The sequence below is a fragment of the Lysinibacillus sphaericus OT4b.31 genome (assembly GCF_000392615.1).
Taxonomy (GTDB): domain Bacteria; phylum Bacillota; class Bacilli; order Bacillales_A; family Planococcaceae; genus Lysinibacillus; species Lysinibacillus sphaericus_B.
Map to the genome: position 1 here is coordinate 1 of NZ_KB933406.1, position 57,671 is coordinate 57,671.

A 57,671-nucleotide genomic window follows, 5' to 3' on the forward strand; every position below is an offset into this window, starting at 1 on the left:
ATCACAAATCAAAATGTTCATGTTGCTTTGAAATAAAGTTTGAGCAAAAATACCTTACAAACCCTCATTTTACGATAAATAAGAAGAATCCCTTTTGAAAAAAGATTGATCAAAAGGGATTCCTCTTTAGCAGTTTTAAGTTAGGTCATTATAAAAAAGTTTGATTATTTTCTACCTGTGTTGCTCCACAATCGCGCCCGATTGTTGAATAAACCTATACTCTTCTTTTATTCTTATACATCAGGATTTTCACTAGAGGCTTTCCACTCCAATTCATTTAACAGATTCAATGCTTTTTGAGTTGAGTCAATCAATGAGAAATCTTCTTTTGTTTTTCTTAGTTTCAATGCCTCTAAAAAACATTCTTCGGCTTCATTTTGCCTCGCTAATTTCATAAGGCATTTATCTTTGTGTTGCTAGCCATACATGTGTATTTCTCCTTCTATTTATCAGAAACCTTTTTCGATTTCCAATCTAACCTTTTCAAATAGAAAAAGCACAATTCTTGCTGCAGAATTGCGCACGATTGTTAGGTTACTTCATAATAAAATTTACAATAATTCAAGTACGATTCCCACATAACAATCAAATCAATATTTAAAACAATAACAATATAATAAAAAACAAAATAAATTTATTGATAATCGATAAATGTTATATTAAAATCATATAATCATTAAATCAGTGAGGTGCTTTAAATGAATGGTAAACTAGGTTCAACTTTTTTCTTAAAGGCTGTTGCTTTTCTTATTGGAATTGCAGTACTTGCCGTGTGTATATTTTTGTTGCCTGAAGCAGCCAGAAGAGATGCTATAGTGCGTCCAGGAGATTACTCGATATATCCGTTGTTAATATGTGCGTATGGAGTATGCATTACGTTTTCTGTAGCTTTGTATCAAGCATATAAACTATTGAGTTATATCGATAGTAACAACGCTTTTTCCGAGTTATCCCTTAAATCCTTGAAGGTTATAAAAAAATGCGCTTTTACAATTATTTTCTTAATTTTATTAGTAATAGTTTACTTAAGGGTGTATGCCATGTTCACGGGTGATGACCCAGCAGGTCCAATAGCACTTGGACTAATAGGGATATTAGCAACAGCTATCATCGCTGCCATTATGGACGTACTTCAAAAGCCATTAAAAAATACCCTAGAAAAAAAGAAATAAAAATGTAGATGTTTATTTTGCAGGTATAATATCTTCTTTCCCTATTAAATTAAATGGCTCTTAAATGAAAAATTGGCGCCTATTCTTTTTCAAGAATTGCGCCCGATTGCGGAATAGTGGAAAATGCGAAAGAGCTGCAAAATGTCATTTCTAAATTTTTTCTAATGCACCCCATCCTTGATTATAGTAACATCTTTTTTAGTCTCGCTAAAATTCCTTTAAGAAATAAAGCATTTTTTTCAAATCCACGGCGTTTACACCACCCGATACTATTAAAAGCACCTGTAAATCGATAAAAAGGCAATACAATTACCTGTTAAAGGATTTCTAAAATAGCTTTTACCCGTTATTTATTTTGGTGCAATTATTTCTTTACCACCCATGTATGGTCTTAAAACTTCAGGAATTACTACGCTTCCATCAGCTTGTTGATAGTTTTCTAGGATAGCGGCAACTGTACGACCAATGGCAAGACCTGAACCGTTTAATGTATGAACATATTCTGGTTTTGCATTTGGCTCACGACGGAAGCGGATATTCGCTCGTCGTGCTTGGAAATCCTCAAAGTTAGAGCAAGAAGAAATTTCACGGTACATGTTTTGTGCGGGAATCCAAACTTCTAAATCATATTTCTTCGCTGAAGTAAAACCTAAATCAGCTGTACACATTTTTAGCTTACGATATGGTAAGCCTAGTAATTGCAATACTTTTTCCGCATGGTTTGTTAATAGCTCTAATTGTTCGTATGATTCCTCTGGTTTTACAAAGCGAACTAGTTCTACTTTGTTGAACTGATGTTGACGGATTAAACCACGTGTATCACGACCTGCAGATCCCGCTTCTGAACGGAAGCACGTACTATAGGCAGCAAAGCCTTGTGGTAAAGCCTCAGCCAGTAAAATTTCATCACGATAGAAGTTTGTTACAGGTACCTCTGCCGTTGGAATCATGAAATAATCTGTTTCCTCTAATTTAAATACATCTTCTTCAAATTTAGGAAGATTTCCAGTACCCGTCAAGCTATCACGATTAACAATGACAGGTGGTAGCATTTCCTCATAACCATGCTCCTCTGCATGTAAATCCATCATAAATGTCATTAATGCACGTTCTAAACGAGCTCCAAGCCCGCGGTAGAATAAGAAACGGCTACCAGTTACTTTTGTACCTCGTTCAAAGTCAACAATCTTCAAATCTGTAGAAAGATCCCAGTGTGCTTTAAAGTCAAAATCAAATGTTGGAATTTCACCCCAAGTATATTCTTCTACATTGTCGTCTTCTGTTGTCCCTACTGGTACAGATTCGTGTGGAATGTTTGGCAAGCGCATCATCATATCTTTAAAGCGCTCTTCAACATCATTTAGTTGAACATCTAGCTCTTTAATTTCATCGCCTACTTGACGCATACGAGCAATAACTTCATCTGCATTTTCCTTGTTGCGTTTCATAATTGAAATTTGTTCAGATACTTTATTTCGTTCTGCTTTTAATTCTTCTGTTTTAGCAATTAACTCACGACGCTTTGCATCTAAATCCTCAAAGTCATCTAAGTTGCCTAAATCTTCATTACGTGTTAATAGCATTTCTTTAATTTCCGCGAAATTATCGCGTACGCGTTTAATATCTAACATAGTCATACCTCCAGTAGTTTAATGACATTGCATCCATTAAGTCTTGGTGTAATTGCGTTGCAAGCTAAATTCGAATAGCTCCGCTTTGAATCAAAATAAACACAAAAAAGCCCCCATCCCTAAAAAGGGACGAGAGCTACCCGCGTTGCCACCCTAATTGATTAGGCATATACCTAATCCACTTATTTCATAACGGCATTTCAGCCGGCTACAGCCTACTTACATTACTTCGACTGTGCAACTCCAGGACGGATTCACAAGTGCTTCTATCAGCTTCCACCAACCGCCGACTCTCTAAAAAAAACGTGCTTGCTACTACTTCCCATCATCGTGTTCAGTTATTTAAATTTTAACCATACTGTACTATATGAAAACAGATTTTGCAAGTCATACCATAGGATACAAAATATTCTAGAATTCTTGAATCACCGGTTAATTCCGGATGAAATGCACAACCCAACAGGGTTGTTGAGATTTAACAAAGTAATGATCATTTATTATCTTGTTAGCAACAATCACTAATGCATGTAACATGTAATATGAGTCATGCGATAAAGTTTATAGGCTGTTGATTACGCCAATAGCCCTTTCTACCATTTCCCCATTCATTGTTAACAAAAAGAACCTTCTAGTAGTTATAGTAGAGATAGTTTTAATTTAGATTGAATCAAACGATTTTCATATATATTTTAAACAACCTTACATTATATTTGCACCAACTGCAACGCCTTCTTAACCTCCTGAACATCTTTTGCTAATACGCTCTTCACATTCGCTCCGAACCATTCCAATGACGCATCTACCTCCGTGATTGAATGTACTCCTGCTAGAAATTCATCATAATCAATTGCACCTTCAAACAATGGAACCATCCCTTCTCTAGACCCTGATGCAGCATAAACATTGTTGGGAGAAAAAACACCAAGTGATGAACGTGAGGCAATATTTTTAAAATGAAAATGTGAGATATAAGGACGAAGTTGCTTCATGGCGACAATAGGGTTTAACCCTGATTCCCATATATGCAAAACGTCAAAGTTCACTCGTAGGCTTGAGTGATTCGTTTCTTCGAGTAACTGCATCGTTGAAGGTAAATTATCTGTCAATGTGTTGGGATGAGTTTCAACAAGCAAATATTGTCCTTTTGACTCAAGATAATCACAGAGCATTCTAAGCCTAGAAATAAGTTCTGCCCTTTCTTTCTTACTCGTGTCTGAACTGCCCTGTTTTCCTACAAATGTACGAATCTTATTCGTTCCCCAGCGCTTTGCAAGTGAAGATAACTTCTCTGTTTCAGCCATCATCTCAGAAACTGGTGCTTCTAATGGCAAATAATCACTAAGCATGCTCGTTTCCAAACCGTAGGAGCTTAGCCAATCTGCTCCATATTGAAGTTCCTCTGCCAAGTTCTTTGCATGCACACCCCAGAGCTCGATTCCTTGAAAACCTTGAATTTTTGCAAAGTGAGCTATTTGATCAATCGAGTGGAGATGGTGCCGAAACGAGATCGTACAGATAGATAGTTTCATAACATAACCTCTTTCTTGTGCTGTAATGTTAACCATGCTTGAAAACATTCTTGTAATCCTTGCTTTATCTTGAACTCAAGGAGATTTTGTTCTTCTAACTTCACAAAAATATCTTCAGCTAATAACAAATCTTGCGTCATCGCAAGTTTCATCGCTCGATACTGAATCGTTGTATAACCATTCACTAGACGCTCAATTTCATCACACCATGTTTCAAAGCCTTTCTCATCGCGGCCAAGAGCTTCCCAAAAAAACGCAAACGCATGTTCATATGCATACTTTCTAATCGCTAAAACCGGCAATTGTTTTAAGGCAGTCGGAAGTTTTGACATACTTTCTTTTTCTTTTCCTACGGTATACTCTTTAATAATTTCGGTAATTGCTTCTGTCATCGGATTACTATGAAGCTTTATACATGTATTAAAATAGGCTTCAACCGTCTCTGTAGTTGGAGCAATAATCGTCTCAGAATCAAAGTAATAGCCACCTCCGACAGTTGGCTCTTGGATAGCATCTAAAATCCTCTCCTTCGGCAAAATCCCTTCCCAGCGAAAATCAGGGTCATACATAAACCACTCTGCTTCATTTTCTGTCGATTCTAGCATCACATAATGTGGAAATGGACGTTGATGAAATTTATTCTCTCGCTCTGGAAGCATCGATAAATCCAGCATCACCATCACATGTTGATGTGGAGATTCATTTTCTAATAACCTTTGCAGCTTGTTTATATTTTCTTGTTTTGATTGTTCTTCGTCATACCATTTGTAAAGCTTGATTCCATAGAGCATTTCATACCATGTTTGAAAGAAATGATGATCAATACGATCTGAGTGGTATGCTAGCACTCCATTATCGAGCACATCAAAATCTGCATCCCATACCCCAAAATAGTAGGGCCTATGATCAACGCCTTTCGTTTTCTTAATAACTTCACAAACACAGCTAACAAAACAATGAACTTTTATCATTTTTCTCCTCCGATTATTCTACTTTTTGCTGTTTTTCTAAAAAGCTTGCTAATGTTCCTACTGTTTTGAAATCTTTAGGAACGAGAATCTCATCGGGAATGGAAATGCCAAGATCCAACTCTAAATGAAGAATCAGTTGAAGGACCATAATTGAATCCATATACAAATCCTCATTTAACCGGGCATCTTCATTAAAAGAAGACAGTGTCTGCAACTCTAATGAATTTTCCATAATATCATAGATGCTCTTGATCAATTGTTGTCTCGTCATACTGGAATGCCTCCAAGTTTTTTTCTACTTACTTTTCCATTTGGCAGCTTTTCAATTTCATGAACAAACACAAACTCCATCGGCATTTGATGTGGAGCGAGAAATTTCCGGCACCATTCTCTAAGCTCCATATTATCGATTGGTTCAGTAGACACGTATAGTGCACATACTCGCTCTCCTGATAGGTTGTTTTGTTTCTTATATACGACTGCTTCGACTATTCTTGGGTCATCCATTAACACGGTTTCAACATCTTGCGGATACACATTCAAGCCTGCTACATTAATCGTGTCATCCATTCTTGCAAGAAAAGAAAGAACATTATCTTCTATATAGCCAAGATCTTTTGTATAAATCGTTTGTGTAGACAATTCAATGATAATTTCGCTCGGTGCTTGTTTGTCACCAGCTGTCACCTTCACATGAGGGAGGGGGTAGCCCATTTCTTTAGGATCTTCCACATTAGGGTGAATCGCAACACACCCGGATTCAGAGCATCCATACTGCTGTAATACTTGGCGAGATTTCTCTCTTAATGATGTCAACCAGCTATGCGGCATCACAGTTCCTGACGTCATCACACGATCAAATTGTTGATCAATAGGCAATAAACGACTTAATGTATGAAGTAACGCTGGAGCCCCATAGAGTATGTGCTTAGGAAATTCTTTAAGCTTTTTCAAAATATATTTAGGATTACTATTCGTAATAATAACCGGCTTTGCTCCCCTTTTTATGCAAGCCAAGACACCACAAATGAATCCATAAGAATGAGTAACCGGACAAGCGACAATAGAATTTGTCAAGGAATCGACAGGTAACGTCTTCACATAGCTTTCAATCTCTTCTTCCACTGAATTCCACGTTCGTTCAATACATTTCGGAGCTCCTGTTGTACCTGAGCTCATTTGAACTAATACTCCTTCTTGGTGATTAGAATGATTTGATAGTTCGATGAAAGAATCGATATATTGGAACAACAAAAGATGACTACCTGCTGAAGAAGCAAGCCGCACAGCTCCCTCTTTTGGTGTCGCTGGATGGATTGGGACGACTGATCCACCTTTTTGGCGAATATATAAACATAGAGCTATATATTGGAAAATATCGTCCGTACAAATAGCTAGTCTGCGATTGTTACACTCTCTTAGATGAGATAAGCTTTCATATACTTCATATTGCTTCTCGATATCTTCTACTGTATAAAATTGATCATTGACATAAAACATCATCATTCCCCCTTTTTATCCGCTTGCGCCAACGTATTGCTGACGATATGTCGAAAATTACCTTCTTCTTGATTTTGAAGTTTCTTGGTTAGCAAAGATTCAACATAAATATGTGAGCTAGTATGCTGAAGCTGTTCATTTTTTGAGCATAATGAGGGAAATCGTTCAAAGTGCTTCTGTATTCCGTCCCTAACTTGACTCCAAAAACGTGTTTCTGCAAATCCATACTGCTCTTCTAGTAAATAAGATAGTTCACTTAAATGAAACACGAATAATGTATCCATAACTAACTCTCGTAAAGCCTCTACAGAAGACATCCAATAATAATGATCGACAGGTGCATCTTTAAAACGCTCGTGTATCGTTTCGAAGTCTGGAACGAGGCTTCTGTCCGCAATAAATTCTTCTATATATTCGATACTGTCATGGAAATCCCTCAGTACAACCCGAGTCGGCCAGCCATTTTGGTGTAATAAAATCATATTTTGTGCATGGGCCTCAACAGCAATACCTTGAGCGACAAGCAAGTGCCATACAGGAATAACACTCACTTCGATCAAGCGCTTTACCCACTCCTCCGTTCCATATCGGAAGAGCCAATCATCTATAAACGGACGCCCATCTTTCTCCATCATCATTAGCACCGTAAACGGTACCGCTTCCTCATCATCCTTCATATACGAGCGCACACTTTCTCGCCATACTGAACCAAGTTGACCTTCTAGTTTTCTGCTATGTTTTTTTGCATTCGGTTCAAAAATAATCCCTGCATATTCTTCCAGTACAATAAGAGATGCTTCCTTTTGTAAATAGGAGTCTAATTGAATCACTTGTTTAAGCCATGCTGAAATATGAGGAGCGGCACAAACAGCATGAGAATGTAATTTTCGTAATGAAGAGGTATTCACCATATTCATCGAGCATTTTAATTGCGCTTTTTCAGGATTTGAAAAATTCCATAATGTTCGCACCGATTGTGTTGCCCGATAGTAATCTCCTTTCACATCTAAGGGAATTAGATCTTTTAGCTCAATTAATCCAGCTAGTTCATGTTTCATGTTATGCCACTGCCAAGGATGAACCGGTAAAAACGTATATTCCTCATGTGTTCCATCGAATACCGCAAGCTTTGCAAGAAGGTCTCCCCACATCAAATGCCCTAGCTCTCTTTTCCAAAAGCTCTCTTCCTCTTCAAGAACAGTGATTCGTACGTAGCTTCTTCTCACTGCAACCCATTGAAGGGTAAATGATTGCTTTGCCTCAGGGCCATAGTCTTTATGGTCGTCGATCGTAAAACCGGTTCTTGATTTAAAACAAGGGTGATAAGGATGTCCTTCAATGATTTCTGATTCTAATTCTTCATAGTTCGAATTTCTTCTTGACATTGGCATATGGAGATGACGATCATTCCATTCACAAAGCTTACTCGTTAAATGAAGTTCTTTCAGTAATCGAGCTTTGTCTCTAACAGTCGAAAGTAATTCATCTACTAGATCCTCAAGCGTTGCCTCTAGTAACGTTTCATCTTTTCCTACTAGAAAAATACTATCTCCCTTTATTCGGATACGATCAAATGCCATTCTTGTCCCTTCACAACGATAGGTGCACTTCTGTCCAACAAGAGTAAGGATTGAAGTCCTTTTATCTAGACGAGTTTCTTCATATTTGATTAGTCCTTCAAAAATCATTGCTTCCACAAGCTGCCGCCTTACACGTAACTCTCCTTGTTTAGAAGCTAAAGGCTGTAGCTGCTGCATATTCTGCCTCCTCATACTGAAGAACAAACGGATTTGGAATTTTCGTGTATACCGCTTGTTCAAGTTCGGCTTCTAGTTCATCTACATCATGAAACCTTGTTAATAAATTTGCTTTGAACGCAAGCTTTTCTTGTTTTAAAATGTTACGAACAAATGCCTTCCCGAGACCTGTAAATTCTTTTTCTAATAAGTGCAGTTGATCGATAGACCACTTCAAAAGAATTTTTTCATCGATGAGTTGATCTGCTCCAAATCGGGAAATAACGGGAAACAATTGATTCATAAACAAATAATATGTAAATCTATCATGAATAAGGTCATCTTCGTAAAATAGCTCTTCTGTTTCATGTAAAGAAGGCTCTATTGAAAGAAGTTCTTCTTTATATGTTTTTGATAAGTAATAGCCTTGGTTATCACGATAATAATAAGTAGTTGGATAACCTGAAGAAATGTTTAACACACTATTTTGCTGATGCGCTTCGAGAGCTATCCCATACTCATCGTGTAACCTTAATAATGATTCAATAGCACATTTCCAATAGACTTTAAACCAATCTAAACTTACGCTTTCTAATGAGCGACATTCTGATTGAGAGATTTTCATGATGAGCTGACACAGTCTCGATTTTTCTTTAGGCAGAGGCTCTTGAACAAGAGCAGCGATCATGCAGATTCCTTCATCATGTCCTTTAGGAAATATGTTTGAGCGAAAAATAACCTCAAATCCTGATTCCGTCTGATTTGGAAACTCTACAGTCATATAGGCTGGGTCATCAATCATCCGAAAAGATGAATGGTTCTGTAAGAAATCAATCTTATTCATTAACCGAGCCATAACAATTCCAGCTTTTAGTTCATGAGTTCGATTTACCCTCAATGAATTCGTTATTTGGACAGGAATTGAAAACTTATACATCATTTCTTCATTTAAGCTATATACGGTTCTTATCGAAGAAGTTGCTGTATAAAATGCCCCAAGTGCACCTTCATATTTTATCAATCCTTCAGCAAGCGCTTGTCTTACATACTGTTGCTGTAAAAGCCACTGTGCTTGAAGCGGGTGCATCGGAATGAGGCAATCCTTTTCTGACATAACAAAATCAGGTTGCGATTTTGTTAAAGACTGAAAAATAAGTTCACTCGCACTTTTTTCTAATACAGAGGACTCTTTCACAATTTTACGGTCGACACGAAAATAGTGAAGTTGGAAAGAACCTTGTAGCTCTGGAGCAAAACTCGTTTGTTGCCAATTTGCCATTCCTTGTCTGCTTTTAGGTGTCGGATGAAGCCAATGTCCAAATAAGAGAGACTGCTCAGCTTCAATAAACGTATCGTTAGCTCCATTTTGTTTCTTATCTTCCAAACTCTTTTCAATATAATTTGCCATCGTTTGATAGCTCTCAATTATGCGAAGAATGAGTTCATCAAAATGGGAAGAAAGGCCAGGACATCCGTCCGCCTTTGCCATTAAATGTAGTTCTTGAATAAGCGTGATGAGTATCGTTAATTTATCTTCAAAAAGCCATTGTTTTTGTTTTGTACAATACTTCAACGAGACGCCAAATAGATGTCTTCCAACAAGAGATTTGTATTCCACACCAAATGCAAAACGGGTGTTTTGTATCGGCAACTCAAGCTCTAACATATGTGCCTCTGTAATCAGGATAGATAGTTGCTGTTCTTTTATCCACTCCTCCTTTTTGACCCAATGTCCGCTACTCACTTCTCGTATATAACAATTCATAAACGCCTGAAACGTTGCATTTTCTGCAATCTGTTTAGCAATCTGTTGCATGTAATTAACCATCCTTTCACAGAGCATTCCTTCTAATAAATGATAATAATTATCATTTACTGTTAAAAAAATTAGTCTTTCTAATTAGAAAGACTCATAATAAGAAGTAAATGGAAACAAATGTGTTGCTGACAAATGATACAACTCCCTGTTAATTAAAAGAAAATTTTAAATTTATAAAATAATAGTTGATTAATAGCTATGTTTCACGGTTGATAATGATTATCATTTTCATCCATAATTACATATTACAGGAATGATGGAAATGGCTCAACTGTCTAAGGACCTATTGATTCATGAACATTCCACCTATCTTTAACATTTTTTTATCAATAATAAATAAAAATATACTACGTGATAGTTCATCTAACTTGTCACCAAATATATTATTTTGCGTTCAATTGCTTTTTTAACTTCCGAAAAATCTATATCGGTAGTTCGCTCAGATTTATCTATATTACTTATCGCAGCTACGTCTAACAAGATAAAACCTCAAAATAGAAAATATTATAGTAAGCTAGCAAAATTCAGTAAAATAATGATAATATATTCTTATAAAGGGGGATGAAACCATGGGGAAACTAAACAAACGTACTATTCTATGGATTATACCAATCGGCATTTTAGGGGTGTTTTGGTATTTTTACGGTCCACAAAAGGATATTACAGATAATGAATATATTACATATGTGAAAAACTATTCGATTGAAAATAGTAACCAAACATACGACATAGCCTTTTCCTCGACATGTAAAAATCCATATTGGGTATATTTCGAAACGCAAAAAGGACAAGATGTTGTTGAATTCGAAGGGGATTGTCCTGTCAATAACAAAGAATCTAAAGTGAATGTTCAATTTTTAGTTGATCGTGACATGACAAAGGTGCAGTATGGCGCCATGCTTGTGGATAGTAAAATGCAAGAGGAAGCCGATCGCGATAAGTTTCTTCTAACGCTGGCTAGCGACTAAATATACGGAATCATCATCAGCTGAGTAATAAGAATCATGCATTAAACAAATTCATGTTGTTTAGTGCATGATTTTTATATTATCTTAGAGTAACATTATTTGCATGAAGCATTTCTATGTGTTCATTCCCCCCTTTCGATAACCACGCTGTCCCTATCTTTGTGATTACCTGCATGTAGTTTAATTCACTTCCCTTTCCAATTCACATCCATCATACGAATTCCTCCACTTACCACAAATTTTTTTATAAGCATTACTATAATTGCATACATTTCACAAATTATGGTCAAAATTGCAATATCTAGACAGAAAGGCGTGTGGTACGTGTGAAATATAAAAAGTTAGTACGCACCACGTTAAATGAACACTTAAAACAACAAGCTTCGAATGCTACTAGCGAAGTAGCTGAACAAACCATAGAAGCTTTAAGAGAGTGTACCCAACAGATCGATGATGTTGTTTTTAAGAAAATCCCTACGTTCGAGGGCATTGTAACGGTAATTTTCTCCTTCTCTCTTGTGGAAAAGATGACATTACAAACTATGATCTATATTCCTTTAACGAATTATATTCATCAGATTCATCAAGTATCTGAAGTACTAAATCAAACAGATTTTAAAGATGTTGTAACGAAGTTGAATGCTGGACATACTCTCTTGTATTTTCACGAATCACATAAATTACTAAGTATTGACACATATAGTGCTCCTACAAGAGCTATTACAAATACCGAAACAGAATCTACAGTGATTGGTCCACAGGATGCATTTACTGAATCGTTAGATACCAATATATCCTTAGTAAGAAGACGCATTCGCAGTCCGAAACTGAAAAATGAAGATTTTGTTATTGGTACAGAAGCTAACAATAAAATAACCATTATGTATATGGAGGACATCGTAAACCAGGAAAATTTAGTGACTTTAAGACAGCGAATAGAAAATATAAACTACCCCATATTTACAGACATTTCAATATTGAAACAGTTGATTGAAGATAATCCCTTATCTCCTTTTCCACAGTATTACATGAGTGTTAGACCAGATAGTATTAGTCAATACCTCATCGATGGAAGAATCATTGTTTTTATGGACAATAGTCAATCCGCTCTCGTTTGTCCTACATCATTTCTTGAAATGTTCATTTCTGTTGAAGACTATTATAATCGTTGGACAACAGCATCTTTACTACGAATGTTACGTTTTTTCGGGTTTTTCTTGACAATTATGATAACACCTATGTATATCTCTGCTTTAACGTTTCATCCTGAAATTCTTCCATATGAACTTTTATTGAATCTACAAGAATCAAGAAGCAAAGTACCTTTTCCACCGCTTTTTGAAGTATTATTTATTGAACTTATTATAGAAGTATTAAGAGAAGCTGGGTCTCGAATGCCTGCGAAAGTCGGACAAACAATCGGTATCGTAGGAGGTATTGTCATCGGAACGGCTGCTGTAGAAGCCGGACTCATTAGTAATATCTTAATTGTATTAGTAGCTACCTCTGCATTACTTTCTTTCCTACCACCTATTTTTCTAATGAGTAATACAAGTAGAGTCGTTCGATATACTTTTATTTTATCAGCCGGTTTCTTTGGATTATTTGGCCAAATGTTAGCATTTGCTTGGCTAATTATTCATTTACAACATTTAAAATCATTGGGAACACCATATATCACGCCGTTCATCCCTCGTAAGATTAGTGATTTATTGGATAGTGTGATTAGATTTCCCACAATATTTTTAATTGCCAAAAAAGGCATTTCAAAATCACCAAAAAAATAAAGCATTTCTTGGGAGCTGAGGTAATTTGACTTGAATACTTACAATCAAAAAATATTAAATAAATATCATGTCGTTTTTCTGGCACAAAGTGTCATGATTGGTACCGGACTGCTGTCCCTCCCTCAAAAGCTTAGTCCTTTAGGATACAGTCAAACCTTTTTTCCTTTCATCATGGGCATAATCGCGAGTTTCACACTATGGCCAATGATTTGGCTGTGTTCGAAGTTTCCAAATGAAAATTTATTTCGCATAAATGAAATATTGTTAGGCAAATGGTTCGGCAAGTGTCTCAATATATTATTTGTTCTTCAATTCGTTGTTTTTACAGCTGGGATTATAACGGATTACATGAATCTTATCGAAAGTACAGCCCTGCCGGAACAAACCATTACGATACCGGTACTGTTAATTCTTTTGTTACTATTATATATCGTTAAAGGCGGGATTAAATCCGTCGCAAATTTTTGTATATTAACTTTTTTTATTACTTTAATTTTGGTTTTTTTCACAAGATGGGCTATTGAAAAAGGTGATATCAGTCACTTTCTTCCTATTTTTAATTTTACTGGCCACGAATTTTTTGACGCGTTAAAAAATGGCTATTTCTCACTTTTAGGCTATGAGTTAATCATGTTTTATTTCCCCTTTATTATTAATCAAAAAAAAGCTTATAAACATGCATTTATAGGCATTTGGATCAGTATTCTACTTTATTTTGTAGCCACTGCGGTGAGTGTTATGTACTTTTCTGAATGGCAACTGGAAAATGTCAAATTTTCGATATTAAATTTATTTAAAGCTGGAGAATTTTCTTTTATCGAAAGAATCGATATTTTCGGCATGACACTGTGGATTTTCCACATTCTTTGTGCAATATCTGGTTATGTATGGTGTGCAAAGCAAGGCATGGAATCGTTAATTTCTAAAAATGCTAAATATTATTTAGTCATTCTGTCAATCATCATTTTTTTCATAGTAAATATGCCATTTTCTCAAGAGTTCCAGAAAAAATTATTTTTAGGAAGTAACTATGCAGGTTACGCAATCATCGTTTCACCCATCTTTTTGAGTCTTGTTTATGTAATTCGAAAAAAGAAGGTGCAACAATGAGTAGAAAGCTCTTAAGTATTATGGGATTTATAACAATTACTTTTTTAGTCGGCTGCTCATCACCAGAATTAAAGGTGCCTTTAGAGGATTTTGGCATGGTCGGCGTTTTAGCATTTGACTATATTGATGAAGATACGACCAAGTTAACCGTTGCTATTCCTCAATTCATGCCAGATGTTGAACAAAATACACAGATTTTCACTGTCCATACGGATTTAGTATCAGATGGGATTCTAGAAGTTGAAAAACTTTCAGATAAAAAAATTGTATTGAATCAATTACGCGTTGTACTAATCAATGAAGAATATGCTCGCAAAGGTGACGTACAAAGAATCATCAAGCATTTATATAGAAGTGCCGAGGTTGGAAATAAAGTTTACCTCGCAATCGTAAAAGATAGCGGCGAAGATATATTAAAGGGAGATTATCCTGACAAACCGAACATCGACTTTTATTTAAATGATTTATTGCAACCTAGCATCAATACTGCCTTCAACCCAAATACTAATATTCATGACTTCATCTACACCCTCACTAACCCAGTACTCGACCCAATCATTCCAGTACTTGCAAAAAAAGATGACAAAGTAGAAATTAAGGGTGTCGCTTTGTTTAAAGATAAAAACATGTATGACATGATTACACCAGAAGAAGCGCTTGTCATACAAGCGCTACAAGGTAAAAAAGAACTCTCACCATTACCTTTAGAATTGAATCAAAACAATACAAAGGATAAAATACTGCTTGATTTAATACAAAGTAAGGTGAAAATGAAAAGCAATAAAGATTTACAATCTCCAAAATTGGCCATTTCTTTGAAAATAAAAGGCACGCTTAGTGAATACAAAGGAAAAAGAGAAAATAATTTAGATACTCCTGATAAATTATCACAACTTGAGCATGACATTGATAAACAACTTGAGCAAGAAATACAACAATTTATAGAAAAAACACAAAAGCTTGAAATTGATCCTATTGGTTTAAGTGAAAATTTTCGCATGTACTATAAAGGAAAATGGAACAATGAACTGACGGATAAGGTAGTGCGTAAACTAGAAGTGGATATCCATGTCGAAACATCTATTATAAGTACAGGTACGTTGAAATAACAGTAACCATGAATGTATATTCTATTGAGGACAGTACTTTACTACACATAATCATAAATGTTTATGACTAGCATCTTCCTGTCCAGACATAAGCACATATTACGAGACTGTAGACAAATTCGAAAAATTTCAAGTTTGTCTACAATCTTTTTACTTTTATCATAAATATAGATAAACTGACTGTTGATTCCCACTACAGGCGGGCACTTATCGAGGTCGGAGCCGAGCCGCTTCCTTCGCACGCACAGTCCAGGGTCTCGACTGTCCCGCTTTTTATCGAAAACTAGTAGCTGCACTCGATTATTTCTTTATGTACCCATTGGTCGAAAATTTATATTCTCCATATGGTCGTTCAACTGTTAATTCAGTGGTTTTATATAAAAATATTCTTTATTCATTTTTGGGATTCGTGCTGCAGGGCATATTGATGTTATTTATTAAAAAATGCATATTTTTGAGTAATTACCATTTTAGTCTTTTAAAAATAGTAATAAGTCTTATAATTAAATTATCTATGTACTCCTACTCCAAAGCATAAAAGGTGATTAAATCATGACATCCTACGAACGTATACTAATAATGGTCCCGCCGTTTCCCTAGCTAGGATCTAATTATTTAAAATAATTAGACCATGCTTGTAGGAGGGCAAAGAAATTGAATAAATATACTGCACCATCGTTACTCTTAATGATTGTTCTAGTCGCTTTTCCACAAATTAGTGAGACAATCTATACGCCATCATTACCAGATATAGCTGTTGCACTTGGCACTTCAAATAGTTCCGTACAGCTAACCTTAAGTATCTATTTTATTGGATTTGCGCTAGGGGTTTTTTGCTGGGGATGGCTCTCTGATTTTATTGGCAGAAGACCCGCAATGTTAGGCGGTTTAATATTTTATGGTATTGGAAGTTTAATGTGTTTTTACGCTGATTCTATTAGTTTTCTGCTAGTTAGCCGGTTCGTTCAAGCTTTCGGTGCAGCTACAGGATCAGTCATTACACAAACGATTTTACGAGAAAGTATATCAGGAAATAAAAGACACTCCATGTTTGCCCAAATATCGGCAGTGATTGCCTTTACCCCTGCTGTAGGGCCACTTATTGGTGGTTGGGTCGATCAAGTCTTCGGTTTTAAGGCAGTATTCTTGGTACTAGTGATTATGAGTATTTTGTTGTTTTTTTATGCTTATTTAAAGCTGCCTGAAACAACAAATGTTTCAACTAGAAAACGCGTTGCTATTTTACCAGTCGTAAAACGAATCATTTCATCTCCACAGGTTGTCGTTTTTGGACTACTCATTGGTGGAATAAATGGCATTTTATTTAGTTATTACGCTGAAGCACCGTTCATATTTATAGGACACTTTCATCTGTCTCCTGGGCTCTTTGGTTTCTTAGGAATCGTTGTGGCACTGGCATCTATTATTGGCGCTATGATTTCTAAAAAGCTAGTAACTATATGGCCACCAGAAAAAATCATTCACCTTGGCTGTTGCGTTATGTTTGTAGGCTCTTTAATACTAACACTAGTAAGTATATTTACTATACTTCCAAATATCGTGTTAATGATTAGTATATTAACGTCTATATTTATCGTGTTATTAGGAGCGGGCATTGCTTTACCAAACTGTTTAAGTCTAGCACTGGTAAATTTCCAAGATGTTGTGGGAACAGCTGGAGCTATTTTCAGTTTAGGTTATTACTTGTTAGTAAGTTTCGTAACATCAGGAATGAGTTTTCTTCATAATGGTTCATTGATTACAATGCCACTCTATTTCTTGATAATGACCATCACCATGTGGGTGCTTGCGAAAAAACATATTAACACAAACTAAATCCATCGTTCACTTCATGCCACCCTATTTTAAATGGGGTGGCTTTCCCTAGTGCTGTTTTACAAAAAAACAACCCATTGGCGCGTTCATAATATCGATAACCCCATCCTGTTATTTTCCCATTTAACAACCCTTTTTCTGCATAAAAAAACCTCCATATTCATGATAAGGGAGGTTTTTTGGATTATTTAAAATAGTAATTGACTACTTCTTCTGCAGAATAGAAAGTTACATTATTTTGGGTCTTATAAATGAGGTTTGCGACGCGACACGCATCTTGGAAATTCTTAGCGTTATTCAGCTTATCACTCATTTGATGTAAAAATTCAGCAAAACCATCTAGATAATTTGACTTTGTTTGTGCATTGTTAGTTTGTTTGATATCTAAAATAATGGAAAGCCTATCTTCCGCATAATTATTAAAATTTATAAAAAAACATTCTTCCAAGTCTTTTGAATGTTTGTCGACATTTACAACAGCCTCTTTATAATTTGCTATTAAACCGGTAGACGTTAATGTAACAGTAAAACCTCGTTCAACTAACCGCTTGTTTATAGAATCCACTAATTTATCGACTTCAGAATTCATTTTAGGCGTAACAGTCGTTTTTTTTAATTCTTCGCAGTTTTGATAAATCGCATCAATTTCCTCTTGTTTATCAATCAGTAATTTTAAATTTGACACTGTATACACGCTAAATCTCCCCTTTTTATTAAGTTCGACAAAAGGAAAGATTTTTAATCAAAAAGAATGAAACCTAACTCACACGACATTGATCTGTGGACCTCATTGAAAAATGGGGTAGAGTCTTCTAGGTTAACAATATCCTTTAATATTATTTTTCCGGTTTCATTTGAAACGGAAGACGACCTATCAAACAGATTATTTCAAAACAAGTCGCTTTATGTGTTATAAAATTTTAAAATTTCAAAACCACTATAATGGTTTTTATTTGGATATTCCCATCTGTGGTAAATTATATTGTGCACAGTATTTTATAACTTTTTCTACCTTTCTTTGTCGAATAAAACCATCATGATGTCTTGTAAATAAGCAATCTATTATTATCTGAGAGCGCGCAGATAATGAATTATAATCGCTCAATGTAGGTTCATTAAAATAGATTCGTTCAGGAATTTTCATACTATTTTTATTTACATACACTTCAAAACTATTTAAAAAATCTAGCTTGTCTGTTTGACGTATGATACTTATTGCTTCCAAAACATCTTTTTTTATATCCGGAGGAAAAGCTTTTACCAAAGCCATTTTTTTATTTGTCATATGTGTAAACCAGTCACCACCCTTACTTTATGCGTTTAGATCCGTGATTGCAGGTATGTGAATTTCTTTGACGCATGACACGTTGGACAAACTCACAACACATTTGACGATTGCAACAATATCTTGCACTGGAATGCGAGTACCATTATATTCAGTTATGGCTTTTTCAGGGCCATCCTCATAGGGAATCTCTGCTGCTAGTTCACCTGGATTAACACATGTAACGGCGATTCTATCTTTTCTAACATGTTCTCGTAAAGCGTTTGTAATCCCGCGAATGCCAAATTTCGATGCCACAAATGATACTTGATTGTTATTTGTATGATCCAATCCTGCCGTTGACCCTATCAAGATTATTTTACCATTTTCCGACTTTCTTAAATTTGGTAATAACGCCTGAATATAAGTGATCGTAGATGTAATATTGATATTAATGATATTAGCTATATCTGTAGGATCATCCTGTTCGAAGTCATAGTCATCTTCAAAGCCTTTTTCCTCCCACACACCAACGTTATAAATCAAGACATCCACGCATTCATTTTTTAGCTGTTCACTAAATTTTTTATTTTGTTGTGATAAGTCTGCTTCTAGCCATATTCTTTGAACACCATCATTTAAATCCAAGCTTTTTGGTCTACTTCTGGAGACAATCCTCACTTTGTCCCCTGGTTCAGGTAACCCTTTAACAAATGCATCACCCAACCCTTTGCTAGCACCAAATATCATGTAATTTTTCACCATATGTATGACACTCTCCTTTTCTAATTCTAGCCAAATGTTACCATTGTTCTCGAATTAATTACAATTTATCTGTTTCTATACACATAGCTAGTGGAGATTGCATCTAATAACAGTGATAAAAAATAGCAAAAAAACAACCAGGCCCACAATGAGACCTGGTCATCTCTATTTCTTTACAAAAATTACAAAACAAAGGAGAGCGTAATTATTTTTTCAACATTGTTATAAATCTTGTTGTTTGGTGATTGAATGCTAGTTTTTTTTCGAAGCCTAATTTTTCATATAGATGAATAGCCCTGTTATTAAATTTTGCAACTGTTAAGCGAAGAGGTGCATGCTCTTTTTGTTGCACATGGCTTAAAATAAATGAAAAAAACACTGTACCGAAACCTTTTCCGGTGAGGTCCGGTTTCATGCCAATTCCTATATCGACCCCATTGCCCATATACGCATCCACTTCATGGCCACTAGGTACTTGGGCAGATGTTCCGGTACAGAAATAACCGACTAACTCCTCGTTGTCATTGACAATTGCATAATACGGATTGTCAAGTATTTCTTTTAAGGTTTCAGTAGTACACTCGTTATTATAAAAATCATATGGCGCATGATACGTCCACTGTAGTAGCTCACTTGCCAATTTTTTATTCATCTCTTTAACAAATAATTGCAATGTGTAAACCCCCATTATTATGAATGTGATGTTAGTGGAAATAAAAAATGTTTCGTTTCAATATTTATTAATGGACGAACGAACAATGTATCATCACTAGTTGTGATAAATTCTGTATGAATGTTTGAACAAACATCATCTATTGTAAAATGGAAATTAATGATTTCCATATCCATAGTAAGAACACCATTCAACATATCAAGGTCCACTCTTTTCTTGCTAATAATATCAAAAATATGAAGTTGCTGATTTTCATGTTCAAATAGAATCAGCACGTCTTCCTCCTCCATATAATAAATGGCGTCTTTGAATACTAAGATGAAGTAAAACATTAGGAGATGCTCATTGTTTTTTACCCCTAAAATTGAAGATACAGGTATTCTGTTAACGGCAAAGTCCTTCATCAATGCAAAATCAGCTTGATTGTTTATATCGAGTTTACGAAGAGTAGCCTTTTTAGTCCGCTTTTTTAAATGGCAAGTCTTCAAGCTGAAACTACTTTCCTGTACCTTTTTAAAACCAAACTTAGGATAAAAATCTAACACCGTATCATTTGCAAATAGATAGATAAAGTCACAGTCCTTTTCATATTTTTTAATGATATGATTCATCAGCTTAGCTGCCAATCCTTGATGACGATAGTCTGGATGTGTCATCACGGTACCCAATTGAATAGCCTTGTATTCTTTACCATTAACGATTACAACCATCTTATTAACGGAAGCATTCGCTATGACCTGTTCTCCATCCAGATAGGAATAGCAAATATAATTATCTCCCCAAAACCCCCTGTCATACCATTCTTTGAAATCGAGTTCAAATACTTGTTTGGCCAGTTCATTAAAGCTTTCCTTATATTTTACATTTTGCTTGTAGTTACTGATTAATTGATAGTCATTCATGATTACTCCTCCAACCTCAGTGATTTTTACGTTTTTAAAAGAGCCTGCGTTGCTACAATCGACAATAAAAATCTCCCCCCTGTTCCTACGTCATGTAAACTAAAATAGACAAAAAAAGACCATAAGAAGAATCTCTTCTCATGGTCAAATTTCTGTCTACTATAAATACACCTATCTCGAAAAATAGATATACAAAGAAATAGCATGAAATTTGCTTTGATAAGATACAATGTCTTCTAATCGCTATTAGTAAAAGGGAATAGAAAATAGAGCTAAGAGTAAGCCCTTAATTTCACCTTTTACCATATAAAATTCATTCGAATTTTTATTGAGCGATTATAAGTTTCATCATATACAACCAAAACCCCTTTTCACAATTATTTCATATATAACCATATATTATTTATGATACATTGTAAAATCTTAACTACTACTTAAAATAACAGTAGGTTTACTATTTAAACGATAACCCTTTTTCATCTAAAGAAGCCCTAAGATTTGGCAATGAAGCTGGTCCGATACCGTGCAATTGCAAAATTTCTTTTTCACTAAAATTTGAAAGCTGTTCTACAGTAATTATTCCCTCGTGTTCTAATGCTCTTCTAGCCGGCGAAGAAAGCTTTGAAAGAAATCCATTTTCAGGTTTACGCTCTTGCTCACATTTTGGGCAACTTGGACAATCACTACTCTTATAATATTCGTGGCCTTTGTCACATATCCTTAAATTTCGCTTTGAAGTTGTCATTTATAGTGATTCCCCTCTTTCGATACAAATCGTTACCTTCATTTTACTACCTTTTGATCATCTAAGAAATCAATTTGTTTAAATGGGTATGGCTACCTATTGGAAATATTATATATTTTTTATATAAATCTAGAATAATTTATATATTATACATATTATTGCACGATCTTTATAATGTAAATATCACTTTCGAAGGAGGCAATAGGAATGGAGTATAGTAAACTTGGCAATAGCGGATTATCGATAAGTAAAATTGCATTTGGTAACTGGATAAATCATGGAGGAAAAGTAGACGAGAATACCGCAATAGCATGTGTAAAAACCGCATTGGATGTCGGTATAACAACATTTGATACTGCCGATGTTTATTCAGATACGAAAGCTGAGGAAATACTCGGCCAATCTCTGCAAGGTGTAAGGCGGGAGAGTATTGAGTTATGTACAAAGGTTTGTCATCCAACTGGGAAAGGCCAAAATGATAGGGGATTATCACGTAAGCATATTTTCGAAAATTGTCATGCATCGTTACGTCGGTTACAGACTGATTACATCGACGTCTATTATGCCCACCGATTTGACCCATCTACGCCCCTTGAAGAAACTATGTTAGCTTTCGCAGACCTTGTTCGACAAGGTAAAGTCTTATATTTAGGCGTAAGTGAATGGACAGCAGAACAAATCACCCGTGGGGCTGCGCTTGCCCGTGAATTAAAAATCCCACTCATCGCGAGTCAACCTCAGTACTCGATGTTATGGCGCGTTATCGAAACGGATGTCATTCCAACATGTCAACGTGAAGGACTCGGCCAAGTTGTTTGGTCACCTGTTGCGCAAGGTATTCTTACTGGTAAATATTTACCCGGAAAACCAGTACCAGCTCAATCGCGTGCTAATTCCACTGCTGGTAAACCATTTTTTAACAATCTAGTACGTCGTTGGATGAATGACGATGTACTCACTTCTATACAAAAGCTAGAACCCATTGCACGTAATATTGACCTTACTTTGGCTCAACTAGCAGTAGCATGGGTATTACAAAATGACAATGTTTCTTCAGCAATTATAGGTGCCTCAAATCCGCAACAGATAATAGAAAATGCATACGCGGCCAATGTCAAATTGCAACCTGAAATAATGAATCAAATTGATGAAGTACTACATGGATTCATAGAGTACGATTCAAGCAAAACAGGTTAAGTTTTTAACTCAATGTGTAACTATATCAAGTGAAACTTCAATCCGTGGGGGTAATCTTCAACCCCACAGAGTGGTAGTTAAAGCAATCGGATTTTTAGTTGAATGACCACCTATTTTAATTTCCATTTGGGTGGGCAGCTTACTGACTGTTCGTCCTTGATCAAAAATCTTCGTATTTTTAAGTTCAAGGAAGATGAGAATTCGCTACTCATTCGAGAATGAATGGGTAGTATTACTTTTATTAGATTTTCTGGTAGAATATACTTCTCGAACTATCGTTAAAAATTGATTGATAATTGCAGATTTTTCATCCTGCCTCCACCCAACATATAGATTTATTTTAGGAGGAGTTTCTTTAAATTTTTTATAGATCACTCCATTTTGTTTATATGTTTCCACTGAGGATGGTACAACGGAAATCCCCATACCTATTGCAACTAGATTAACGATTGTTTGCATTTGTATGGCTTCCTGAACAACATTTAAATTTACACCTTGTTCACTAAAGTAGCTAGTAATAAAATCATAAAAATCTGGACCTAAATGACGTGGAAACATAATGAATGGCTCGTCAACTAACAATTGGAGAGAAACTTCGGCTAATGAGGCAAGCGGGTGATTTTGAGGTAAAACCAACCTTAAAGATTCCTCAGAACAAACTTCTGAAAATAATATCCCATTATTTTGTTTAGTACGAAAAAACCCAATCTGTATTTCTTTCTCATAGAGAGCTTTTAATTGTTGCTCAGTCGTCATTTCACGTAATACAAGTTGAATTTTAGGAAATCGTTCTCTAAATTTTTTTAAAATCTCTATAACAATTTCAGTAGAATCGACAAAACCAACTGTCAGTTGACCAATTTTTCCTTCGTCTGCAAGTTGTGTTTCTCTAATAGTTTTTTCAACTTGAAACATAATTTGCCGAACTCCATCAAGAAATATTTTTCCAGCGTTCGAAAGCTCTACTTTTCTTTTCGTACGATAAAAAAGTTGAACGCCTAATTCTTCTTCTAATTTACGTATCTCTTGGCTTAAGGGGGGTTGTGCCATTCTTAAACGTTCCGCTGCTCGACTAAAATTCAACTCTTCTGCTACTGTTATGAAATAGCGCATTTTTCGAATATCCAATATCATCACCTTCCCTTCTATTCGCTTAAAAGAAGTTACGATTGTCTTGGCGTAAACTCACTAGATTTTTTAAAAAAAATTGAATATTCACTAGGATTACTAAAGCCCAATTTTTCAGCTAGCCTTATTGATGATGCATTACTGATGTCACAATCCCAGCGAGGCATTATATCCTTTTCGAGACAGTCATTTATAAACGCTTTTGCGACAATTAAACCTAGTCCTTGTCCCCTATAATTTTCGTGGGTTTCAATATCAATTTCCGAGAATTGAAGGGAAGCAAAAATTGAAGTGCATTCACTAATCACTTGCCCTTTATGTAGCATACAGTAACCGAAACCCTTTGCTGTAAAATTGGCAACAGAGCCCCAATACTCATTATAATAATCCTCATTATATGCTGAACTACAAGCAATTTGCTCTTCACTTATTCTTCTCATAGAATATTCATTAGTAAATAGACTCTTCTCATATGATTTTTTCTTATCATGTATAAAAGAATACCTGTTCATCTTTTTTAAATTATCTTTAAATAGCTCATTAATGACACAATCCCAGTGCTCATTTGCAGAAAATAAAGTGAAACGTAGCTCCTCACTTTTTCTTTGGCTATACAATTCCAAAAGGAAATTATTGAACTTTTGATTATCTTCTTTTCCTGCTACGAAATAAATACCCGATTGTGTTCCAATAAGTATCGTCTCTGGATTTTTAGAATCTGCATAAACAATTCCACTTATATAATTATTCAACACGGAATAGGTAAAGGTAGGAACCGTTTTTTTCTCGTTATTTTCTAGTATAGTGATTGCTTTTTCATAATCTTTTTCACCAAGAATTATCATTATATTGCCCCCTCCTCCTAACTGAATACATTGTATGATCTATATTTATCATTTAATCAATTTGAAAACCGTCAGATGACAGACTTTCTGAATTACTAAGAATAAAAGTGATGCAAAAACCCCGATTATTATATATGTCATCAATTCATGAAAATACCTGACTGCAGAAGTGTATAAATAAAATACGCCACCGATAATTGCGCCGCTTGCTGTATAAAGTAATATTTGGTGTAATTGCTTTTTAAATTTCACTTCAATCATCCAGGAGATAATGACGCCCAATGTTACATAAATAACCAATGAATATACAGCATAAATTATAAATAGTGTACTATAAGAAAAGTGTGCTGTATCTACTGTTTCTTGTGCATTAGGTGTATAACCAAAATAAAGACTTAAAATCCATGACAAAATAATTGTTGAAATAATTGCAATTGAAATTTTTTGAAATAATAATTTTAACATCTAGAACCCTCCGCTATATATGGAATCTGTACTTTGTTTATGGATGGCCAATGATGCTATTTAACTGCGTGTCTTCTTGCAAAGGTCGAAGGCGAAAATGAAACTTTATATTTTCCCTCTAGTTCTTTTCTTACTTTTTCTGTTAAATTCTCCCCTTGTTTATTATGTTCATCTTCAAGTTCAATCCCATTTGGAAATATGCCGTCGTTACTCCAATCAATCCATTTACCATATCGCCATACCCATTCCATTAATTCCGATTTCAACTCAATTGAAAGTGGTATTTTTTCTATATCAAAGTTACAACTACATTTATCACACCATATAGGGTCAGCGCCTATATCTCCTTCAACTTTTAACTCAAATGTTACTTGTTGTTCGCATAAACATCTCATATTATTTTCTACCCCTTTCTGAATAGCCCACCGTTACTAGAATAACAAATATGGAAATTTAATCAATATAATTTCCTTCTTAGTATAGTAATCATTAGATACATTCAAAAAAGAAACGCCAAGTAACAGAATAACTGAAATCCACAAAACCCTATGAAGCAACTGATTTATAACAGCAATACAAACTGGCAAATTCAAAAGAACGGGATGATTAATTGAAAATAGTACAAGTAAGCAACTCAAATAAGAGGCCTTTTTGATGGATAAAAAAACAGGACTCAATAATATACTGAGTACCTGATCATTGTTTATCTGGCTACTGAACAATTCATCCTATTTGACTATTAACACGATAGCTTCATTTTGACAATAACTAACATTAGCTTTCGTTGTGACTCTCTGCTAAAAAATTGTATGTTCATACATAATTCACACATACTTCGTCCTCCACAAATGCAGATTCAACAAATCAGTGGTCATAGCTCATACGAATTATCGATTTGGATTTCGGTCAATAAACTCCTCTATATCGTTAGCTAATCGATAAACTAAATGAAAATAATGTTTTTCTGTCATGACACCTTTTTTTCTCCACTTTTGCATTTCTTCATAGTGGAAATTATAAAAATATCCTTCTACATCCCATCTTTCAATGCCTTGCTTCTCCGCCATTTCAGCGATAGAAAGACCTTCTAGCCAATTTTTTTCGTATTCTTCACGACTAATACCTAAAAAATTGGATATTGCATTGTAATCATATTTGACATGATAAACTAATGTTCCCTCATCATTATTACTTTCTTCTTGTTCATTTTTATCTGCATGAACAATTGATGAAAAGGAAAAAATTATTACTGTTAGTAAAAGGAGTAAACCACTAAATATAAATTTCATTTTTGAACCTCACTTTTTTATTTTCTTTCAGTGTGTGAGGTTTCAAATTAACTATGTACTTTTCTTTTTCACTTTGTCATTTTCACCATTGCTACCAACCTGCCATTTTAAATTACAACTCACACAATTATCCATATATTTGATATTTGTTTAAATATTGTGTAGTGTGCTAAGTATTCCAATGCCATCGTTTTTTCCTAGATCATCATCATATGTCCGTTTTTAAAATATAAAACGGACATTATTGATAATTGCATTAGGTTAAATGAGGGAGTGTGAATATCACGGAGATGAGTAAAGCAAAGAGGTATTGGAAGAACGAAAGATGACTTAAAGTGAACGGGCAACATAGCAGGACTACAATAAGCTGTGTTAGTGAATTACTACATAATCAAGACAAAAAGTAAGTTTAAGTAACTACTTAGAAAAGTGAAAGGATAATTGATGATGTTAAAATTTATTGATGATTTAGCTGGTGCGATTTTCGATGTATGTAAATTGATCTGTTATTTCTTTGCAGGTGTATTGATTGTTGGCGTTCCCCTCTTTTTAATTGCTAAATTTTTTTTGTTGTTTCATTAACTCGATTGTGATTTGGTTTCAGAAAAAGTCCTTGCATCGGCAGCGCTAGTCGCAATCGCCTTTAAAGCTTTCAATTCTCGAAGGCACAAAAAAAGCGACGCCCTTCTCTCAAGGAAACACGTCGCAAGTAACTACATGAAGTAGGAGTTGATGCCTCCTTCTCAACTCCTTTTGGAACAACGCTCTGATTTTCACAATAAAAAATGACCGCTTAAATTTATTTCTCTACTATTTTGCGTACAAAACTATCGAATGCTTCCTCTGCCTCTGTGCGTAGTCGAACCGTACAAATTAACGGATACGTCGGACAAATTCGCAGCAACTTCTCTTGCTCCACCTCAGTATGTAAATAATCAATCTTTACATCCCACAGCCCATGTTTGTTCTTATAAGCTACAGCTTGGAAATCGCCATCATCCCGATTAAAATAAATATGCCAATGGCGCCAAGGCAAACGCTCCTCAATTTCCTCTGCATAATCGCTATAAGACGTTTTTATGAAAACAAGCTCCATCTCTTCCGTGACGAACTCAGCAGGAATCGATGCATTACTTGGCAACTCTTCATTATCATATAAAGCCCCCGCTAACAAATAAGCTAAATCCCTCTTTGCCTTTTCAATCGCTTCCTGTTTCGTACGACCCGAGCTTAAAGAATATTCCCATCCTGAATCTAGAAGTAACGTCGGAAAATAAACGCCGTACTTCTCGTTGTCTCTTTTCATAAACGCTGGATAAACAACATTCTCAAATTTCATATCAACTGCACCTGTCCTTTGCCTCACTTATCGAATCTCAAAATATTCTTTTTTTATCATGTACAAGGTATACTCTCACCATCGTTTAACAATTCAGACTCTATTCCAAGGTTTTGGTTTTTATCAATTGTTCTTCTATGCCCTTCACTATATCAAATGCGCCATTTGACTTATTAGAGCAAACAACAACATTGATGGATACGTCAGGATAATAGGCAGCGTGAAAGCTAACGCCTGGATCATACCCCATTATATGATATTTAAGAACGGCATCATTTCTTTTTTTAATCCATACACCATAACCATAGTAGTCTTCTTGATTTTCCTGAGCGTGTGGAGTCAGTAATAGCTTTGTTGATTTTTCACTTAGTAATGAATAACTCATTAACGCATCCCATAGCTTCTCCAAATCATGTACAGTAACAAATGCGCCGCCATCAGAACCACCTTTTGCTGGCAAGGAATAAATATTTGTTTTCCATGTCCCATCGTCAAAATCGATATAACCTTGTGCTGTATTAGCTGGTAGCGCATCTAATTCAAAAAAGCCTGCATTCGTCATACCCGCTTTGTCGAAAATATTTTTTTGGATGTATTCATCAAAGTTGCATTGACTTGCCTGTTCTACAACTAAGCCAAGCAAAATGTAGCCAGCATTATTATAATGAAATCTTTCTCCAACTTTCAATTTCATAGGTAGGTCTTGGAATAATGGCAGGAAATCTTTTAAAGTTCTCATTCGATACATGGGCGTTTGTATCCACAGTTCTTCAAAGTCATCCATAAATTCCTCATCAAAATAATCAGGTATTCCAGCGGTATGTGTTAGAAGATGATGGATTGTTACCTTATCATCAAAGTGTTTAAAATTATGTTTAATGCAATCACTCAGTTTAGAATCAAAAGAAATTTCCCCTCTTTCAACAAGTTGGCAAATTGCTATTGCCGTGAAGAGTTTACAACCCGATGCAATTCCAAAACGAGTCGATGAACTATTTTCTATTTGTTCTGAACGATTTGCGTAACCAAAGTTTTGTTTTAGTAACAACTCTTCCTTACTTTTTACAAATACTGCACCCGAAAAATCAATTCTCTTTTGAATACTCTTTACAATCTCTTGTAAGTTTATGTTCATAGCTATTCCCCCCATTTTTAAAAACATTTTAGTTTAAGAAATAGAAATAGGCTTGCATATTAAATCCACTTATTATTATTGCTAAAAAAACTAATTTTCCCCTATTTTAATAATAATAAAGAACTATTAGAATTTACACAAGTCAGGTTGAAACTTGTTCTTTGTGCGTATTGTCTCCACGGTGATGAGTTAACATCGACGAATCGATTTGAATTTATTTGGATGTAAAATACCATTAGCAATAGAAGCAATTAATCATTGGGAGACTCACCTATAGAACACACTTTTGAAAGAAAGGAACTTACTTTTTTAGAAGATTTAATATACTTATATAGAATCACTACTGTATGATTGTTTTTTCAAAGTTCTATACTGCTGTGCTGAAACAAAGTAAAGTAGAATTCCCAAAACAACAAACAACAACGACACAGGAATCATTTTGTATAATCCAGCAGCAATTGATCCTATAGCCATTCCAGAATAGCGTATGAAATTGAACAGCCCCAGTGCTGCTCCTCTATTACTACTAAACTCGTTACTTATAATTGTAGCAAAAAGAGGTGGTGCGAATCCTACAGTCATGCCATATCCAAATAACACCACGCTTAATCCAATAAGTGAATGGGTATGTAAGAACCCAAATAATATCACTTGTAGTGGCATTAGCAACAAAATTAACTTAAACAGGGTTTGTAGTTCCATCTTTTTTTGCAATCGTTTATATAATAGGCTTCCTACAATCATACTAATTGTTAAAGGCAAATATAACATTCCGATTATCTGTAAGGAAACATGATAATGATCGCTAAGTAAAATAGGTAAGTATACAAGAATCGCAAAGTATACAAAAAATACAAAAAAACTTAAAATCATTGTACTTGCACCTAATCGATTAGCTAGAATGGTTGCGTATTTGCTAAAATACCCCTTTGACTTAATCGGCTGATACTCTAGCTTATCATAAGGCAATATCAATGCAAGAAGAGCTAGTAGTGCAACTGAGATAGCAAAAAGAAAGAAAAAAATACCTGAATATCCATAATGTTGCCCAAGAACTCCTCCTACTATAGGGGAAATTGCTGGCGCAAGTGTAAGAAGTATTTGATAAGTTCCCATTGCGCTTCCTCTTGCTTCTCCGTCAAATAATTGCCCAATCATATTAACTGTAACTAAAGGGATGATTGCAGTACCGATAGCTTGAAACATTCTAAAAATCATGAATAACGTAAAATTAGTTGATAAAGCACAAGCAATCGTCGAAATACTTGTTATAATCAAACTTTTCAATAACAACGTTTTCTGACTTTTAGAATCAATTACTGATCCTAAAGCAATCTGCATCAACGCAGTTATAAAAATAAAACCACCCACTGTGAAATTAACCCAATTTATAGAAATTCCAAAAGAATTTCGAATGAGAGGAATTACTGGGGTGTAAATGTTCTGATTTAAAGAAGCGAAGAAAGTACTAATGCTCAATAAGTATAAAATTAATACTTTATTGTCAGTTATTCGACTTTGCAATGAAATCACGTCCTTCTAGAAGTTAATTATTTTTCATGTTTTCAGTGATAGCGTATAAAAATCTTGTGATAACTCCCAATTCAGCATCATTAAATTTTTCTAGAATACTCAAATACTTATTTCTTGCTTTTTCGTGTAACTGTTCGTGAATAAAAGCCAATTTCTCTCCTGACTCTGTAAGTCCATAATAAATCTCTTTCTTATTATCATTTCGCTGAATTTTAATAATGACATGATGTTTTAACAACTTTTTCACAGCTTTTGCAATAGCTGGTTTAGATACATTCAACTTGTGAGATAGCAAGCTATTGTTTGCCAAGCCATTGTCTTTAATCGTTGCAACAATATGTAGTTGAGTAAGTGACCACTCTAATGTTAATGCGTTGCCTTCTTGATCTTCCCCTCTATTTTCAACTTTCTTTTTTTGTGCGTCTTCTCGCGTAGTTATTAAATTTTGAAGAGCCTCCAAAACTTGTTCTTTCTGATCCATACCTATTCCCTCCTTAGTTTACATGTTAAAAATTAATTCACTACAAATCATTAAAATTGTTAACCGGTTAACAATAGGTATACACTACCTTATTTCGATTGTCAAATTTATACACAATATTTTCTTCTGTTGTTAATTCGTATCTAGATACCAGTATTTTTTTGTAGGAATGAACAAATAACGCGGAATAAGGACTTTGGAAAGTGCCCACTGCTCACTTGCCTACCACATACTTTCCAAAAAGGATTTTATATTTACGTCCACTAACTACTTTCAAAACGACATCTTTGCTTTCTTATTTTGAGTAGTATAAAAAATTTATACAAGCAAACAATAAAAATAAATTCTTCAATTGAGGTGAAATTATGGAACACTTTCCAACGATACATACAAACTTTTGGGATGCCGTAATAGCAATCCCTATTATTATGATCATTACGCAACTGTTAAAGAAATTCTTTCATATTAAACCAATTTGGGTACCCACAATGGCATTAATCATCGGTTTAATTATTTCAATTTTTATTAGTCATAGACATAACCTATTAGCTGGAATATTTATGGGTTGGTTTTATGGATACTCAGCTATCGGAAGTTATGCATCCTTAAAAACTACTCTCATGGCTTACAGACAAAAAAATAAAGACACAAAATCAAAATTATAATCTTTATCAGAACGAGTAAAAAAAGTTGTCACTGAATTTGAAATTCAAGTATTAACATTCCTATCTATAATCTTGTATCAATGAAAGTTAAAGAAAAAGCAACCGACTTCTTCAACTCATTTTATAAAAAATGGTCGATTTTTGGTCGGTTGCTCATATTCTTAATTAAACTAATATTGGATATCCACTTCCTGTTACCTCAAATTCGATTCAATTGGATTTGATTTTTTTATGTTGTCTAACATCCATTCGTATTGAATCGTTTGCGGACGACTATCACTCATTCCCAATTATAAAACGGCCCTGGACGCTCTCTGTGTGCTTTGTCTTCCACAGACTTAGAACTAACAAATTGACAAAAAACAAAAATCATCCATTACCTGATCTTATTCAACTTAAGTGCTATAATTTTTTAAACTCCACCCATAAACATAATTAGTACGACTGACAATAAAACGCCAATGAAATAAATTCTTAAAACAAAAATAGGGGAATACTTCTAAAATCCTTTTTCCCTTTTCATAAAACTCTGGACACTAAATATTATTCCTAAAACGAACAAAATAACTCCAACTAAGAATACCCATACAGTATTAAGTTGAAAGAAATAAAAAAAAGCTACAAAAACAAGTTCTATTATAGAAAAAAATGTTGACAACAAACCCCTTTTACTAAGCATCTTTTACCCCCTCTTTATTACCATTAATAGAATAACGTATACTAATATGATTTCGTAATACTGTTGAAATTCGATAAAGCATACTAAAAGGAAAACAGCTTGGCTTAGTTAAAAAAGGCAAGATGGAGGAACTATATGAAACTACAATTACTTTGGGGTGCCTTATTGTGCATCTATGGGATTTCTTTATTTATTAAATATTTTCAAAGTGTTGTTGAAGGATGGACTATCATCGTTTATGTCTTATCTGGAAGTCTATGTATTGTAGGATTTTTACTAATTATTAGAGCCATAAAAATGAATAAATAACGGGGGCTATTTTTAATTTTTTCGCCCCACTTGCTAGCCCTGAATTTAAAAATTGTTTACTGCCAATTTTAAACTATCAACAAATTCATTTATTTGTTCCATTTTTAGTTTTAGACATAATGCAGGACCACATTCTGTCGCACTATAATTATTTCTCTCACCTGCATCTAACACAAAAATTAATCTATAATAAGGCTCCCACTCATCCCTTTCATGTTCGGGCACTTGCAGAAAACCATTTCCTGGGTAATAATAAGCACCAAATAGTGGAATATGATAAATACACAAGCCTGGATCATGAGGCTCTAGCATACTTAGATGCATAATATCGATTTGTTTTAAATCATCTAATAACTTTAAGAAATCTCTTTTTAAGCAAACGATTTCCGTATGCACCTCTGGAAAAGCAGGACCAGAGCGGAAATGAATGTGGAATTTTACACTCGCATCATTAACTAATTTTAAATTTATTTCAACTTCACAATTAGGTTTATTAGAGTAATCTTTTAATATAGCCATAAATAGATCTCCTTTTTACAATTTGGTTTCAGATATAACTATAAAAATCCCAAGAAAATTACGATAAATAATCCATGCCATGGATAATTGAAGGTCGTTCGAGATTCGAGGCTGCTTTTAACATCTTACATGCTTGCGTTTAAAACCCAGTTTTCCTTTATCGACTTCTTTTTGAATACTTTCGTAAGCATTTAGGAAACTGCTTTTTTTCTTGTCCCGTTTGACTTCTACTGTTCCTATTGCCTTAGCGGTCTCGACTGCCTTGTCATGGAGTGGTAAATACGAAATCCCCACAGTGTATAGAAAATTATTCATAGCTGCTTTCGTTCGTTCTGGCGAATCGTGAATCGTATCTTTCACCTTGTCAAGCATTTTGGAAATCTTGCTTTCTGAAAATTTAACGTCTTGTCGATTCCCTAAAAGCCAACAGTAGCAACTCCAGCCCGCTGACATTCTCAGCTCTTCACTGCTTGCGATCCATTTATCAGCAACTAATTGTGCAATATCTGACTCTGATAATGTGACGGCCACTACATAATCGGACAGCATATAAAAATACGCCGTATCCATCCAACGATCATAATCCGACTCAGTCATGGCTTTTGGGTCTGCAATAATGCCTGCAAAGTACATTGCATCGTAGTTTCCTGTGGCATAAAGCTCTTCAGCTAAACTCTGACTTATTTTTATTTTCTTTGCGATTGGTTTCATAGCGCCTGTAGCCACGCCGAAAAGCGCTCATGCGCACCATTGGATATATACATTTTTTTAGTTCTTTCCTTGCCAAGGGCTTCAAGCTCCTGCATAACCATTTCTAAATTCATCGTTTAGCACTTCCTTCTGTTTGGAGTCTTTCCCCTAAAATGTGGTCTATTAAATACATCACCATTATCCTATAACAATCTATCATTTGTCAGCAAAATTACCATCTAAGCGCAGGACTGTTATACAGGAGTCCACTTGACGCGTAGTGGCGCACTATTCTCGAACTGGAATAAGAAAAACAATTTTTTCACAATTACTTACAATTACTTACAATTTTTAGAATCAAGGTATTACTCAGTTCAATATAAACATTTCCTTAATCAACAATGACATCCCTGTTATTTATATCTTACATTCACAGTATCCATTTCACAAAATTTAGCCATCATTGAAAGGTCTAATTTAATCCTTGTTCAACTAACCTCCATTAGTGCATTAAAAAATTTAGTTAATATTGGAATTTCTTTAATTTTTGTATGTTATTTATTCCAAATAGCGAAAACTTTTATTTTACAAAAAATAATGTGTATAAAAAATAATGTGTATAAAAAATAATCAATTGCTCTATACTATTAAAGATTTCACTTCGAATCCAATGTGACTAGGAGGGTTAACCCGATGAGTACGATTGATCGATAGCTCAGAAGGACCATCAATACTGAATAAAGCTAAAGTACTGTTGTCTTAGGATAATCTTAAGATCCAATACGGAAGCGAGGCAGTGTGTCATGGAGGAATAAATGTAAGTGGTAATCAAACCCGGAATATTAATTCCGGGTTTTTTATTTTGGTACTACTATACATAAACAAGAAATTCAATTAAGCGTATATTTTTATGTTTAATAAATGACATTTGTATAAAAATCGTGGTTTTTTATATGTACTTTTATCTCTAAGTTTCCTAAAATGGTAATATCAGGTCATAATATGTTTTCCGTGTTAATTTTACTCTAAAAGATGACATGGACACTGAAGTAATTGTTTACGGAACATTCGATGGAAAAGATGAATTAGGTGCCCCAACACTTATTGCAACTATCATAGAATAAGTCACTCAAACGAGGGCTTTTTATTATTTTTCACCCGAAACCATACGCTGGAGGAATAAATGATTAAAATAATTACTTTAGAAAATTTAAATGGCAAGGGTGATGTTTTTGAATTTATGCGAAGTGATTTTAAAAATGAACATTGGCATGAATCTTCGATTTTTTTAACAAAAGATGCTTTTGATTTTTTACATTTATATATTGATGAGGTTTTACCTAATTTTAATTACTTTGGTCCAAACTCAATTACCCCTGAACAATGGAATCAAATCACTTTTAAGGCATGTTCTTTAAATAATTCAGTGAACATCGAATTCCTTCGATTTTTTAACACAATAGATCGTTGGGTACAAAAAAAATTCGAGGAGCACACTTGTTTCTCAATTTGTGGTCCATAGCAATTTCGTGACACAGGGCTTTATCTTCAAGAGAAATGGACAGTTAAGGAGGTCAATGGATTGAAGAAATTTCTTTTAGTATTTTTGGCAGTATTTATATTAACAGCATGTAATTCATCAACGTTAAGTATTAGTGAAATTGAGATTGTTCCAAATAAAGTGCAAAAAGCAATTGATGAAAAAAATACACTTCAAATCATCAATGAAGGTGAAAATATTTCTTATATCGTTTTTCGGTCAAAAGGAACAGTTACAACAGACCTTGAAACGCAAGGTGACACATTAATAGTAAAGTTAGATGTTACGAATCAACAAGATAATGCAATAGAACAGCATGTCTATAAATTAACGTTAGATCCTAACCTTGATACGATTGATATTCGCATTAATGGTAAATCTACAACGATTGATAGTGTAACAGGAATATAAGGAGGCTATTATACCCCTTTTCAACAATCAAAACGTTATCTCATTACACATCAATTTAATGGCTTGTACTTATGAAAAACATACGTGCAAGCCCTTTTATTATGGCACCATAAGTCAATAGGAACGCTTAAATGGCCCGGCGGTATTGGTCAACCTCAAAGGGGATAATATCAGTACTCACTCTATAAATAAGCGCATAATCTTTGGATACCTATTAGTAATTTTTCTACCTGTGTTTTAGAAGAAGGTAGAAGGAAGTTGTTTAATTCTGCTCTTTTTTATTCATTACAAGCATTTATTTCCCAGTACCCTTGTAAGGTTGAAATAATCGTTTAATATTCCATCCAATCTCGGTAAATAAACGTTTTTCATCTTTAAATTTTGGATGACATCATCATCACGTTAAAATGATTTTGTTGCTAGGTCTACTATCACAAATTCATGTAAAAGCTTTCGTTGTTGTTCCCCATTTATCATATAATCGCACGCTCTCTGTAAAGGCATCGTGCCCTCCCCCTCATGCGCGCCCTTTGAAGTATGTCTGCTTGAAAGTGATGCCTTTATCTTTCTTTAGGTATCTGACATAGAAGATATGAACACATAGCTTATTCCACTTAGTGTCTATTGCTTCCATGTTACTTACTTCCTTCAAGCTTAGCTATAGCCTTATCTATCTCAGTTATCTCACTTTCAAGCTTTTCTTTCTTCTTGTTCAATTTTGAAAGTTGATTATTACATTTTTCCGTTTCACTATGAATGTTTTCTAAATCAAATAACTTTGTTTTTTTTGATTCTTGTAATAAATCGATTGCTAACTTCATATTTATTCGCTCCCTTCTAAGCACAGGCAAATCACTTTCTTTTCTAAATGTACATTGCCAATCTTAATAGGCTTTAATCCATTTGCTAATCTTAAATCATTTTGTGTAAATGATTTATTAATCATACATAACTCATTGAATAATGTCTCAGCATACTTTGCCATTTCACGTAATCTTAATCATCGAATTATTAATACTTTTTTCGGTTCACTATTCCTCATCCCTACACAATTAATAGTTAAATGCATAATTAAAAGCCACACCTGGTTAGATGTGACATAATTATTTATAATAAATTTTGAGCCTTAACACTTTTACCTGATATAGAAAACTTATTTTGTTCTTCGTCAAAACTTATAATGAACCTAAATTCATTCAATATGTTTCCTGTGTAATCACTAAGTCTCACTGTTGGACTTACCCAAAACACAACTTCGTTTCCATCCATCTTCCAACCCTTCTCAAATCCTTTGTGCTTTTCTTCAAGACGTTTTTCGATTGATTGTCCGTTATTACTGATTGTATTTTTTACTTGATCGATCAAATTAATTTGTGCTTTTGTTTCCATTTACTTCGCCTCCATCCACACTAATTATAACCATAATGGTATTATATGTAACCTGAATAAAAATATAACAGAAAAGAGACTGCCAATTTAGTAGCCTCAAACGCTTGTTTCCAGAACACACGTACAAATAACGGTTGATGTATCCTACGTAACATAAATCATTTGTGAGTCATTCCTATATTACGTTTATTAACGATTTGATGCTCAATCCTTTGGAATGTATTAGTGAGCTTTCGTAAATCATTTAAATCGTTCATTTTATGTGTAAGCTCATATTCGATGACTTTTATTCTCTCCGTTAATCTTGCGGCTTCCGATTCAACAGTATCACTTCCATACAAGTGACCTTTTTTGTCTTATTCCTCAAACTTAACTTTGTTAATTTTTGAATTTCTAAAACGAAAGGAGCTATTGATTGGATAAATGCCCCCTTTCCTTTCAACGACTATACATATTATGAATTGAAGAAAGGAGTGATTTTCATGGGATACTTTGGAAATGTAGGTAATTATAATAGTTGTTGCGGAGGCTATGGTAATTACTATGGCAAGGGTTATTGCATGGACTATGGTAAGGATAATAGTTCAACATTCGTTTTAATCGTAGTTCTATTCATTCTACTAATTATTGTCGGCGCAACTTTCATGCAAAAAGATTATTAATATTTACAGTTTTTAAGTGTACGAAAATAGAAGGTAAGCACTTCATTATTGGCAACAATCAATAATCTCCATCATCCCTTCTGCAAACTATCATAATAGCAGTATAATGCTAATCTACCAGCCTTATACACTCCTATTATGACCAAAGGGTCGCTCCCAGCCTGGTGACCCTTTTTTGTTGTTTTTCAATAAAGACTTTGAAGTTATATCCCTCTTTTCCCCTGCTCCATACCCGCGTGTATTAGAATTAGCTTTTTTACGTGAATTAGCACCTTCATCCTTGAAGCAATCTACACACAAACAAAAGCAGTTATTCACCTCTGAACGAATCGAAAATATTAATAGAAATATTCAGCATGACTACTTGGGATGCAGTTCACACGGAGTGGCCTTTTTATGGATTATTTGACTAAAGCGCCGGATAACTGAAGAAAGATCTGAGTTTTAATATGAAATTACTTTTTGAATCTGATCATTAATATTTAGCTTACTCAATCCTCCGTGGTAACAAACCACAGATTCAATGTCGAGTTCTAGGTATACGCCGGAATACGCAGGTCACGGCAAAGATCCGAACAAAAATGTCACGCATGCGATGATTACGAAGTCCGTCGTCGATTTTATAACGAAATTGAACCTACGCAATTTGCTGTGGAATCTTTAATAAAGCCTTTAAAACCATCTTTTGAAAGTACTCCAACACCTTCGAAAGCAGTCTCCTCAGGTACTTCGTCAATGGTTTCCCATTCTTTTTTGATTGTAACGTAAGGTATGCTAACCTCATGGTTTGGCTCATTTAATCCAATAAGCAAATCCCTCAAGTTTGGCTTTGTTATATACCTCTTGTTTCCTGTTCGATCAATTCCCAAATCTAGGTGGATTATGAATCTATCTTGCTCTAGCCACACAATAAAATGCTCTTACAACTCATCAGTCCCGGCAGATAAAATAAAGGTACATGTTAAACCAATTGTAGAAGGCAATGATCAAGTGAAGTTTGAAATTGAAATTAAAGTAAATGCCACAATTAATGGTTTCAAAGGAAAAATTTCATCTGACGAAATAAGAAAAAATGTTATAAAACAGGTAAAAAAAGAAGTGAAAGAAACCTATGAAGAAGGACTTAAATTGGACGTTGATATTTATCGCTTGTCAGAATACCTCTATCGAAACAATGTAAAAGCGTGGAAAAAAATAGAGAATGAAGGGAAAATTACATTGACTAAAGATTCTATCAATAAAATAACTATTCATGTCGATAAAATAAACCCAGGAAGAAAAACATTTTCTGAAACAATTGAAGAGTAATTATTAAATAAAAATGACCAGGCGCTCAAAATTAATTGAGTACCTGGGCTTTGGTGTTACATTATCAAATTTTTTTAGCCATTGCTATATTCGTAATTTCATAACCCATTTTTTCATATAAGCCGCGTGCAATTTTGTTATGACCAAAAACGTTTAAACCAATTTTATTCATACCTAATTCTTTAGCAATAGTTTCAGCTTCTTTCATTGCTTTCTTGCCATACCCCTGCCCTTGACATTGTTCAAAAATCACAAAATCATAAATAAAACCTTCATTAGGATTTGTAGCTTTTTGTGAAATCCAAATCATCCCAACTAAGATATCATTGTGAAAGATAGAGAATAAATGATTATTCTTGGTCTTCTCATCTTTTGGTAGCAGTTGATCAAATGATTTCTTCGACAAGTCAATCGCTTCATCTTCACTCCAATTTCCAGAAGCGATCTTGTCTTTTGCATAGTCTTCAATTGCATAACTGATATATTGCTTGAACTCCTCTTGGTTCATAGGTTTTAATGTAATCAATTTATTTTCCTCCTATTCTATGTTTCAACCTTAACATTTTTTCAAAATCCCTCATAATTATACCTGAAATTGGTCTTTGCCCTCTTTTGCCGTTCACCACAAAGGATATACCTCAACCTCTAACATACCTCCGCTTTTGATTGGTTTAACTCGATATTTAACTACTTGTTTCATCTCGTAGTCTCTCAATAAGTTCCTTGATACTGTCTTCATAAGCACTACTATCTATCGCAAATAAATCTTCATAATCTTCTACACCAGCTTCTTTCTCAAATCAAGGTTAAAGTGTTACTTGCCTAAAGGGATATGAGTCAGAAGGATTTAGCTGAACAAATAACGCTTACAACACGTTTGATTAGTGAAATTACTAATAATAAAGTGAAGATGTAACCAAAGGATGCACTAGAGAAATAATGATTGCAATGGATATAAAAAATTTAGGTGAACTTGTTGCTGCGCCTAGATAAGGAAACAGATAACTAATCACACATTAAGCCATCCTTAGTTGATGGAGATACTGATACTGCTACTTTTACTTTTAGTTACGGCAGCAAACATTTCACATTTAAAGATATTAAGATACTGAATAAAAAAACGCCTTCCACAATAATTATTAACAGTGGCTGGCGGTTTTTGTCTATTTAGATGATCTTATTTGCTGAAAAGTAATATATAATCCAATCACTGTGATTTCTTCCTTTTAGTCTTCCACAATGAATTGAACTTGTCCTTTGCTATTACTAGGAACAGTTATTTTCCCTTCTAACTTGTATATCTTTGGCATTAACCTATTAGCTTTTACTTACCCAAAAATCACAGCCCCATGTAATTGCCTAGTTTACGTGCAATAGCCCTACTCGAATAAGTGTCGCTATATCATATAAAGATTATAGGGACCTACTGCAATATCCCACACTAAACTCGATTTAGGATTGCTATTTAATGTCCAAGAGACCATTTGCCTTGGTCTAGTTCTCCCCTGAAATAGTACCTTTGTCGCGTTTTCGAGCGATACAATTCCATGATGAAGATGTTGCGGAAACCCTTTGTATCACTCTTGGAATAGCAATCGACATGCTATTTGTGCTGGTGAAAAAAACTCTCTAAGTCTCCGCATGTTGTTACGCTTGTCATTTATCTTCACCGTCTTTCAGTTTATCTTCATTATCTTTTGGTTTATCCTCACCATCTTTCGATTTATCTTCATTATTATTTTTTAATTGTGTAAATGCGTTCTGCAAAAATCGGGGTACCTTAATACCCAAGTGACCAAGGTTTTCTACCATGCTGATTCCTTCCATACCGATTAGAAATAGAATCATAGCATTACGCATAAAATCACCACTCTCTGTAGCGTTATCCAATTGCACTGCTGCTACGACCATTAATATCATTGCTGTCTTTTTCAAAAGCCCCTTAAAAGCCTTACGTGAATCTACGTCTTTAATTAACCAAGCTACCATTAAACCTAATGTGAAATCGATAGCCATTAAAATTGTTAAAGCTCTTATCAATTCATCAACACCGCCAATTAAATATATAATCCATGCAGTAATACCGCCGATAACTGATGCCCAAAGCGTATTTGTTTCCATATTAACACCCACCTTCTCGTATAATAAAACCCTCCACAATCATCTGTGGAGGGTCTAAAAATCTACTAAATTTTTCGTCAAATTCATTTGTTTTTGTTTCTAAATAACCGCTCCCATCTCTAGCATATTCAATTCCTGGAGCAAAGAGCTCCAACAAATACACCGAACCAACTAACATTAAGTAATAATTTTTTAGAATAATGCCATGTAATCCATCACGGCTGCTTAAATTTGGATTTACGATATCGTTCCATAATTCTTATAGCTATGAAGCCTATTAAAACAGTGACAGCCATTTCTAAGTCGTCCACACAATAGGAGATGAACGTACGATCCCTCCACTTGCGGCTACTATCTCTTTTTCTATTACATCACTTCTTTTTTTCGCATAATAAAAACCCTCCACAGATAATTGTGGAAGGCAAAAGACTTATTCTTTATGGAGGTGCAATTTAAATTTAGCCTACAGTTTTCAGGTGGGAGGGAGTAACCTTTATTACATTTTATTGACTACTCCACAGTACTACTGATTTTCACCAATTTTTCCCCTTGTTCTAAAAGGGATTCATAATCGTTGTTCAATTTAATTTCATTCATTCTGCTTTCAAATATAGAAGAATCATTTATTTTAAAGTAATCGTTTAAAATTTCGTATTGTGTCTTCCCTCGTTTAGTTGAACTATCTTCAATGGCTTCTTTCCATGGAATATTTGCTTTATCCATTATTAATTCAAGAGCTGAGCCAGTCTCATATCGTATATTTTTTTCTAAGAAGCTCGGAGATTCTGCCTGTCCGTTAGCAATGAAATTGAAAGCTTCCATAAAAGTAACATGATAAGGTTCTTCTTTCTTTGCAAGTACCGTAAGGGTCCCACCTGTTAATTTGCTATAACGATATTCTAAATATCGTGCAGAACCTTCCATCGCTTCTGCATTTGTTTCACCAACTAGTTGCGGCCATTTTTTGTAGCGATAATTACGCACAATGGTCCAATCATGTAACACTTGTTTTAAAGTTTCTGGATTATTATTTTCCATCGCCCTATCTAATAGCTTAAATTCCAATCCCATTAACGCATAATTTCCTTTATTTACAGGATAATCATTAATAGACTCTCCACCCTTTGCATCATATGTCCAACTTTTTTGTTTATAAGCATGAAAAGACTCATGTAATAAAAAAGAAGAAAAATCTAAGTATACTTCTGGATTTTCAAACATTTTAGGATAGTATTTCAAATAAAACACATCAGTATCTTTTATATTTAATTCCCCAAAATTCCAAGAAATCCATGTAGAAATAGTTCTAAGGTCAAAACTGCTAAGGCGATATACCTTAGGTAAATGTAAGGATTTTGGGACTTGAATCTCTTTTGCAAATATATTATTTTCCATTTCTTTCCCATTTAAGGCATAGACTTGTTTCCGTATAATTCCACCATCTTTATTCGTACGTATAAGAATTAAAGGTTTTTTTTCAAAATGATACTCTTGATTCCAAAGCTTTTCGCTAGAATCTTCAAAGTTTTTATATATGGTTGATAACTCTTGTAACATTCGTTGATCCGTTTCGTCCAACGAGACAAACTTCGTATGATAATTCTTATTGAAGATGATGTTAACTAAAATAATCACTACAAAAATTATTAATAGAGCCAAAAATATTTTTTAAAAATCTTTTCATACTAATCTCCTTTGTGTAATCCCCCTTAATAGATAACATAAATAACATTACCTCTTCTTTGAGCTAAGATTAGTAATGTGTTTTTTATGTACATAATATCCTTCTCATCCATGAGTCTAAATTGGAAGGTAATAATTCTTAGTTTTCCGATGTAATTTCAACTTGATAATTTTCAGAAGAATTTACAGTAGCGGAGATTTTCTTCTGCTCATTTCCAGTAACATATCCCTCTATATATATTTCAGGTGTCGCATACTCTCCTGAATAACTAATTTCATTAATCACAACATCAACATTTTTTTCTTTTTTAAAGTGTTCAATAGTTGCTAGTTCAGCTGATTCTTTTGTCTTTGGCCATGCTTCTTTACTGAATTCATCTGGCGTACCAAAATCCATAATAGCATACATCCATGCAGCCATAACCAATAACACAGCACTACCAAATACAAAAAAGAATCTTGATAATTTCGTTTTCATGAACATTCATTTCTCCATTCTAATCTAAATTTCAACCAACTTGTTAATTTTTTTTTCAAAAAGACCTCCTTAACTTAATATCGATATAATAAACAAAAATATATTTTAAGTCAATCATATTTTATCGCAAAACAATAAATAATTATTGTGAATAAGATTTCTTTAGATGTGTTTTATTTTTCATTTATTCATTTGCCTACTCATTAATATTTCTTCCACCTGTGTTTTCAAGGCTAAATTTGCATAACGAAACACATACTCATTGCCCGGACTTGTGAACTTCAAATCACTAAATACTCACTAACCTTTTCCCATTTAACGATCGTTATTTTTTTTTAGCCAGCACACTTTTAAGGTTGAAATAATCGTCGCGAATAGCTTTTTAATAACCGTTTAGAACCGGTAGATAAACCTTGCTCATTTTAAGTTTTCAATGACTTCATAATTACATTGCAACGATTGTATAGCTAAAGTCAATATTAAAAATTCATGTAATAGCTTGCGTTGTTCTCCATTAATCATATAACTTTACGTTCTCTATGAAGGGTTGAAATAATTGCAAAACATTATTGTATAGTAAAAGTACGCTTCATATATCTTGTAAAACAAAACGCTTGAAAAACGAATCTCCATACATACATCATGTTTAGAAATTGATTACGCTGCATTTCTATAATCAATTGCACTTTCAATAACTACACGCCATCAATAGAAACATTCGTTCTTTTTATATCATTAAAGAACAAATATTCTTTGTTTAACAATAAAAAAATACCAGGTTCAAAAATATTCTGCATTTTTATGATCTAACTATTGCATTAATTCAATATAACAATTACTATTACGTTATACGTTATATCGCCAAACGTAATAAAATTAGAAAAGGAGGTATTGTATGAAAAAGAAAGATAGATTTTCAGAGCCCTCATTGTTTGTTTTAATTAGTCTCGCGGAGAAAAATTGTCATGGCTACGCAATTATGGAAGATATAGAAAAGAATTATAATATTAAATTAGGTGCTGGGACTTTATATGGAGCAATTACACGTTTAGAAAAAGCAGGTTTTATCCAAGTGCTTGAATCAAATGATCGTAAAAAGCCTTACAAGCTAACAGATGCAGGACGTGAATATTTAAGTAACCAAATTAAAGAAATTCAAGAAATAACTGCATTGGGCGCAAAAAGGCTTGGGCTCATATGAAGTGGTTGATCTATTTGTATCCAAGAAGTTGGAGAAAACGATATGGCGATGAAATAACAGATCTACTAGAACAAACAGATTGGACATTCTTCATGACTATTGATTTACTGAGAGGTATAGTTGATGCTTGGATGAACGAAATAAATAAACGAGAAGTTTATGGTATTCGTATGAGCAACGTATTATTGCTTGTTGGTTTGCTTAATATACTTATTATTCTGCAATATATATCATTACGGGAGGTTATTTTAATGGAACAAGTTGCATTAATCATTGCTATGGTATCGTTTTTTGTAGCAGTATCTATTTTCATTGTAGATCTTTTTAAGGCTGGCATTCAAAGATCTTTCTCAGTCAAAACAAAATTATCGAAAATTGCTGTCAGTTTTATGGGCTTATATGGGCTGAGTTTTATAGTATTTTTGGTACTAGCAAACTAACTCAATTAAGTGATTCAAATATATGCGCACGTAATTTCTAATTTTTCTGAAAATATACATTTTATTTCTATTATGAAAATTCTTTTGTTTTAATTTTAAAACTAATGTTCCTGAAAAAATGACCAGCTCGACTAAATTAGCTTGCTGGTCTTTGCTGTTTAGGGAAGTTTTTTCTAATAAATAACTTCACCTGTATGATTAAAGGAATGTTTTCTCCTGGAGCATCCAATGCTGAAACATAAGTTCGATTTAAAATGTTTTCCTTGGCATTTTATTAGCTGGTTTAGTTTAAGTAGATTTATTCACAAACTTGTTTTTTTTTCACTTTTTTCCACTCATTTATTACAGGAATGCTACTAAGATTGTTACATAAAAAAAGCTTCCTATAATTTTAGGAGAGCCTTAGCATATCCATCCTATCTCCTAACAATTCACTGTTATAAACTTTTTGTATGATGATCTTTATAATTCTTTCTTACATTTTACAACTATAAATTTTATTGGAGGTTTATTTTTGATGTTCTTACTTGGCTCGTCAATTTCTGAAAACTCTACCAGTCCATATTTTCCAAATTCTTGTTTTATGGAGTCAGAATCAAAAAAAAACATTTTTACCTTCCATTATCTCGAAATAGTCTTTATCCAATTGTTTACCCTTACCAAACATTGGGGCTTTTTTTGAAACAGTTGTAAAAATCATATATCCATTTGTCTTTAACTATTATAGCAATCTTTAATAAACTTATTTCTCTCACGATTATTCAATAAGTGAATAAGTGCATAGCAAAATATACCGTCATAGAGTTTGTTATCAAACGGCATGTCAGTTACTGAACCATTAAAAATACTAGTATTAAGCCCATTTTGCCTCGCCAAATCAATCGCAGTTTTTGAAATCTCCATACCTGTAACATTTATTCCATTGCCAATAAAAACCTTTGCATTCCTACCATATCCAATACCTGATACAAGTATATCCTTAACATTCCTTTCAAGGAAAAAGTCCTTTGTTAAGATTGCGGAGTGTGTATCATCAAATTCCCACATCGTTTGTTTTTCTATAAAACTCGATTCCCAGAATTCCGTCATATCTCTTGGGCTACTATGTTGCTTGGCGTTTGTGTTTGTGTTTGAGTTTTATATTATAAAACAATCATATCAAAGCCATTATTTCTTTCTTCATTAGTAATAATCATTAACTTCCGCCTCAACATCATAGGTCTACGATTCTATGAAGCTACTACTCAGTTCTTGTATCAGTCAATCTCATTGTTAAATTTACCATTTTTCCTTCGATACTTCTTCCATGACTTCAAATCTTTCAACGCTTCTTCGCCTTTCATTTCAAGACGATTTCGCCAACGTCTTCATATTGCTTACATAATTAACGGATAGAAAAATGCCCCTGCTTTCGTAGATGAAGAATTTTTAATTTCAACTCAACTGGATGCTTAATTCGAACCCTAAAAAATACTCCCCTTAGATAACAGATTTTTATTTCTTAATCTGTCTACCTAATGGGGAGCATATCATAATTGAGTACCTGGTTATTTATTTTGATGAACTTAAATGTAATTCTTCAATATCTTTTTAAGGGCTTAATTGATATGCAGATTTCTAAAAATTTAATCACTTAAGAGAATTGTTAACACAGTACCCCACAAGAAAATCACGCCATAAAACAGTCTTTGTAATAAACCTGCTGGCAAAGGAAAGAAAAACAATAGAACGATAAGGATAAGAATAGTTATTAGTACAAACAAATTAAAATAGGTCCATCGCTTACCTTTAGTTAATGATTTTGCATAAATCCACAGTCCAAATAAAACGGTAATCATGCCTACTTGTGCTACTATAGAATGCCAAAATAAATCGATGTTAGCTGGTATAAAACCGGATACAATATTTCCTAAAGTAAAAATGAGAATAAATACTGTTGCCAATTTGTTTAACCAGGTCTTCGTTAGGTTCTGCGAAAGATACAAAACACCAACAGAAAATGTTAAGCCATTTACTATAAACAATACATTCATCCAAAAATGAAAAGGGGAACAAATTTCGTGAGGTGCAATTGAATACGTGTAATTACCACATGATGTCACTCCAAGATCACTCATAGCTTGGTTCATAATGTTATAAGGGGCAATTGAAGTCATAATAAAAAATGGTTCAATCACAAAATACAAACAAGTAGCAACCCAGCTTATTATTCCAACTTTTTTGGATATGTGTAACAAAAACTTTTCCCCCTCTATATAAGTGTGCATTTAATTGTAGCATATATTACCAATTGAATAATTATATATGAGGAATATGTATTATGACCGTACTGTGGCAACAAGAAATAATTCCACCAAAATAACAATGTATTTATCCAAATGGCTATTATTCACTAGCATATAATTCAGCATTTTTAATTTTGTAATTATAAACTTTGTCTTTATATTATTTATCAATATCCCCCTTATAAATAAATTCTCCATAAGGAAGTAGTTGCCTCGAAGAAATATTTACAAATTCACTCAAAACCTCATTTCCATTTTTATCAAACACTTCAACTTTGAAATAGCCATAGATATATTGATTCCCCCGATTAGAAATCTTTAGTTACCATTTATCTTCATTTTCCATAATTATAGGTTTACCAAACTTAACATTCTCCATAGCATATTCCTTTGCTTCTGCCATTTCTTTTTTTCTTGTTCTTCTTCTAATTTCTCTATTTCCTTTTCAAACTTGTACGATTGATATTCAGTAAAAAGTAAATTACCTGTGAATACAGCTATTATACCTATAACCGTTATACCAATGTACATGCCCATTTTCTTTATTTACTTATTTCTCCTTTTGTTCTATTTATTCTTAATTAATTATAGATTGTTACCTATACTTTTTCGATAAAAATATTATGCTGTCAAAAAAGCACACCAAATTAATGATGTGCTACTGCAATCTCACCATAACTATATACTAATATTTGTGAAAGCGTTACACTATACCAAACAACTAATTAATCAGTTATTCAACTAACGGTGCAGCCAATTTATTTAATTTTCTCAAACTTTTTATAAAGTTACCTGATTTTAGATGTTAGTCGCTTTTTGGCCGCCTAAAGGCTCCTGTTTTTAACAAAGACTGCCCCTAAAAAGGTGCTCTTTCTTCTATATACAACTACTCTATTTATAGACAAAAAATTAGACCACCCATCACAGAGTGGCCTTGTTATGAATTATTCAACTAAAAGCTCATCGTTAGTTTAAGTATTGAACAACTTACCCTCTAAAGCATTTATATACCTTATAGCTGAATTATGAACAGATTGTTTGGCATCCTTTTTAACAATACGGAGAAAAGCATCATATATTTGTTCAAAGTGTAGATTCTCTACTTGATTCAAGATTCGTTTTACTGTGTTAACAGGAAGAGGAATAAAATTTGGAAAACTATACATAAACGTCACCCAATTGCGATCAGCAACTACACGAATGATATCTCCAACAAATAATATGCCTTTTTGTTGATAACCATTTTTCCATTCTAGTATAGTGGCTCCTTTAAAATGACCACCTGCACGATAAAGAGTTAACCCATTCTGTAAAGTAAGTGATTCACCAGACCAAAAAATAATCTTGTCACTTGATCTTGTAATCCATTCTTTATCATCCTCATGTATATAAATAGTTGCATTAAAAGTTTCTGCCCACTCAACTTGACTTGAATAATAATGAGGATGAGATAATGCGATGGCATCAACCCCCCCTAGCTCCTCTATTTTGTCAATAGTTTCCTGATCAATATATGAAATACAATCCCATAACAAATTAAAACCCTGTTCTTGAATTAAATAAGCTGTTTGCCCAATTCCAAATGTTGGACTAGTAGTAATGCTAGATAGACCATCTTCTTCAAGATTAATATTATTTTTATAGATTTGAGAAGAAATCATTTTGTCCAAAGTTGTCCAAGTTTGCCCATTTACACTGACAAATTGCCTTTCTTCTGAGCATATAGTACATTGCTTTGGCACTTCAATAGAGATTTCATATTGTGCCCCACAAGTTTCACAAATATAGTAATTCAAAATTAACTCCCCCTAAATTAGTATTATTTTATTCTTTACTTCAAGTCATTACACACCTTATTTTACCAACAAAACCCTGAAAATTATTTACAACTTTAGGATGAAATTCATAATTATGTAGTTTATTGATTTTGTGAAAGCTATTATTTATTCTTTCATCAACTTTCCCTTTCTAGTTTTCACTGATGCCCAATGATTCTTTTTTCTTAATACTTCGATAAACCGTCTTTGTACTAATCTCCAGAGTTTCTGCGATGGTTCTCACTTTAAGGTGACACGCCCCTGGATGTTCCAATGAATGGCTAGCAGGCTTGAAAACAATCGCACGTTCTGATTCTGTTAAGTCATAGTATGAACTGCTATGTGGTCCTCCACACTCTTATCCATTTCTGTTACTGATTCAAATGTTGTATATTGTGCTAAGTATTCAAATGCCATCGTTTTCACCTCTCTTCCATTAACAACTTAGTAAACTACATGTACTGATCCGCCTTCTCTTATTTGTGCAGGTTGTCCGTCTACATCATCGAAATAAATATAACCGCCCCAGTAACCGTCAAACTGTCTTTCTCTACTTCCTAGGTTGTAACGGTCGCCATAGCGTTTCTGAAAATAAGAACGTACCTCAACTAGGAAATCAGTCTTAAGGCTGAGAGGTCTCACCGCCTAAAGATTGTTGCCAATAAAAAGAAATAGCATTACAATTACACCATTAAAGGAAAAAAAATCATTAATTAGAGCATTAAAGATAGAAAGAAGATGTTTATTATGAGAATAATTTGGTGGGCTATAAATATTGTGTGGCTAATCATTTTTGCGGTTGGAGCAATATTTATTGGGGTAAGGAAAGTTGATGCTGCAGGGGCAGTTCAAACTCCTGAAATCAGACTGGTATCATTCGCTATTTTGGGTATTGTATTTATAGGTGTTGTACTATTCCAACTGATTTTTCTTTATTTTGTTAGAAAAAGTACAACGCAATAACTTAACAAAAAGACCATCTCAACTGAACTGCACCCCAATTGTTAGACACTATTTCAATTGGAAGTGTAGTTCATCACGTTAAACAAGAAAACTTTTAGCTTTTCCTCTTTAAACCCTCATTTACCGCCCAATAATGATGATTGTGGACAAGGAGTTCTCGAACATTGTCAATATCAATCCAATCCATTTCCAGAGTCTTCTTTACCACTTGGATTATCTCTTATGATGAAGTAAATCAACATATAATCCCCAAATTATTAAAATAGATTTTATTATTTACCTATTGTTTGTTGTTCATCTAACCTGACCTGTTACGATAATAGGCACATAAATGAAAAAACATAAATAAGGAAATAAAGAAGAAGACCACCCATCACGGAGTGGTCTTCTTAAAGCGTATTCAACTAATGCACCATATAGTTTAATACCTGATTTACTGATTATTTCTTCAATTTTTCATATTTAACTACATATATATAGTTTTTGTTGCAACTGTTTGTTGAAATGCCTGATCATGCTCAACAATAACCATTGTGGGATTAAATCTTTGAATAAGCTCTTCAATCTGCATGCGCGAATAAATATCAATAAAATTTAACGGTTCATCCCAAATATATAAATGAGCTTTTTCACATAAACTTTTTGCTATAAGCAGCTTTTTCTTTTGTCCACCAGAATAATGAGATATATCTTTCTCAAATTGAATTCGGTCAAAATCCATCTTACGTAGGATGGATTTAAATAACGTTTCATCAATCTCATGCTCTTCAATAAAGTCTGATAGCAGTCCCTTCAAATGAGAAGTATCTTGTTGGACATAGGAAATAATGATTCCTGAACCTAAATTTATTGAGCCAGTATGCTGTATCGGATCTCCTAGAATTAGTTTTAGGATACTACTTTTTCCGCTTCCATTCTTTCCATCAAGTATAATTCGGTCACCTTGTTCAACTTTAAAGCTAATTGGCTTATTCACTATTTGGTCATCGTACTTAACGGACAAATCAGCCAAAACAATCAATTCATTTGAATGAAATTCCAATGGTCCTAATTTTAATGATTCAGTTTTTTCCACATTTTTTAGCAGTTTTGACTTTTCCTCAATAGCTTTTTGTTGCCTTGATTCAAGGTTCTTTGCTCTCTTCATCATCTTTGCCGCTTTATGTCCTACAAACCCCTTATCCAACTTAGAACCCGAATTCGTTGCCCCATTTTTGGAAGCTTCCACTTGATTAGACCAACCTGCTGAACGCTTTGAAGACTGTTTTAATCTTCCTATGTCTCTTTGTAGACGCTGATTTGTTGCCTCTTCGTGTTCCTGCTGTCGATCAAAATTTAACTTCCAAGTTGAATAGTTACCACTTTGAACTTCAATATTTGCTCTATTTATAGATAAGATATGGTCAACGCATCCATCTAAAAAGATTCTGTCATGTGAAATTAAAATAAACCCTTTTTTCTTCCTTAGATAATCAGAGACCATCTTACGTGCATCAGTGTCTAGATGATTGGTTGGCTCATCAATTAAAAGAAATTGATTCTCAGTCAAAAAAAGTGCAGCAAGCAACACCTTTGTTTGTTCTCCATTTGATAATGTTTTAAATGGTCGGTACATGACCTCGGCATCAACATTTAGATAGGATATTTCACGAAGAAATTCCCAATCTTCTGCTTGAGGGCAAATTTCTTCAAAAATTTCATAAGTATACTTGTTTTTATCTGCAACATGATACGGGAAATAATTAAATTCTACTGAAGAAGTAATTTTCCCACTATAGTCATAATTCCCTAATAATAAATTAAAGAATGTTGTTTTACCTCGCCCATTTCTACCAATAAATCCAAGTTTCCAATCCGTATCTATTTGAAAGTTTACCCCTTCAAAAATATTGTCAAAGCTACCTGGATAAGAAAAAGTTAAATCTTGAACTTTTATCATTGACATGATAATTCCTCCTTTGTATATCAACACTTTTTACTTTTTATACAAAGTCGGTACATCCATCTATTGTAAACTTCTCCGTATAAGTTTGATGGATATTAACGACTTATACGGAGTATTACATGCGTAACAATAGTGTCTGAATTGCTCATTTTTCTCTCTCCTTTATTTATTAGATTAAAGTTACAGATTAAAATAATGAATTTTAATCATGAGAGAATAAAAATCCTCCCAATTTGTCATTGGAAGGATTAGTCTTTCACTTATACTAAATAAGTTCTTTTTTGCCATTGGAATCATGACAAATAAAGTTTAAACTGATTTATAAAAATGGACAGACTAATCCTATATTTTGTAGTTTGAAGTTATTCATTTCAAATAAAAATATAGTTTAGTTAATCATTGTCCATCCATCAGTCCTCTCATAATTGTAATTTCATATTAACAAATTTTTTTCTGGAATACAATTCAGCATCATTTTCACCTCAAATTACTGCTTGTTGCTCTTTTGATAATTTCCGTACAATCGACCACAAGCAGCATCTAAATCAATTCCAAATTGACTTCTAATGGTCACATTATACCTGATGATTTTAATTTTTTGCAAAAATTAACAACATGACCTTCATCAACTTCACCAAACCTTAAAGGAGAACTGACAAAATCTTAAAATACCAATTAGTTAAGGAGTTGTGCTCTACTACTCCTTCTGTTAAATCATTTGTAATGGACCTATGAACCTTCACCAAAGTCTAGAGTACTTCCTGTTTCTACTAAAGTCTTTGTATTATTTAAAATCATCCACCAAGCTTTGTCGCTGTTCTCATAAGTGGAATCTGCTTCTTTCCACTGGTCATGAATGAGTGTCAATTTCGTGCATGAACCAGTAGGCTCTAAAAGATAAGAAATCCTTGACTCGTATGCATGATCATCTTTTATATAAGACTTTCCAGGATAGTGAGTAAATCGAAGTAACTGATTTGGTTCATATTCCAATACGTTTCCGTATACATGCACCGTTTCATCTCCATCTACGCCAGGACCGACATACTCCAAGAGATCGCCCACTTGAAATGTAGATTTAATGACGGACCCATAATAAATTTGTTTTGTACCCTCAGGAGAGATAAGTGCCTTCCAAACTTCCTCTGGTGTACCTGCAATATAAAATTGATACTTCAAATTCTTCATGATTTTTATGCCTCCTAAAAATTTAATTTGGAACATGTACATTATAAAAAAACTTCACTGACAAGTACGGTCAGTGAAGTGAAGTATTTTGATAATGATTGAATAATTCAAAGCTGATAGTTGCCAATTTTTCTTGTAATAAAGTTGGTTTCAAAATGGTGATAGATTTACCATAGGGGAGAAGAAAGTAAGGTACAAAAGCAATAAATAGACTCTTTATCAACCTTAAAAAGAGCTTTGTTTTTTCGTTCGATTAAAGCATGACTAAATAACCAATGCTGACATATTACCTTTCCAATAAAAAGACCATAAGGATCAATATGGCGTGATTGCGGTTCTGTTTCCCTATTTTATGATAAATAATAAATAACCTATAACTTTCGGCAACAGAAATTTCTAAATCTTGAAGAATAGATTTCAAAGACGGTTCGACAATTAGTTTAAGTGCTTTTAAAACAATTATAAATAAATAATACACCCTTTTTCTTCTAATTCACCTAACCACTTTGGTACGTTTAATTGGTGGTTCCATCTAAGATCCAGACGTTCTAACCCCTTAATTTCCAGCAATGATTTTGGTAAGTCCGTTAGCATATTACTTCTTAGATCAATTTCTAATAAATTCTTCAATTGTCCAAGCTCTTCAGGCAATGTGGTTAATTGATTATGTCTCAAATTTAATCGTCTCAACCTTAAACATTTATGTAACGATTGAGGTATTTCTTTTAATTGATTATCTTCCATATCTAAAACACGTAATAACGACAATTCCCCTAAATTTACTGGAAGAGTTGTGATTTGATTATTTTTTAAATGTAATTCCTTCAAGTTACTTAATCCACTAATACTGTACGGCAACTCTTTTAATTGATTATTCATTACACGCAGTTCTATAAGATTGCTCAAATGTCCAAGTTCTTCAGGTAATTTCATTAATTGATTATCACTTAGATTTAAATATTTCACTTTGACTAGCTTAGAGATTTCAGGTGGAATGGATTGTAATTTATTATTATGAAGGTATAAATAATCCTCCATATTATGAAGGGAGCCAATTTCAGGTGGAAGAACGTCAATCTCATTATGCCCTGCATCCAGCATTTTAAGTTCTGTTAAATTCTCTATTTCAGCAGGCATTTTACTAATCTTATTAACAGATATATTCAAAACTTTTAATCTGTTCATTTTATAAATTTCTGAAGGAATTGTTGTTAACTTATTATCAAAAAGGTTTAAATTTGTTATTTCTTTTATGTGTACACCTAAATTAGGTAAAGAGTCTAATTTCATATGAGGAAAATTTAATTTCATTTGTCTGCCTCCTTTTTTGAAAATACAATCTTAACATAATTCAATGCTCTATCTACAATTTTAATATCTTTGCTAAACTAAAAATGCTGCTCCGTAAGTTTAATATTACCTCAAATCAGAGTCATTTGGATAACTATTTCCATTTACCATTCCAGCCAATTAGATGACTACATAAGTAAAACCACCCTTCACGAGTGGTCTTGTTTTGAATAAATCTTCTGCTAAATAAGAATGTGCGTTTGTGATGATTTTAATTTTTTATAAAGGAAAACTGACTAATAACAAATATTGCAAGAGTTATAAATGTAAAATTATCGTTACCATCTTTAGAAGCCAAAACAACCCTTGAACATCGCTTTCTAATTTTTAATAACCACTTTCTCACTAATATTTTTTTAACATCATCCCTTATTCAATTAGTCTGCCCTACAGCTACAATTTTACAAGTTGAAATTGCAAATCTAACGATTGTATCAGGACTTATTGGTAGAGTACCTAACACTATGCCAAGACCTATTTGTTCTACGTTAAAATCTGCTGCAATAGAACCATTACTTGCTAAAAGATTCACAGTGGAACCAATAAGTGTATTCAACAATTTTCTAATTGGTCGTTCACGACAATCACATTCGCACCCAGAATCAACAGGTGGCATCAAGTTGATAGTAGGTCCCGGCAATAAGAATCCTACCCCTGTTACATCAGAAATATTTACCTCATAGGTTGTCGTTCCATCTGTAACAGTAACTAAAAAATCATTCACATCAATAATAGTGAATAAAAAAAAGAGAGGAGGTACATTTGGTGCATCTGCAATAGTGCCAAGAATTACAGTTTGCCCAACAAGTTGTTGTAAGACGGACTGAAGTGGAAAAACACAACAGTCACAAAGACTCAAACAAGGGGCGCTTGGAGGAGGGCATATAGTTTTCACCGACGGACAACATTCATTAATCACTCTAACTATTTTTCTTTTTTTAGAAATGTTTTCACCCCATCAATTCTTATTCTTATAAAATATGTTTTTAAGCAATATTAAATTGGATTAAACCCTAATAAGCCAAATCTTTAATGATGGTTCACATTACACTATTGATTGTGGAAAACTATCACGCTCAATTAGCCAAATGTATAGCAGCTCAGAACGCTCGCTAGTTGTTTTGTCCTCCACAAATAATTTTACAAATGAAAAACCACCCATCATGAAGTGGTCTTCTATGGCTTATTTAACTCAAGTACCTGTTAGTTCACTCATAACACTATCTTTTTAACCATTTGATAATTAGTTAATTTAACACCTTTTCGTTCTACGGTTTGTAAACAAACTGTTTTATACCCTCGACGTTCAAAAAATGGCTTAGCAGTAATACTAGCTTCCGTGTCAATTTCTAAAATCTTTATTTTTTTTGCTTCAGATTCAAGCGAATTAACTAGAGCTGAAGCTATACCTTGTCCTTGATAATCTTTATGAACATACAGTCTATCTAAGTGTCCATTAAGCGTTAAATCGATAAAACCAACTACTTTATCATTTACTTTTGCAACAAGTGTTATATTTTGACCCAATGATTTTTTCCACGATTTCGTTTTAAATTCTTTTTCATCTTTTGGTGCCCAAATATCTAAATGTTCTTGCGAATAATCTTTCAAATTAACTGAATGAACTGTTTCGTAAAATAAAGAAACAATTTCTTCAGTATCAGTTTCCTTAAATTTTATAATAATCATTTTTTAATGTACCTCTCTATATATTAGAATAAGTATATTTTATTATTAAACCTTTTCTTCAACTAACCTGCCCCATGCATTGAAGAAAAAAATAAGAGCTGTTTTAACAGCTCAATGCTCTCCAAGTAAAGCCTTTGTTGATTTAAATGTAAATTTTCACAAAAACCTTGCTTGTTTGATGGTATTTTCTTTAGGTTGGTTATAGCAGTTACTTTTGTGGACAAATTCTTTAGTCATTCCACAGTGTAAACATATAAACCTTCTTGTAATTCCGGTTCCATAAGACACGCCTTATTTTAGATAAATTGATAATATTATAAAAATGATAGTAAATCCTTCTTCCACTATCCTCCGTTTCGTTCTTAGCTCCAATGAAGTCAGGTTCACTATGAAACTGAGCAGCCAATACAATCAAACAGCATCACTTGGCTGTTAAAATAGACACTGTGAACATTAATAAAATTAATACCTTTTTTAAAGGTAATCCTTCTTCCTTGCCCTTTATACACAGTTTAAAATGAATCACGGTATTAAAATCCCGTATTTACCATTTTTTAAAAATTAAACAATTTACTCACAAAGTATCCACTTTTCACGATACCCCCTTTCATTGCTAATAGATCCTCCGGTACATCATGCAATAATCCATTATATTATCTTTCTTATAGTTTTTGTCTGGAATACAAGCGTCCCGCCTCCATTTGATTTCTTTATTGTTTAATTTAAATAATTCATCATCCATACGGTTTCCTATCGCATCCTTCCTTTTTGGGCTATTAACAGAATTATTGCACTTCATTGATTCGGCTCCCTTCAGGCTAACCTGTAAGACCAGGCGGTTGTAAAATCTTAATTGTCTTTTCTGCTTTTTTCTTCACTTGGCGTTTCGTTATATTGTTACGAAACACTTTTGTAAGGCTTCATGAAAAACGTTGCCATCTATAAAGGTGAAATCAGTATATAGCGATTTGCACTCATTAACTCTTGTACAGTGAAGTTAATTTTCTTCGTCTAATATATTCCATAATAGACATATCCGTTGAAAATAAAACAAAGATGTAAACTCAGCTAGTAAATATTATTCCAAATAATCTCTTTTTCTAATCTAACCTACTCAAAGCCCTCAGTCTTTGTTTATACATTAAAACATCCTGACTTTTTTATCCTGTCATTTAAAGCTATCTTTGGACTGGTGAAAAGAAGAGTCAGAACTTTATTGCGCCAAAAATACATATTTGTATTGGCTTAAAAATTTATACTTTTTCACGCCTTATTCTTAGTTGCAATTATTCTAATCCTCCCATATGAAATATGAAGCGAATTTTATCTAAGAGAACGAAACACAGATATAACTGAAAAAGAATTAAAGAAGAAAAAGCCTAACAGAAAAATCGGAAAGTACAATTATTG

53 protein-coding genes, 6 pseudogenes and 1 other annotated feature are annotated in these 57,671 nt (G+C 33.8%); of the genes and pseudogenes, 16 read left to right on the forward strand and 43 right to left on the reverse strand.

The window, feature by feature from the left end; genetic code table 11:
- Positions 1 to 233: 233 nt before the first annotated feature.
- Complete coding sequence (locus H131_RS24700; protein ID WP_155242506.1) at positions 234 to 395, reverse strand: hypothetical protein; 162 nt, start codon at positions 393 to 395, stop codon at positions 234 to 236.
- A 303-nt stretch (positions 396 to 698) separates the two neighbouring features.
- On the opposite strand from H131_RS24700, the gene H131_RS20015 reads away from it, so the two are divergent.
- The gene (locus H131_RS20015) at positions 699 to 1,172 is read left to right on the forward strand and encodes a DUF2975 domain-containing protein (protein ID WP_010860944.1); all 474 of its coding nucleotides are present in this window, start codon (positions 699 to 701) and stop codon (positions 1,170 to 1,172) included.
- A gap of 350 nt (positions 1,173 to 1,522) precedes the next feature.
- Here H131_RS20015 and serS read toward each other — a convergent pair whose 3' ends face one another.
- The 7 genes from serS to H131_RS20050 form a co-directional block, all read right to left on the reverse strand.
- The gene (gene serS / locus H131_RS20020; protein WP_010860945.1) at positions 1,523 to 2,803 is read right to left on the reverse strand and encodes a serine--tRNA ligase; all 1,281 of its coding nucleotides are present in this window, start codon (positions 2,801 to 2,803) and stop codon (positions 1,523 to 1,525) included.
- Positions 2,804 to 2,925: 122 nt separating this feature from the next.
- Positions 2,926 to 3,141: a binding site (T-box leader), on the reverse strand.
- A gap of 366 nt (positions 3,142 to 3,507) precedes the next feature.
- The gene (locus H131_RS20025) at positions 3,508 to 4,332 is read right to left on the reverse strand and encodes a sugar phosphate isomerase/epimerase family protein (RefSeq protein WP_010860946.1); all 825 of its coding nucleotides are present in this window, start codon (positions 4,330 to 4,332) and stop codon (positions 3,508 to 3,510) included.
- On the reverse strand, positions 4,329 to 5,303 hold the full coding sequence (locus tag H131_RS20030) for a DUF6005 family protein (RefSeq protein ID WP_010860947.1): 975 nt from the start codon (positions 5,301 to 5,303) through the stop codon (positions 4,329 to 4,331). The genes H131_RS20025 and H131_RS20030 overlap by 4 nt, the downstream gene beginning before the upstream one ends.
- A gap of 13 nt (positions 5,304 to 5,316) precedes the next feature.
- Positions 5,317 to 5,574: a petrobactin biosynthesis protein AsbD gene (gene asbD / locus H131_RS20035; protein ID WP_010860948.1), complete on the reverse strand. Its 258-nt coding sequence runs from the start codon at positions 5,572 to 5,574 to the stop codon at positions 5,317 to 5,319.
- On the reverse strand, positions 5,571 to 6,803 hold the full coding sequence (locus H131_RS20040; protein WP_010860949.1) for an AMP-binding protein: 1,233 nt from the start codon (positions 6,801 to 6,803) through the stop codon (positions 5,571 to 5,573). Before H131_RS20040 ends, asbD begins: the two co-directional genes overlap by 4 nt.
- A 2-nt stretch (positions 6,804 to 6,805) precedes the next feature.
- Entirely contained in the window at positions 6,806 to 8,560 is a 1,755-nt protein-coding gene (locus H131_RS20045) for an IucA/IucC family protein (protein WP_010860950.1), read from the reverse strand.
- Positions 8,532 to 10,355, reverse strand: coding sequence for an IucA/IucC family protein (locus H131_RS20050; protein ID WP_010860951.1), 1,824 nt, complete (start codon positions 10,353 to 10,355; stop codon positions 8,532 to 8,534). The genes H131_RS20045 and H131_RS20050 overlap by 29 nt, the downstream gene beginning before the upstream one ends.
- A gap of 572 nt (positions 10,356 to 10,927) precedes the next feature.
- On the opposite strand from H131_RS20050, the gene H131_RS20055 reads away from it, so the two are divergent.
- From H131_RS20055 to H131_RS20075, 5 genes are all read left to right on the forward strand, one after another.
- Positions 10,928 to 11,326, forward strand: a complete 399-nt coding sequence (locus H131_RS20055; RefSeq protein WP_010860952.1) for a hypothetical protein — start codon at positions 10,928 to 10,930, stop codon at positions 11,324 to 11,326.
- Between the two features lie 326 nt (positions 11,327 to 11,652).
- Positions 11,653 to 13,113, forward strand: a complete 1,461-nt coding sequence (locus tag H131_RS20060; protein ID WP_010860953.1) for a spore germination protein — start codon at positions 11,653 to 11,655, stop codon at positions 13,111 to 13,113.
- 30 nt (positions 13,114 to 13,143) lie between these two features.
- The gene (locus H131_RS20065; protein WP_010860954.1) at positions 13,144 to 14,223 is read left to right on the forward strand and encodes a GerAB/ArcD/ProY family transporter; all 1,080 of its coding nucleotides are present in this window, start codon (positions 13,144 to 13,146) and stop codon (positions 14,221 to 14,223) included.
- Positions 14,220 to 15,332, forward strand: coding sequence for a Ger(x)C family spore germination protein (locus H131_RS20070; protein WP_010860955.1), 1,113 nt, complete (start codon positions 14,220 to 14,222; stop codon positions 15,330 to 15,332). The genes H131_RS20065 and H131_RS20070 overlap by 4 nt, the downstream gene beginning before the upstream one ends.
- A gap of 654 nt (positions 15,333 to 15,986) precedes the next feature.
- Positions 15,987 to 17,168 carry a multidrug effflux MFS transporter gene (locus H131_RS20075; protein ID WP_010860956.1) on the forward strand — a complete coding sequence of 394 codons (1,182 nt, stop codon included), beginning with the start codon at positions 15,987 to 15,989 and terminating at the stop codon, positions 17,166 to 17,168.
- A gap of 184 nt (positions 17,169 to 17,352) precedes the next feature.
- On the opposite strand, the gene H131_RS20080 is transcribed toward H131_RS20075, so the two are convergent.
- The 6 genes from H131_RS20080 to H131_RS20105 all read right to left on the reverse strand — a co-directional run bounded on the left by H131_RS20080 (position 17,353) and on the right by H131_RS20105 (position 21,517).
- Complete coding sequence (locus H131_RS20080; protein WP_010860957.1) at positions 17,353 to 17,862, reverse strand: hypothetical protein; 510 nt, start codon at positions 17,860 to 17,862, stop codon at positions 17,353 to 17,355.
- A 255-nt stretch (positions 17,863 to 18,117) separates the two neighbouring features.
- Positions 18,118 to 18,453, reverse strand: a complete 336-nt coding sequence (locus H131_RS20085; protein WP_010860958.1) for a hypothetical protein — start codon at positions 18,451 to 18,453, stop codon at positions 18,118 to 18,120.
- Positions 18,454 to 18,480: 27 nt separating this feature from the next.
- Complete coding sequence (locus H131_RS20090) at positions 18,481 to 19,197, reverse strand: SDR family NAD(P)-dependent oxidoreductase (protein WP_010860959.1); 717 nt, start codon at positions 19,195 to 19,197, stop codon at positions 18,481 to 18,483.
- Between the two features lie 205 nt (positions 19,198 to 19,402).
- The gene (locus H131_RS20095) at positions 19,403 to 19,870 is read right to left on the reverse strand and encodes a GNAT family N-acetyltransferase (RefSeq protein WP_010860960.1); all 468 of its coding nucleotides are present in this window, start codon (positions 19,868 to 19,870) and stop codon (positions 19,403 to 19,405) included.
- Between the two features lie 17 nt (positions 19,871 to 19,887).
- The gene (locus H131_RS20100; protein ID WP_010860961.1) at positions 19,888 to 20,772 is read right to left on the reverse strand and encodes a GNAT family N-acetyltransferase; all 885 of its coding nucleotides are present in this window, start codon (positions 20,770 to 20,772) and stop codon (positions 19,888 to 19,890) included.
- A gap of 454 nt (positions 20,773 to 21,226) precedes the next feature.
- Positions 21,227 to 21,517: an RNA polymerase alpha subunit C-terminal domain-containing protein gene (locus H131_RS20105; protein ID WP_010860962.1), complete on the reverse strand. Its 291-nt coding sequence runs from the start codon at positions 21,515 to 21,517 to the stop codon at positions 21,227 to 21,229.
- Positions 21,518 to 21,724: 207 nt separating this feature from the next.
- Between H131_RS20105 and H131_RS20110 the strand changes: the two genes are divergently transcribed.
- Positions 21,725 to 22,714 carry an aldo/keto reductase family protein gene (locus H131_RS20110; protein ID WP_010860963.1) on the forward strand — a complete coding sequence of 330 codons (990 nt, stop codon included), beginning with the start codon at positions 21,725 to 21,727 and terminating at the stop codon, positions 22,712 to 22,714.
- Between the two features lie 204 nt (positions 22,715 to 22,918).
- Here H131_RS20110 and H131_RS20115 read toward each other — a convergent pair whose 3' ends face one another.
- The 9 genes from H131_RS20115 to H131_RS20155 form a co-directional block, all read right to left on the reverse strand.
- Positions 22,919 to 23,842: a LysR substrate-binding domain-containing protein gene (locus tag H131_RS20115; RefSeq protein ID WP_051112224.1), complete on the reverse strand. Its 924-nt coding sequence runs from the start codon at positions 23,840 to 23,842 to the stop codon at positions 22,919 to 22,921.
- Positions 23,843 to 23,877: 35 nt separating this feature from the next.
- Positions 23,878 to 24,687 (reverse strand): GNAT family N-acetyltransferase, encoded by an 810-nt coding sequence (locus H131_RS20120; RefSeq protein WP_010860965.1) that lies wholly within the window; start codon positions 24,685 to 24,687, stop codon positions 23,878 to 23,880.
- A gap of 48 nt (positions 24,688 to 24,735) precedes the next feature.
- The gene (locus H131_RS20125; RefSeq protein ID WP_010860966.1) at positions 24,736 to 25,152 is read right to left on the reverse strand and encodes a hypothetical protein; all 417 of its coding nucleotides are present in this window, start codon (positions 25,150 to 25,152) and stop codon (positions 24,736 to 24,738) included.
- 56 nt (positions 25,153 to 25,208) lie between these two features.
- A complete protein-coding gene (locus tag H131_RS20130; RefSeq protein WP_010860967.1) occupies positions 25,209 to 25,547 on the reverse strand; it encodes a hypothetical protein in 339 nt (112 codons plus the stop codon).
- 492 nt (positions 25,548 to 26,039) lie between these two features.
- Positions 26,040 to 26,441 carry a hypothetical protein gene (locus tag H131_RS23230; RefSeq protein WP_010860968.1) on the reverse strand — a complete coding sequence of 134 codons (402 nt, stop codon included), beginning with the start codon at positions 26,439 to 26,441 and terminating at the stop codon, positions 26,040 to 26,042.
- Positions 26,442 to 27,240: 799 nt separating this feature from the next.
- Positions 27,241 to 27,780 carry a type II toxin-antitoxin system HicB family antitoxin gene (locus H131_RS20140; RefSeq protein WP_010860970.1) on the reverse strand — a complete coding sequence of 180 codons (540 nt, stop codon included), beginning with the start codon at positions 27,778 to 27,780 and terminating at the stop codon, positions 27,241 to 27,243.
- A gap of 100 nt (positions 27,781 to 27,880) precedes the next feature.
- Entirely contained in the window at positions 27,881 to 28,915 is a 1,035-nt protein-coding gene (locus H131_RS20145; protein WP_010860971.1) for a serine hydrolase domain-containing protein, read from the reverse strand.
- Between the two features lie 327 nt (positions 28,916 to 29,242).
- Positions 29,243 to 30,439, reverse strand: coding sequence for an MFS transporter (locus H131_RS20150; RefSeq protein WP_010860972.1), 1,197 nt, complete (start codon positions 30,437 to 30,439; stop codon positions 29,243 to 29,245).
- Positions 30,440 to 30,461: 22 nt separating this feature from the next.
- Complete coding sequence (locus tag H131_RS20155; RefSeq protein ID WP_010860973.1) at positions 30,462 to 30,929, reverse strand: MarR family transcriptional regulator; 468 nt, start codon at positions 30,927 to 30,929, stop codon at positions 30,462 to 30,464.
- Between the two features lie 365 nt (positions 30,930 to 31,294).
- Between H131_RS20155 and H131_RS20160 the strand changes: the two genes are divergently transcribed.
- Positions 31,295 to 31,594, forward strand: coding sequence for a hypothetical protein (locus tag H131_RS20160; RefSeq protein WP_010860974.1), 300 nt, complete (start codon positions 31,295 to 31,297; stop codon positions 31,592 to 31,594).
- Between the two features lie 814 nt (positions 31,595 to 32,408).
- Complete coding sequence (locus H131_RS24705) at positions 32,409 to 32,582, forward strand: hypothetical protein (protein ID WP_155242507.1); 174 nt, start codon at positions 32,409 to 32,411, stop codon at positions 32,580 to 32,582.
- A 45-nt stretch (positions 32,583 to 32,627) separates the two neighbouring features.
- Here the strand turns inward: H131_RS24705 and H131_RS20170 are convergent, their stop codons facing one another.
- Together H131_RS20170 and H131_RS20175 are read right to left on the reverse strand one after the other, a co-directional pair.
- Positions 32,628 to 33,101, reverse strand: a complete 474-nt coding sequence (locus tag H131_RS20170) for a hypothetical protein (RefSeq protein ID WP_010860975.1) — start codon at positions 33,099 to 33,101, stop codon at positions 32,628 to 32,630.
- A 117-nt stretch (positions 33,102 to 33,218) separates the two neighbouring features.
- Positions 33,219 to 33,925 (reverse strand): annotated as a pseudogene (locus tag H131_RS20175) (DNA alkylation repair protein).
- A 1,049-nt stretch (positions 33,926 to 34,974) separates the two neighbouring features.
- Between H131_RS20175 and H131_RS20180 the strand changes: the two are divergent.
- Together H131_RS20180 and H131_RS20185 are read left to right on the forward strand one after the other, a co-directional pair.
- Positions 34,975 to 35,313, forward strand: a complete 339-nt coding sequence (locus H131_RS20180; RefSeq protein WP_010860978.1) for a hypothetical protein — start codon at positions 34,975 to 34,977, stop codon at positions 35,311 to 35,313.
- Between the two features lie 60 nt (positions 35,314 to 35,373).
- Positions 35,374 to 35,742, forward strand: coding sequence for a membrane lipoprotein lipid attachment site-containing protein (locus H131_RS20185; protein ID WP_010860979.1), 369 nt, complete (start codon positions 35,374 to 35,376; stop codon positions 35,740 to 35,742).
- Positions 35,743 to 36,377: 635 nt separating this feature from the next.
- On the opposite strand, the gene H131_RS20190 is transcribed toward H131_RS20185, so the two are convergent.
- Together H131_RS20190 and H131_RS20195 are read right to left on the reverse strand one after the other, a co-directional pair.
- On the reverse strand, positions 36,378 to 36,563 hold the full coding sequence (locus H131_RS20190) for a hypothetical protein (RefSeq protein WP_010860980.1): 186 nt from the start codon (positions 36,561 to 36,563) through the stop codon (positions 36,378 to 36,380).
- Between the two features lie 286 nt (positions 36,564 to 36,849).
- Entirely contained in the window at positions 36,850 to 37,131 is a 282-nt protein-coding gene (locus H131_RS20195) for a hypothetical protein (RefSeq protein ID WP_010860981.1), read from the reverse strand.
- A 482-nt stretch (positions 37,132 to 37,613) separates the two neighbouring features.
- On the opposite strand from H131_RS20195, the gene H131_RS26180 reads away from it, so the two are divergent.
- Positions 37,614 to 37,793, forward strand: coding sequence for a YjcZ family sporulation protein (locus H131_RS26180; RefSeq protein WP_010860983.1), 180 nt, complete (start codon positions 37,614 to 37,616; stop codon positions 37,791 to 37,793).
- Between the two features lie 444 nt (positions 37,794 to 38,237).
- Here H131_RS26180 and H131_RS23980 read toward each other — a convergent pair.
- Together H131_RS23980 and H131_RS25990 are read right to left on the reverse strand one after the other, a co-directional pair.
- Positions 38,238 to 38,333, reverse strand: a pseudogene (locus H131_RS23980) (MBL fold metallo-hydrolase); the annotation flags it as partial.
- 80 nt (positions 38,334 to 38,413) lie between these two features.
- Positions 38,414 to 38,701 carry a hypothetical protein gene (locus tag H131_RS25990; RefSeq protein ID WP_010860984.1) on the reverse strand — a complete coding sequence of 96 codons (288 nt, stop codon included), beginning with the start codon at positions 38,699 to 38,701 and terminating at the stop codon, positions 38,414 to 38,416.
- On the opposite strand from H131_RS25990, the gene H131_RS20215 reads away from it, so the two are divergent.
- Entirely contained in the window at positions 38,676 to 39,101 is a 426-nt protein-coding gene (locus H131_RS20215; RefSeq protein ID WP_036132177.1) for a Ger(x)C family spore germination C-terminal domain-containing protein, read from the forward strand. The genes H131_RS25990 and H131_RS20215 overlap by 26 nt on opposite strands.
- Positions 39,102 to 39,165: 64 nt before the next feature.
- Here the strand turns inward: H131_RS20215 and H131_RS20220 are convergent, their stop codons facing one another.
- The 4 genes and pseudogenes from H131_RS20220 to H131_RS20235 all read right to left on the reverse strand — a co-directional run bounded on the left by H131_RS20220 (position 39,166) and on the right by H131_RS20235 (position 43,383).
- Entirely contained in the window at positions 39,166 to 39,627 is a 462-nt protein-coding gene (locus H131_RS20220) for a GNAT family N-acetyltransferase (RefSeq protein ID WP_010860986.1), read from the reverse strand.
- A 1,130-nt stretch (positions 39,628 to 40,757) separates the two neighbouring features.
- Positions 40,758 to 41,222: a phage holin family protein gene (locus H131_RS20225; protein WP_010860987.1), complete on the reverse strand. Its 465-nt coding sequence runs from the start codon at positions 41,220 to 41,222 to the stop codon at positions 40,758 to 40,760.
- Between the two features lie 510 nt (positions 41,223 to 41,732).
- Positions 41,733 to 42,906: pseudogene (locus H131_RS20230) on the reverse strand (hypothetical protein).
- A gap of 138 nt (positions 42,907 to 43,044) precedes the next feature.
- The gene (locus tag H131_RS20235) at positions 43,045 to 43,383 is read right to left on the reverse strand and encodes a hypothetical protein (protein ID WP_010860989.1); all 339 of its coding nucleotides are present in this window, start codon (positions 43,381 to 43,383) and stop codon (positions 43,045 to 43,047) included.
- An 895-nt stretch (positions 43,384 to 44,278) separates the two neighbouring features.
- Here H131_RS20235 and H131_RS20240 point away from each other — a divergent pair.
- The gene (locus H131_RS20240; RefSeq protein WP_010860990.1) at positions 44,279 to 44,584 is read left to right on the forward strand and encodes a PadR family transcriptional regulator; all 306 of its coding nucleotides are present in this window, start codon (positions 44,279 to 44,281) and stop codon (positions 44,582 to 44,584) included.
- Positions 44,581 to 45,024, forward strand: coding sequence for a hypothetical protein (locus tag H131_RS20245; protein ID WP_036132183.1), 444 nt, complete (start codon positions 44,581 to 44,583; stop codon positions 45,022 to 45,024). Before H131_RS20240 ends, H131_RS20245 begins: the two co-directional genes overlap by 4 nt.
- Positions 45,025 to 45,486: 462 nt before the next feature.
- Here the strand turns inward: H131_RS20245 and H131_RS20250 are convergent.
- The 4 genes and pseudogenes from H131_RS20250 to H131_RS26185 all read right to left on the reverse strand — a co-directional run bounded on the left by H131_RS20250 (position 45,487) and on the right by H131_RS26185 (position 49,400).
- Positions 45,487 to 46,113: pseudogene (locus tag H131_RS20250) on the reverse strand (class I SAM-dependent methyltransferase).
- A 536-nt stretch (positions 46,114 to 46,649) separates the two neighbouring features.
- A complete protein-coding gene (locus H131_RS20255; RefSeq protein WP_036132186.1) occupies positions 46,650 to 47,291 on the reverse strand; it encodes a hypothetical protein in 642 nt (213 codons plus the stop codon).
- A 989-nt stretch (positions 47,292 to 48,280) separates the two neighbouring features.
- Complete coding sequence (locus H131_RS20265) at positions 48,281 to 49,105, reverse strand: MBL fold metallo-hydrolase (protein WP_010860997.1); 825 nt, start codon at positions 49,103 to 49,105, stop codon at positions 48,281 to 48,283.
- A 172-nt stretch (positions 49,106 to 49,277) separates the two neighbouring features.
- On the reverse strand, positions 49,278 to 49,400 hold the full coding sequence (locus H131_RS26185; RefSeq protein WP_419185169.1) for a helix-turn-helix domain-containing protein: 123 nt from the start codon (positions 49,398 to 49,400) through the stop codon (positions 49,278 to 49,280).
- A gap of 473 nt (positions 49,401 to 49,873) precedes the next feature.
- Between H131_RS26185 and H131_RS20270 the strand changes: the two genes are divergently transcribed.
- A complete protein-coding gene (locus H131_RS20270) occupies positions 49,874 to 50,089 on the forward strand; it encodes a DUF3923 family protein (RefSeq protein WP_010860998.1) in 216 nt (71 codons plus the stop codon).
- A gap of 466 nt (positions 50,090 to 50,555) precedes the next feature.
- On the opposite strand, the gene H131_RS20275 is transcribed toward H131_RS20270, so the two are convergent.
- The 6 genes and pseudogenes from H131_RS20275 to H131_RS20300 all read right to left on the reverse strand — a co-directional run bounded on the left by H131_RS20275 (position 50,556) and on the right by H131_RS20300 (position 56,261).
- The gene (locus tag H131_RS20275; protein ID WP_010860999.1) at positions 50,556 to 52,034 is read right to left on the reverse strand and encodes an Lsa family ABC-F type ribosomal protection protein; all 1,479 of its coding nucleotides are present in this window, start codon (positions 52,032 to 52,034) and stop codon (positions 50,556 to 50,558) included.
- A 487-nt stretch (positions 52,035 to 52,521) separates the two neighbouring features.
- Positions 52,522 to 52,691 (reverse strand): annotated as a pseudogene (locus H131_RS23990) (23S rRNA (adenine(2503)-C(8))-methyltransferase ClbB); the annotation flags it as partial.
- Positions 52,692 to 52,763: 72 nt separating this feature from the next.
- Positions 52,764 to 53,222 (reverse strand): SRPBCC domain-containing protein, encoded by a 459-nt coding sequence (locus tag H131_RS20280; protein WP_010861000.1) that lies wholly within the window; start codon positions 53,220 to 53,222, stop codon positions 52,764 to 52,766.
- Between the two features lie 459 nt (positions 53,223 to 53,681).
- Positions 53,682 to 54,533: a leucine-rich repeat domain-containing protein gene (locus H131_RS20290; RefSeq protein WP_010861002.1), complete on the reverse strand. Its 852-nt coding sequence runs from the start codon at positions 54,531 to 54,533 to the stop codon at positions 53,682 to 53,684.
- A gap of 412 nt (positions 54,534 to 54,945) precedes the next feature.
- Positions 54,946 to 55,425 (reverse strand): annotated as a pseudogene (locus H131_RS20295) (bclA protein); the annotation flags it as partial.
- 359 nt (positions 55,426 to 55,784) lie between these two features.
- A complete protein-coding gene (locus H131_RS20300) occupies positions 55,785 to 56,261 on the reverse strand; it encodes a GNAT family N-acetyltransferase (protein ID WP_010861004.1) in 477 nt (158 codons plus the stop codon).
- Between the last annotated feature and the right edge of the window lie 1,410 nt (positions 56,262 to 57,671).

What these genes read in the sequence shown, in the direction of transcription:
- H131_RS24700 (WP_155242506.1), bottom strand. Translation starts at nt 395, where the DNA reads ATGAAATTAGCGAGGCAAAATGAAGCCGAAGAATGTTTTTTAGAGGCA.
- H131_RS20015 (WP_010860944.1), top strand. Translation starts at nt 699, where the DNA reads ATGAATGGTAAACTAGGTTCAACTTTTTTCTTAAAGGCTGTTGCTTTT.
- serS (WP_010860945.1), bottom strand. Translation starts at nt 2,803, where the DNA reads ATGTTAGATATTAAACGCGTACGCGATAATTTCGCGGAAATTAAAGAA.
- H131_RS20025 (WP_010860946.1), bottom strand. Translation starts at nt 4,332, where the DNA reads ATGAAACTATCTATCTGTACGATCTCGTTTCGGCACCATCTCCACTCG.
- H131_RS20030 (WP_010860947.1), bottom strand. Translation starts at nt 5,303, where the DNA reads ATGATAAAAGTTCATTGTTTTGTTAGCTGTGTTTGTGAAGTTATTAAG.
- asbD (WP_010860948.1), bottom strand. Translation starts at nt 5,574, where the DNA reads ATGACGAGACAACAATTGATCAAGAGCATCTATGATATTATGGAAAAT.
- H131_RS20040 (WP_010860949.1), bottom strand. Translation starts at nt 6,803, where the DNA reads ATGTTTTATGTCAATGATCAATTTTATACAGTAGAAGATATCGAGAAG.
- H131_RS20045 (WP_010860950.1), bottom strand. Translation starts at nt 8,560, where the DNA reads ATGCAGCAGCTACAGCCTTTAGCTTCTAAACAAGGAGAGTTACGTGTA.
- H131_RS20050 (WP_010860951.1), bottom strand. Translation starts at nt 10,355, where the DNA reads ATGCAACAGATTGCTAAACAGATTGCAGAAAATGCAACGTTTCAGGCG.
- H131_RS20055 (WP_010860952.1), top strand. Translation starts at nt 10,928, where the DNA reads ATGGGGAAACTAAACAAACGTACTATTCTATGGATTATACCAATCGGC.
- H131_RS20070 (WP_010860955.1), top strand. Translation starts at nt 14,220, where the DNA reads ATGAGTAGAAAGCTCTTAAGTATTATGGGATTTATAACAATTACTTTT.
- H131_RS20085 (WP_010860958.1), bottom strand. Translation starts at nt 18,453, where the DNA reads ATGACAAATAAAAAAATGGCTTTGGTAAAAGCTTTTCCTCCGGATATA.
- H131_RS20090 (WP_010860959.1), bottom strand. Translation starts at nt 19,197, where the DNA reads ATGGTGAAAAATTACATGATATTTGGTGCTAGCAAAGGGTTGGGTGAT.
- H131_RS20100 (WP_010860961.1), bottom strand. Translation starts at nt 20,772, where the DNA reads ATGAATGACTATCAATTAATCAGTAACTACAAGCAAAATGTAAAATAT.
- H131_RS20105 (WP_010860962.1), bottom strand. Translation starts at nt 21,517, where the DNA reads ATGACAACTTCAAAGCGAAATTTAAGGATATGTGACAAAGGCCACGAA.
- H131_RS20110 (WP_010860963.1), top strand. Translation starts at nt 21,725, where the DNA reads ATGGAGTATAGTAAACTTGGCAATAGCGGATTATCGATAAGTAAAATT.
- H131_RS20120 (WP_010860965.1), bottom strand. Translation starts at nt 24,687, where the DNA reads ATGATAATTCTTGGTGAAAAAGATTATGAAAAAGCAATCACTATACTA.
- H131_RS20125 (WP_010860966.1), bottom strand. Translation starts at nt 25,152, where the DNA reads ATGTTAAAATTATTATTTCAAAAAATTTCAATTGCAATTATTTCAACA.
- H131_RS20130 (WP_010860967.1), bottom strand. Translation starts at nt 25,547, where the DNA reads ATGAGATGTTTATGCGAACAACAAGTAACATTTGAGTTAAAAGTTGAA.
- H131_RS23230 (WP_010860968.1), bottom strand. Translation starts at nt 26,441, where the DNA reads ATGAAATTTATATTTAGTGGTTTACTCCTTTTACTAACAGTAATAATT.
- H131_RS20140 (WP_010860970.1), bottom strand. Translation starts at nt 27,780, where the DNA reads ATGAAATTTGAGAATGTTGTTTATCCAGCGTTTATGAAAAGAGACAAC.
- H131_RS20145 (WP_010860971.1), bottom strand. Translation starts at nt 28,915, where the DNA reads ATGAACATAAACTTACAAGAGATTGTAAAGAGTATTCAAAAGAGAATT.
- H131_RS20155 (WP_010860973.1), bottom strand. Translation starts at nt 30,929, where the DNA reads ATGGATCAGAAAGAACAAGTTTTGGAGGCTCTTCAAAATTTAATAACT.
- H131_RS20160 (WP_010860974.1), top strand. Translation starts at nt 31,295, where the DNA reads ATGGAACACTTTCCAACGATACATACAAACTTTTGGGATGCCGTAATA.
- H131_RS24705 (WP_155242507.1), top strand. Translation starts at nt 32,409, where the DNA reads ATGAAACTACAATTACTTTGGGGTGCCTTATTGTGCATCTATGGGATT.
- H131_RS20170 (WP_010860975.1), bottom strand. Translation starts at nt 33,101, where the DNA reads ATGGCTATATTAAAAGATTACTCTAATAAACCTAATTGTGAAGTTGAA.
- H131_RS20180 (WP_010860978.1), top strand. Translation starts at nt 34,975, where the DNA reads ATGATTAAAATAATTACTTTAGAAAATTTAAATGGCAAGGGTGATGTT.
- H131_RS20190 (WP_010860980.1), bottom strand. Translation starts at nt 36,563, where the DNA reads ATGAAGTTAGCAATCGATTTATTACAAGAATCAAAAAAAACAAAGTTA.
- H131_RS20195 (WP_010860981.1), bottom strand. Translation starts at nt 37,131, where the DNA reads ATGGAAACAAAAGCACAAATTAATTTGATCGATCAAGTAAAAAATACA.
- H131_RS26180 (WP_010860983.1), top strand. Translation starts at nt 37,614, where the DNA reads ATGGGATACTTTGGAAATGTAGGTAATTATAATAGTTGTTGCGGAGGC.
- H131_RS20215 (WP_036132177.1), top strand. Translation starts at nt 38,676, where the DNA reads ATGAATCTATCTTGCTCTAGCCACACAATAAAATGCTCTTACAACTCA.
- H131_RS20225 (WP_010860987.1), bottom strand. Translation starts at nt 41,222, where the DNA reads ATGGAAACAAATACGCTTTGGGCATCAGTTATCGGCGGTATTACTGCA.
- H131_RS20235 (WP_010860989.1), bottom strand. Translation starts at nt 43,383, where the DNA reads ATGAAAACGAAATTATCAAGATTCTTTTTTGTATTTGGTAGTGCTGTG.
- H131_RS20240 (WP_010860990.1), top strand. Translation starts at nt 44,279, where the DNA reads ATGAAAAAGAAAGATAGATTTTCAGAGCCCTCATTGTTTGTTTTAATT.
- H131_RS20245 (WP_036132183.1), top strand. Translation starts at nt 44,581, where the DNA reads ATGAAGTGGTTGATCTATTTGTATCCAAGAAGTTGGAGAAAACGATAT.
- H131_RS20255 (WP_036132186.1), bottom strand. Translation starts at nt 47,291, where the DNA reads ATGCACACTTATATAGAGGGGGAAAAGTTTTTGTTACACATATCCAAA.
- H131_RS20270 (WP_010860998.1), top strand. Translation starts at nt 49,874, where the DNA reads ATGAGAATAATTTGGTGGGCTATAAATATTGTGTGGCTAATCATTTTT.
- H131_RS20275 (WP_010860999.1), bottom strand. Translation starts at nt 52,034, where the DNA reads ATGTCAATGATAAAAGTTCAAGATTTAACTTTTTCTTATCCAGGTAGC.
- H131_RS20280 (WP_010861000.1), bottom strand. Translation starts at nt 53,222, where the DNA reads ATGAAGAATTTGAAGTATCAATTTTATATTGCAGGTACACCAGAGGAA.
- H131_RS20290 (WP_010861002.1), bottom strand. Translation starts at nt 54,533, where the DNA reads ATGAAATTAAATTTTCCTCATATGAAATTAGACTCTTTACCTAATTTA.
- H131_RS20300 (WP_010861004.1), bottom strand. Translation starts at nt 56,261, where the DNA reads ATGATTATTATAAAATTTAAGGAAACTGATACTGAAGAAATTGTTTCT.